This is a genomic window from Eikenella sp. NML99-0057, assembly GCF_001648535.1.
GTDB lineage: Bacteria > Pseudomonadota > Gammaproteobacteria > Burkholderiales > Neisseriaceae > Eikenella > Eikenella exigua.
On the sequence record NZ_LXST01000006.1, the window covers coordinates 1 to 57,671 of the forward strand.

Below are 57,671 nucleotides of genomic sequence, written 5' to 3' on the forward strand. Positions count from 1 at the left end.
TAAAACACCCACACTTATCGGTAATCTGATTGTTAAAGAGCTGCTGAACCGTAAAACCGACAACAAAACCGTGCCGTAAGGAACAGCGAAGATGCGGACTATACGCCTACCAGAATATTTTGTCAAATACCGGAAAACAAAATATCCACAAACAAAAACTAAATCACTAAGACGGAAGAAGTTTCATTAGCGGAAAATTGCGTACCACATCTGCCACCATTCTCATCAATCCCCTTTTCTAGTTAAACGACATAGAATATACGCCGTTAAAAACATCCCATAGGTTTCCAGTATGAATTTCCCGCCCTGCCAAGTTCCCTCCATCCGCCCACGCCGGATGCGTAGAGATGATTTTTCTCGTTGCCCGATGCGTAAGCATCCCCTCACTTATCTACCCTGTATTCGTGCTGGAGCAATGCTCTGGCAACGAGCCCATTCCTTCCATGCCCGACATTGAGCGGCAAACCTTGGATAACCTGCTGCACCAAGCTGAGCAAGCTTGCGAACTGGGCATTCCCATGCTGACCTTATTTCCTGCTTCAGTGCCGCATAAAGACCTAACTGCCAGCGAAGCCTACAACCCAGAAGCATCGTACCGCACACCGTGCGCGCCTTGCGCGACCGCTCTCCCGAGTTGGGCATGATGACTGATGTAGTACTCGACCCCTACACCAGTCACGGCCAAGACAGCTTGATTGATGAAAATGGCTACATATGTATTATAATGATGAAACCGTAGAAGTGCTGATTAAATAAGCATATGCCACGCTGAAGCCGGCGTACAAGTGGTTGCCCCTCCGATATGATGGACGGTCGTATTGGCTCCATCCACGCGCCATCCACGAAGCCTTGGAAGATGCCGGCCACATCCATACCCGACTGATGGCCTATTCTGCTAAATTATGCTTCCACCTTCTACGGTCCGTTCCGCGATGCAGTGGGCAGTTCCGCCAACTTAGGCAAGGCTGACAAACGCACTTATCAAATGGGTCCCGCCAACAGCAACAAAGCCTTGCACGAAATCGCGCTCGACTTACAGGAAGGTACAGACATGGTGATGGTGAAGCCTAGCCTGCCCTATCTCAATGCCATCCGCTGCATGAAAGACCAATTCGGCGTACCCTCCTATGCATACCAAATATCCAGCGAATACACCATGCTCCAAGCCGCCATCAAAAACGGCTGGCTTGACGGCAACAAAGTTATCCTCGAAAGCCTAGCTCGCCTTTAAACGCACCACCGCAGACGGCATTCTCACCTAATTACGCCATTGAAGCGGCCAAACCGCCCAAGCCGGGCTCACCTGCATCCCCTGCGCCCCAAAGCCCGCACATTACAGGCCGCCCGGTACAGCCAGCACAAAAACACCAAACCCGAACACAGCAGCAAACCAACCAACACCCAAGTTCCAGACACTGCCACCCTGCCAAGTTGCCGAGTTCCCCTGCCGACAATTCCAGCCAACCCAACGCCTTCAACAAAACCATTCCCACCAGCCAACTCAATAATTGGCTCAAGCACACCAATACCGCCAAAAGTTGCACCCGCTGAGCAAGGCTAGCTTAGGCGAAATGTGTATTCACGCTGTTGTTTAGTCATCATATTGCCCCTTGAGTTAAACGTTTGAGGCTACCTGAAACCCTCATCACACTTTCAGGTAGCCTTTCTGCATTCAAATCACTTAAGCGGCAATCACATGCCCTGTTTCAAGCTGGCTTCGATGAAGTCGTCCAAATCGCCGTCGAGCACAGCTTTGGTGTTACCGGTTTCGTAGCTGGTGCGCAAGTCTTTGATGCGAGAGGAATCGAGCACATAAGAGCGGATTTGGCTGCCCCAGCCCACGTCTGATTTACCTTCTTCCAGCGCCTGTTTTTCCTCGTTGCGCTTACGCATTTCCAACTCAAACAGCTTGGCACGCAGCATTTCTTCGCAAACGCGGCGATTATCGTGCTGCGAGCGGCTGTTTTGTGACTGCACCACAATGCCGGTAGGAATATGGGTCATGCGCACAGCGGAGTCGGTTTTGTTGATGTGCTGGCCGCCGGCGCCGGACGCGCGGTAGGTGTCGGTGCGAACGTCTGCCGGGTTGATCTCCACTTCAAAGCTATCGTCCACTTCAGGGTAGACGAACACAGAGGCAAAGGAAGTATGGCGTTTGTTGTTGGAATCGAATGGGGAGTGGCGCACGAGACGATGCACGCCGGTTTCGGTGCGCAATAGGCCGTAGGCGTATTCGCCTTCCAAGCGGATGGTGGCGCGATTGATACCGGCAATTTCGCCGTCGTCCTGCTCCATGATTTCCACTTTGAAGCCTTTGCGCTCGCCATAACGCACATACATGCGCAGGAGCATGCCGGCCCAGTCTTCGGCCTCGGTGCCGCCAGCGCCGGCAGTGATATCGATAAAGCAGTTGTTCACGTCGGCAGACTGGTTAAACATGCGCTTGAATTCGAGCTCGGCCATTTGTTTTTCCAGCTCGGCTACATCTTCCTCAATCGCGGCAAAGCTGTCTTCATCTCCCTCCTCCAGCGCCATATCGATGAGCAGGCGGTTGTCGTCGATGCCGCCGGCGATATTGTCGAGCGTGAGCACAATGCCTTCGAGCACTTTGCGCTCTTTGCCAATTTCTTGGGCGCGTTTAGGATCGTTCCAAAGCTCGGGATCCTCCGAGAGGCCGACCACTTCTTCCAGCCGGTCTTTTTTGCCGTCGTAATCGAGATACACGCGAATTTCGCCACTGCGTTTTTCCAGGTCGGCGAGGGTATTGTTGAGTAGGTTGATGCGTTCGGCTTCCATGATTATTGTCTTGGTGTTTAATGCGTTAAATTCAGGGGGGCGTATTGTAACAGATTCAGGAAGAACGCCCGAAAGGCAGTGGCAGTATTTTTCAGGTAGCCTTCAATCCATGAGGCTACCTGAAAAAGCGCAGCCCCCGAATTCTCCTCTATTTAGAATTCGGGGGCTGCTTTTAGCAGGTTTGCCTAAACTGTATTCAGACCGGTTTGCTATAACCGACTAATACGGCTCTTTCAGGTCGAATTTCTTACCAGCAACCTGACCGTAGATCAGCCAGCCGAAGAAAGTTACCAAACCACCACCGAGCATAGCATCTGCGCCGGAACCATACAGGGCGTAGAAGCTGTAGATATTACCAATCAGAGCAACGATGGTGGTTACTTTCAACTCGCCAGCCGGCACGTTGCTGACTTTCTGCATGACATACAGGGCAGACATAGACAGTACGTAGGGCACGAGGTTGGTTACTACAGCCAAGTTCACCAATACGTCGAACTGCTCACTCAAGCTCGGGCTTATGGTCATCAGGGAGAGCAGGGTTTGAACCACGCACAGGATGATCATACCTACCAACGGAGTGTTAGATTTGGTAACAGAGCTGAACGCTTTGGGAAAGTAACCTTGGTCAGCACTGGATTTGAACACTTGGGCCACAGTGAACTGCCAACCCAACAGGGAACCAGTACAAGCCAGCACCATCAAACCCATTACCACTTTGCCGATAGTCGGGTTGAAGATTTGGGCAAACACCAAACCAAACGGGCCATCGGAAGCAGCCAAAGCAGCATTATCGACAATACCGGCTACTACGTTGGTAGAAACGATATAAATTACCGCAGTCATCAGGGTACCGCCCAATACAGCGATCGGCACGTTTTTCTCGGGGTTTTCTACGGCATCAGAGTTTGCACAGGCAGATTCCAAGCCAAGGAATGACCACAAGGTGATTGAGATGGATTTCGGCAGAGCTTCAAACACACCGTAGTTATGCGGGTTCCAAGCGGCAGCATATTTAGCGCCATCAAACCAGAACCAGCCGATAATGGAAATACCAACCACCGGAATCACCACGCCCCACACGGTGAAGCTGCCGATGCGGCCGGTGATGGATGCGCCGCCGAAGTTGGCAACCGTGGTTACCCATACGAAGATAATGGTCCACATGGCTACTTGCTGCGGAGAAAGCTGCCATTCCATCAACTGGGCAAGGTAGCCTACTGCGGTAATAGCAATAGCGATGTTGGCAATTACAAGAGAAACGGCGTAGGTGTAGTTGGCAATAAAGTTACCGGATCTACCGAAGGCATACTCGGCATAACCACCCATACCACCAGCATTTTTACTGAAGCGGCCACACTTAGCGAACGCGTAAGCCAAGGCCAGAGAACCGCCAGCGGTAACCAGCCATGACAAAATAGAAATCGTACCAACCTGAGCCAATTTGGCTGGCAACAGGATGATGCCTGAGCCCATCATATTTACCATGGTGAGAATGGTCAGTTGCACCACGCCCATCTTGTTTTGAGAGGTTGACATATACTTAATCCTTCTTAATGCAGCAGGCGGGTTTAACCAATATTCTGGCGAAGCCTGCGCTGCCGCGCAATCAAATTTATCTAACAAAGGCTACCTGAAACCGTTTCAGGTAGCCTGATACGGCTTATTAGCCTTTAACCACTACATGACCGAAAGCACGGCGGCTGCCGTCTTCCACGGTCTGCAGATATACACCTTGCAGCTCAGGTTCGAAACCAGGCAAGCAGTTGATGCCTTCTTCGAGAGCCAGGAAGTATTTCTGCACTGCACCACCCCAAACTTCGCCCGGGATAGTACACAGTACGCCCGGAGGATAAGGCAGAGCACCTTCAGCAGCGATTTGACCAGCGATTTCGCTCAAGCGAACCAGTTTCACTTCGTTGCGGATGAAGGCTTGCTGTGCGTCGTAGGGCAGCATAGCTTGTTTCGGCCAGCCATCGGCACGGAACATCTCGCTCTGCAACTGTTTCATGTTATTGCGTTTGTAGAAGTCGTGCATTTCTTGGCACAGGCGACGGATGGTGTAGCCTTTGTAGTACTCAGCATTGCGGCCATATACAGTGGGCACCACTTCGCTCATCGGGCTGTCAGCTTCGATGTGTTTTTCGAAGCGAGAGATCAGAGCAACCAAGTGTTCCATCTTAGCCAGATCTTCGGCTGGAGTCATCAGGAACAGAATGGAGTTCAAGTCGCATTTTTCCGGAACGATACCGTTGTCGCGCAGGAAGTTAGCCAAAATGGTAGCAGGTACACCGAAGTCTTCGTATTCACCGGTTTCCACGTTGATACCAGGAGTGGTCAACAGGAATTTGCACGGGTCAACAAAGTATTGGCCTTTACCGTAGCCAGGGAAGGAGTGCCATTTAGCGCCCGGCTCAAATTCGAAGAAGCGCAGATCTTGAGCAATCTTCTCGGTCGGGTAGGATTCCCACGGTTTGCCGTCAATGGTTTCCGGAATAAACGGTTTGATCAGCTTGCAGCTTGCACGCAGCATCTTACGAGCTTCAATACCTACGGTTACGCAGTCGCGCCACAGGTTGCGACCTACTTCACCATCCAAAACCCGAGCGTTCACGTCCAGAGAAGCGAACATCGGGTAGAACGGGCTGGTAGAAGCATGAATCATGAACGCATTGTTGAAGCGTTTGTGGCTGCAATAGCGTTTCTGGCCTTTAATGTGGCTGTCTTTTTTGTGAATCTGAGAAGCTTGAGAGAAGCCAGCCAGTTGTTTGTGTACGGATTGGGTAACGAAGATACCAGGATCGTTTTCGTTCAGTTCCAGCAACATCGGTGAGCAATCGCGCATCATCGGGATGAATTGCTCGTAACCTACCCAAGCAGAGTCGAACAGGATGTAGTCGCACAAGTGACCAATGCGGTCTACTACTTGGCGAGCATTGTAGATGGTACCGTCGTAAGTACCCAACTGAATGATAGCCAAGCGGAACGGACGTTCTTCTTTAGCACGCTCCGGAGCAACTTTAGCCAGTTGTTCGCGGATGTAGGCTTCTTCGAAGCAAGCATTGTCAATACCACCGATGAAGCCGTAGGGGTTACGAGTAGTTTGCAGGTAAACCGGGATAGCGCCGCCAGTAATCAGCGCGCCGATGGTGTTAGATTTGTGGTTGTTGCGGTCGAACAATACCAGGTCACCTTTAGCCAAGAGAGCGTTGGCCACCACTTTATTGGAAGAAGAAGTACCGTTCAGAACGAAGTAGGTCTTGTCGGCATTGAACACTTTGGCAGCGTATTGCTGGGCTGCACAAGCAGGTCCTTCGTGGATCAGCAAATCACCCAAGCGAACGTCGGCATTACACAAGTCGGCGCGGAATACGTTTTCACCGAAGAATTCGTAAAATTCGCGGCCGGCAGGGTGTTTGCGGTAGAACTGTCCACCTTGGTGTCCGGGGCAGTCGAACTGGGCGTTACCGATGTTTACATACTGCTTCAGCGTACCGAAAAAAGGAGGGGCAAGTTTGGAACCGTATTGATTTACGGCAGTATCCACTTGGCGGCCATAGTATTCTTCATTGCCGCGACCTAATTGAATCACGCCGTTCACACGGGTCAACAGGCTTTCGGGCACGCTCTCGCCGGGCTGCAGAGCAACAAATACCGGAATACCGAAGCCGGTGGCTTCAACTTGCTCTACAGCCTTGGCTGCATCGGCAGTAGAAGCAACAACGGCACCAATACCTGCGAGGTCGGCACCTTGCACGTCCACCACATCTAACTCAGTGGTGAAGCCCTGTTGAACAGACGGGCTGGCTGCTACTTTCAAAAACGTCATATCAAACTCCTATGTGTTTAAAAACACCGCCGCCAAACCACAGCGGCAGCAATGGGAAAACTCTTTATTTGGAGTGATGAGTGTATGTTATGTTTTGTGTTTTTGTGTAGTTTTGTGAATCAGTCATCTTGCCCCGCATTCCACCTAAACAAAATTTAGCATTTTGCTTTATTATTAACCAAACAATAAGTGCTAAATTCTCTGTGCGCTTAAATGAAAACGGTTCACATCTCTATTTCTTTATATGCTAACACAGCGCAATTCTTAAAATTTTTCCCTTGCTGCGCAGTGAAATATTAGCATAACTGCCAAACAACTGCCAAATATTTTTCGCTTGAAAAGCAACAAAAAACAACCCTACTGACCGTAAGTCTATTATTTGTAAAAACAAGTTATGTAAAAATTTCTTTACACGAAACGGAAATTGCCCTTTTCCAGGCAGAAAATATGGCCTGAAAGGCAAAAAACTACCTGAAATCCAGGTAGTCTTTTGTCAGCACGTTATTGAACCACATCATCAAAATCAAATGGGCTGGGTATTCTTTTCCAGCCATGCTTTAGCTGCACCTTCGGTATGCGGGGCCAGTTTTTCGCGCACGAGGGAGTGGTAGTCGTTTAGCCAAGCGGCTTCGTCGTCGCTCAACATACTGCGTTCGATAAGCTGCGTATCAATTGGGCACAGGGTAAGCTGCTCGAAGCACAGGTATTGGCCAAATTCGGTTTCCTTCGGCTGTTTCACGCGACGGTGCACTACCAGGTTTTCAATGCGGATACCCCATTTGCCCGAACGATATAAACCAGGCTCATTGGAGGTAATCATGTTTTCTTTCATATTGTTGCACTTGAGACCAGAAGTGTTGTAGGCAATTTTCTGCGGACCTTGGTGCACGTTGAGGAAATAACCTACACCGTGGCCGGTACCGTGACCGTAGTCGCACTGCTCTTTCCACAGCGGTGCACGGCAGATGGCATCCAGTACTTGACCGGAGAGATTTTCCGGGAACACTGCTTCGGCTAGGGCAATGTGTGCTTTTAGCACGCGGGTGTAGTCACGTTTCTGCTCGGCAGTAGGCGAACCAATAGGGATAACGCGGGTGATATCAGTGGTACCGTCCAGATAGTGTGCCCCGGAGTCGATCAGCAGGATGCCCTGCCCTGTGATGGTGCTATAGTGCTCGGGTGTAGCGGCATAGTGCGGCAAAGCGGCATTCTCGTTGAAGCCGGCAATAGTATCAAAGCTGAGCGAAATGTAACCGGCCTGACGGCTGCGGTGGTCGATTAACATGGTATCGATATCCAGCTCAGTAACGATTTCGCCGGCGGCCAGTTTCTGCTCTAGCTCGGCAAAGAAGCCGCACAAAGCCACGCCGTCACGCACCATGGCATGTTTGGCGTGTTCGATTTCGGCTTCAGACTTGCAGGCTTTAAATAGGGTGCTGGGGTTGATGTCTTTAATTACACGCACGCTGCCAGGCAACTTGCCCAAGGTGTAAACGGCGGTACGGTCGGGATCGACTAGGAGGCTGCCACTGAGTTTGCTCACGGCATCCACCACGCTGCGGTATTCAGCCACGTCGATTTTGGCTTCGTTCAGCACTTTGCGGCAGGCATCAGTGAGCTTGGTGGGGTTCACAAACAGGGTAGCCCGTTCGGCATCAATCAGCAGATAGGAGATAAACAGGGGGTTGAACGGCACGTCATTGCAGCGCAGACTGGTAATCCAAGCGATGTCGTCGAGCGAGGAAACCAAATGACAGTCGGCACCAAGTTCTTTCATTGCGGCACGCACACGGGCAAGTTTTTCCGGCACGCTTTCTGGCGAGAATCGGGCTTCGTGTACGAAAATAGGACTTTCCGGCAAGCCGGGGCGGTCGTGCCAGAAGTTATTGAGCAGGTCGGTATCAAGCCGCAGGTAGATGTTTTTCGTAGCAAAATCAGCCTGCATTTCGTGCTTGAGTGAGAGCGACAAACCATCTGCCGGAATGCCGACTACGGAGTTTTCAGGCAGCCTCTCAGCCAACGATTCAACCATGGTGGGGTAGCTCTGGCCGAGTTTCTGCAATACGAAACCGCTGCCTTCGAGCTGGCGTTTGGCCTGTTCCCAATAACGGCTGTCCACCCACAATTCGGCGAAATCAGCGCTCACGGCCAGCGTGCCGACCGAGCCATCAAAGCCGGACAACCAAGCACGGCCGCACCAATGTTCGGGCAAGTATTCGGAAATATGTGGGTCGGCGGAGGGCACAATCCAAACGTCAATTTTCTGTTCTTGCATGGTTTGCCGCAGGGCGGCGAGACGTTGTGCGTGAATATTACTCATAGCTGACTCCTTTGGCAGTTACTGGTAAAGATGCTGCTGATGCAAGGTGTTGCTGCTTTAACTTGTCTGATTGTAAAGTACGCATTTATTGCCGCTTATCGTTGCTATATTAAATATCGCCGGCAGCTGCAAGCCTACCTGAAAACAATCCGCTTACAAAGCGGCAAATATGATTTTTCAAATGCAAAGTTAATGCAATCATATTGCCTAGTTAGAGAAGTATGGAAAACCACCACGACAGCATTTTCCGGCAGAGGTTTTAGTGAGTGGGTAACTTGAGGCTACCTGAAAATCATGCAATTTAGTCTATGTCGCTCAACAGACGGTTCAACATAGGCAGCATCACCAGCAACACCACGCCTGCACTGATGCCGAGGATGCCCAACAGTTGGTAGAATTCAATTACCTTGGTAGCATTATACAACTGGTCGAACAGTACCCCACCCAGTGTGAAACCCAACGAAATGGTAAGGAAATTGAACGATACCATCTGTGTTTTGAATACTTCGGGCGCAATTTTGGTGGCAAACGACAAAGAAATCGGCGAGAGCAGCAGCTCAGCAATGGTAATCGTGAGAATCAATAGCGCCATTACCACCAGCGGCATAACCTGACCGGAGGAAAGGAAAGGAATGAAGCACAGGTAGGATGCACCCAGAATCACCATCGACAAGGTAAATTTCATGGGTGTTTTCGGCTGGCGGGTGCCCATTTTGGTCCACAGCGCAGCCATCAGGCCGGCAAATACGATAACCCACAGACTCTGTAAAGCGGCCAGCCAAGCCACGGGGATTTCAAAGCCCCACAACACGCGGTTAGACGTTTCGTCAAAGTAAATGGTTACCACAGTGTAAATCTGAAACCACACCGCCCAAAACAGGCACATTACCGCAAACATCGGTACATAGGCCAGAATATGGCGTTTTTCCGCATAAGAAACCTGCTCACTGGTAAACATGCGCACGAAATAAGTAAGGCTGGTAATAATTACCACAATCAAGAGTACACGTGAAAAATTTTCCAGATGCAACAGCTTACCCGCAATACTGCCACCTAGCACCATCGAAGCGATTACCGCAATGGATACAGCCAGTTTGCGCCGCTCGGGCGGCAACGGATTGGCAGGCGGAGAGGGCGGCAATTGGCTACGGCCGCGCCAGTATTGCCACAGGCCGAAAGCCATGCCTATAGCTGCCGCGCCGAAACCGTAGTGGAAGCCGTATTTCAACTGCAGCCAACCGGTGAGCAACGGACCGATAAAGCCGCCGATGTTGATGGCAGTGTAAAAAATTGAGAATCCCGCATCGCGCAGGTGCCGCCGCGACGGATCTTCATATAGCGATCCCACCATGGCGCCGGCAGAAGACTTCACCCCACCGCTTCCCAAGGCAATCAGCACCAGGCCAACAATCAGCCCACCCAAACCCGGCAGCACAGCCAGGGCAATATGGCCGAGCATTACCACCACGCCCGACCAAAACAGGGTTTTTTCCGCTCCCAATACGCGGTCGGCCAACCAGCCGCTCAGAATGGTGGCCAAATAGATACTGCCGCTGTATGCGCCTACCACACCGCCGGCCAGATTTTTATCGATGCCCAGGCCGCCGTCTTTAGTGGCGTAGTAGAGGTAAATCAACAGGATGGCCTGCATGCCGTAAAAAGAGAAACGTTCCCACAGCTCAATATGGAACATGGTACCCAATTGACGTGGATGGCCGAAAAAATCACCTTTGGATGAGCCGCCTTCGGTGACGGGAGTGGTAAAGCGTTCATTGGTTGGCGTAGTCATAAAGGATTCCTTGCTAATGGTCTGTTTTTCTATGCCTGCGTACAGACTACCTGAAAAATGCTGCGTTGCGCCTCATCCAACCATGGCAAGCCTGCTTCCGGCCAAGCGGCGCTGTTGTAACAAAAAATAATTCCTCCTTTGGCAGAAGAATACGGACGGTATCCAAATGAAAGCCACATCCGCTTTTCCTGCACAAAGGGGGACTTGGTGTGGCACATATTAGTATGCACTGCGCCTGCGTGCAAGCATAAATTTGCATTTCCCAACATTTATTTTCCTAATCAGCAAACCAAAGTGCTTTACAAACGCCGAATACAGTGCCTTTCAGCGATTTTCTCTTTCTTAATAGAAGTGGAAGCTACCTGAAAAATGTGCGCCGGGATTTTCAGATAGCCTCATGTAGCGGTATAGCAATCCGCCCTACTCTGTTGGAAAACTGTAGCGCAGTGTTGCTACGCAAACATCGATTTGGGCAGCTCCTCCCAATTTTCAGGTAGCTTTGGGCGCTGTGGCGAATGGGTATCAACCCCGCGTCTACAGGATTTCAGGTAGTCTACGCCTATATCGGTTTTGCTCGCTGCAAGCTATGTAGCAGCTTTTTCGTACCCGCTTGCTGCAATTAAAGTTGCAATAAAAAGGCTACCTGAAAATTCCAGGTAGCTTTTCCATGTAATCGGCAGCATTCAACCTGCATCCTCTTCATCACCATAATACTTCACCCCGATTCTAATCGGCGGCCGCCCTTGCGATTTACGGTGGGCGTTAGAATCACGCAGTGAGTAGGCACAGCCGCAATATTCCTGCTGGTAGAAGTGCTCGCGCTTACTAATTTCTATCATGCGCGAGCTGCCACCACCTTTGCGCCAATTATAGTCCCAATACACCAAACCAGGATGTTTTCTGGCGGCACTGTGGCCGCAATCATTGATTTGGCTCATATTTTTCCAGCGGGAAATGCCGAGACTGCTGGTGAACACAGGAAAGTCGTTTTCATAGGCATATTGGGCGGCTTTTTCAAAGCGCATATCGAAACACATGGTACAACGGACTCCGCGCTCGGGCTCGAATTCCATGCCCCTGGCTTTCTCAAACCATTCTTTACGGTCGTTTTCGTAGTCGTCGTCTTTGTCGATGAAAGGAATGCCGAATTTGTCGGCAAAATGCATGTTTTCTTCTTTGCGCAACAGGTATTCTTTGAGCGGATGAATATTGGGGTTGTAGAAATAGATGGTGTAGTCGATGCCGGAAGCAAGCAGGGCTTCCATCACTTCGCCGCTGCACGGGGCGCAGCAGGAATGGAGCAAGACTTTGTTTTGCCCTCCCGGCGGAACAAGCACGGGGCGGCTGATGGGGCTGACTTCAAGAGTGTGGTTCATGGTTTTTCCGTAATTTGGTTTGGGCAGGATTTTAACACCAAACGCAGCAGGGCTGCGGGCTGAAGAAGACGGTGAAGCTTTTTCAGGTAGCCTTTTCAAATACGAAGAAGCTGCCCGAAACTGCCAGCTATAACTTTTCAGGTAGCCTTTACACCGCAACACCGGCCAAACAAAACCCCGCTTTGCAGCAGGGTTTGTTATCAAAGCTATGGCTTATTTGCCTGCGGCGGTTACGGTGGCTACGGCCAAGTTGGCGCCACGGCGCAGGGAGGTGCTTTCCACGCCTTCTGGATATTGGATGTCGGACAGGTGCAATACATCGCCAGCCACAACTTTTTCGCAATCCAAAACCAGTTCGGACGGGATGTGTTTTGGATCCAGCAGCACTTCCACGCTGGTGCTCAGCAGAGCCACGCGGCTGTTTTGCAGTTTAACAGCCTGAGATTTCTCGGCATTAACCACGTGCAGCGGCAGGCGGATTTTGATCGGTTTGCCGGCTTCTACGATTTGGAAGTCGATGTGGCGCACTTCGCGGCGAACGGGGTGCATCTGGAAGTCGCGCACAATCACGTCATGCTCTTTGCCGTTCAGCGCCAGTTTGATGATGGCGGTGTGAAACTCTTCTTTCTGCAGGGCAAAGAATACGGTTTTGTGGTCAACGGAAACAGCAGTGGCGTCAGAGCCGGCGCCGTAAACTACGGCAGGCACACGGCCTTCGCGGCGCAGGCGGCGGCTCGCACCAGTACCTTGCTCTTCGCGCACTTGGGCTTCAATTTTGAAAGACATAGTAAAACTCCATTTAAGTTAAATAAAGCCGTCTGCCGGGCTGCGACCAACCCTGACGGCAAGGGATTACGGGAGGAATAATGCTCCCGGGGATGCCACATCCTCGTTGAAGAGGTATGAGACAGATTCTTCGTTGCTGATGCGGCGCATGGTTTCGGCCAGCAAACCGGCAATCGTAACTTGGCGAATACGGTCGCAGTTGCGGGCGGCATCAGACAGGGCGATGGTGTCGGTAATCACCACTTGGTCAATATCAGACGATGCAATGCGGTTCACGGCTTCGCCGGAGAACACGGGGTGGGTGGCATAGGCCAACACGCGTTCTGCACCGCGCTCTTTCAAGGCGGAAGCGGCTTTGCACAGAGTATTGGCAGTATCGATCATGTCATCCACAATCAGGCAAGTACGGCCTTGGATATCGCCGATGATGTTCATCACTTCAGCCACGTTGGCTTTGGGGCGGCGTTTGTCGATAATCGCCAAATCGGTGTTCAGCACTTTGGCCACGGCACGGGCGCGCACCACGCCACCGATGTCGGGGCTGACCACGGTGAGGTTTTCGATGCGCTGTTGCAGGATGTCGTGAACTAAAATCGGGGTGGCATAGATGTTGTCCACCGGGATATCGAAAAAACCTTGGATTTGGTCGGCATGCAAATCCACAGTCAGTACACGATCGATGCCGGCGGTGGCGAGCATATTGGCCACCAGTTTGGCGGAAATCGGCACGCGCACGGAACGCGGGCGACGGTCTTGGCGGGCATAGCCGAAATAGGGTATGGCAGCGGTAATACGGCCAGCGGAAGCGCGTTTGAGCGCGTCGGCCATGGTGAGCAGCTCCATCAGATTATCGTTGGTGGGTGCGCAGGTGGACTGCAAGATAAACACATCGCGGCCACGCACATTTTCCAAGAGTTCCACGGCGACTTCGCCATCGGAAAACTTGCCAACGGAAGCACTCCCCAATGAAATACCGAGGTGTTTCACCACATTTTCAGCCAAGCCGGCGCTAGCGTTGCCGGCGAATACCATTAAACTTTCGTATGCCATTTCTTCATTACCTGTGTTGTTTGCGGTCTCGCCGCTGACTGTGGGAAACATTGCCGCTCCCTCGCGCTTGGGTTTGACTGGCTTGCAAATGGTAGATTATACGCCGAGCGCAGGCAAAACCAAAGTGCTGTTTGTGCGGAATATCCACCATTTGTACCTGCTTGATATCGGGGGCGGGCAACGAATGCCTGAGCATGGTTTGCTTTCGCCCTTAATTGAGCAATCAAAACCGAATAAACGGGTTTCCACGGCAAGAAAATTCTTACCACTCCGGTTTTCGAACCGATTTTGTTTTGGCGAAACTCGCTACGCTCGTTTTCAGGTAGCCTTTTAGTGTATGGTGCATACAATAAAAATAAAAGCATGTACGCGTACATGCTTTTGTAAGGTGGCTGGGGATGTAGGATTCGAACCTACGCATGCCGGAATCAAAATCCGGTGCCTTAACCAACTTGGCGAATCCCCAAATGTATTGTTTACGAATCTGGCTGGGGATGTAGGATTCGAACCTACGTATGTCGGATTCAGAATCCGATGCCTTAACCAACTTGGCGAATCCCCAGTACAATCCTGCTATTGCGGCAGGCGATTCAAGAAAGGGGCGAATTATGCGTTTTTTTCGGTATATTGTCAAGCGTGCCTGATGTTTTTGTCATAGTGGATAAAATTGAGATAAGGCGGTGAGCCGCAGACAGTACAACTAGTATGGCAAGGCGGGCCAACACCGTAGCATTCTTAATTTTAATCCACTATATTTTTCTTTCAGGATGCCTTGCAAGGGATGCCTATCTAAACCGCGCACGCACCAGGCAGCCAGATTTTCAGGTAGCCTACTATAGATATACTCGGCTTCGCCTTGCGTGGCGCAGGCGATAAACAGGCAGGCACCGGAACCGGTTAGCTGCGGCATGCCGTAATCTTGCAGCAGACGGAAGGCGGCGGCCACGGGCGGGTATTCGGCCAGCACCACGGCCTGCATATCGTTGCGGAAAGGTTGCAGTTGCGTGAAACCAGGCTGGGCGCAGGACGGGCTGTTGCGGGTGAGATTAGGGTGGGCAAAGATTTTCGGCGTGGCCACATGCGCACCGGGGCGCACCACTACATACCATTGTTCCGGCACGGCCAGCGGGCTCAGGATTTCGCCGATGCCTTGCACAAAAGCGCTTTGACCGAACAGAAAAAATGGCACGTCCGCACCCAACTTCAGGCCGAGCGCCCGCAGCGTTTCGGGCGGCACGGCAGTGTGCCACAAATGATTGAGGGCAAGCAGCACGGTAGCGGCATCCGAGCTGCCACCGCCCAGCCCGCCGCCGCTGGGAATATGTTTGTCCAGCCAGATTTCCACGCCGTTGGGGCTACCTGAAAACTGTTGCAGCAGGCGGGCGGCGCGGTGGCTCAAATCTTGTTCGGGCGGGATGCCGCCGGCGGGGTTGTGCAGGATGATTTGCCCGTCTTTGCGCGGCAGCAGCCATATTGTGTCGCACAAATCAATCAGGCAGAAGATGCTTTCGAGCAGGTGGTAGCCGTCGGTTCGGCGGCCGATGATGCGCAGGTCGAGATTGAGCTTGGCCGGGGCGGGAAAGGCAAGGGCGGCGGGGTGCGGCTGCATCATACGGCCTGCCCGGCATTATCTGCGCAGCTGCCGGGGCGCTGCTCCGGCTGGCCGAAGCGGTCGAACACCAGGCGCAGGCTCAGACCGGTGCGTTCCAGCAGCAGCATGCGCACTTGGCCGTCTTCGCCCAAATTGCGTTGGATTTTCCAGCCCATTTGCTGCAGGCGGCCGTCGGGCAGCACGCTGTAGGGCTCGCCGGGCACGCGCAGGCCGTTGGCCCAGCGGTCGATATAGGCCACGGGCAGGTCGTAGCCGAGTAGCTGGCGGCTGAGTTCGGCAGTGGTGGCGGCGCGGAAAACCTGGCCGTCGGACGCCACCACCTGCACCCCGCCGCCGTCTTGGCACAACCGGCCCACACTGTTGCCCAGCGGGGTTTTCACTTCAAACAGCTGCACGGCGGCTGTGCGCAGCCAATCGAAATTGGCATAGCTGCCGCGTTCGTTTTCCTTCACGCCCATGCGGCCGGAGGCTTCAAATTCGGGCGTGGCGGCATCGTCGCGCCAGCTTTCGGCAGACATTTGCGTGCCAAGGCCGGTACAGGCGGCGAGCAGGAGGGCGGCGAAGATGGGGAGGAGGCGGTGTCGGATCATGGGCTTTCGTATTCTGAATGGATGGCAAGAGCGACCGGATGGATATGAAAATTTTCAGGTAGCCTCAAGCCGAGGAGAGGCTACCTGAAAATCAATCGGCCAACGGAATGGCCGTTATCCCTAATCTGGCAACGGGCGGATTTTAGCACGGCATCAGCAGTTTGGGCGGGCGGATTATAGTGGATTAAATTTCAATCAGGACAAGGCGGCGAGCCGCAGACAGTACAAATAGTACGGCAAGGCGAGACAACGCTGTACTGGTTTAAATTTAATTCACTATATCAACCCCGCCCCACGAAATCGGCTGCCGTCGGCAACGTTGCAGGCTACCTGAAAGCAGAGCATCAACGAAGCCGGAAATACGTTCGCCCTATTTTCAGGTAGCCTTAGCTGTGGCAGCAGGGCGGATATACAGAGAATGGGAAAAGAAGAAGACCGAGCGGTACAACGTCGTTGATTCCCACATCATCAAACCCGCTTCTTCAGCATTTCAGATAGCCCCAACCAAGCCCGCTCCATAATCGGCAGGCACACAAAAGGCTACCTGAAATCTGCAAACCATTTCAGGTAGCCTTCATCACATCCTGCCTGCCCTGCGCGCCATTTCGCACAAGGCAGGCGGCGGCAGGATTAGCCGTGCAGGGCGCGCTTGTCGGCGGCCAGGGCGGCTTCATGCACCACTTCCGACAGGGTCGGGTGGGCGTGGACGATGCGGGAGATGTCTTCGCTGCTGGCGCAGAACTCCATGCCCACCACGCCTTCGCTGATCAGCTCGCTTACCATCGGGCCGATCATGTGCACGCCCAAGATGCGGTCGGTTTTGGCATCGGCCAGTACTTTAACCGTACCTTTGGCTTTGCCCAAACCCATGGCGCGGCCGTTGGCGGCAAAGCCGGACGTGCCTTTTTTGTAGTCCACGCCTTCGGCTTTGAGCTGCTCTTCGGTTTTGCCCACCCAGGCGATTTCCGGGTCGGTGTAGATGACCCACGGGATGGTGTTGAAATCGAGGTGCGGTTTCTGCCCGGCGATGCGTTCGGCCACGGCCACGCCTTCGTCGCTGGCTTTGTGCGCCAGCATCGGGCCGCGCACCACGTCGCCGATGGCCCATACGTTGGGCAGGTTGGTGCGGCATTCGCCGTCCACCACGATAAAACCGCGCTCGTCTTTCTGCAGGCCGACCGCTTCGGCATTCAGGCCGTGGGTGTTGGGCATGCGGCCGATGGCCACGATGAGCTTATCGAACTCGGCAGTTTGCGCTTCGCCTTTGGCGTTGTTGTATTCCACCACCACTTTGCTGCCGCTGGTGATTTTGTTCAGTTTCACGCCCAGCTGGATGTTCAAGCCTTGCTCGCGGGTGAAGTATTTGAACGCTTCTTTGGCAATCTGCTGGTCGGCGGCGCCAAGGAACACGGAGGAGGCTTCCAAAATGGTAACTTCCGCGCCCACGCGTTTCCACACCGAGCCCATTTCCAAACCGATGACGCCTGCGCCGATAACGCCGAGCTTGGCCGGCACTTGGGTCAGATTCAACGCGCCTTCGTTATCCAACACGTTTACGTTGTCGATGTCCACCAAGGGCAGCGCGCGCGGGGTGGAGCCGGTGGCCACGATGATGTGCTTACCCTCAACCGTGGTTTTTGCGCCTTTATCGTCCACTTCCAGCTGCCAGAAATCGCCGTTTTTACCCACGAAGGAGGCCGTGCCGAACAGGCTGGTTACTTTATTTTTCTGAAACAGGAACTTAATCCCGCCCGTGAGCTTGGTGACGATGGCGTCTTTGCGCTCGATCATCTTGGCGGCGTCAAACTGCACATTGCCCACAGTGATGCCGTGTTCGGCAAAGTCATGCTGCGCAGCATGGAAATGCTCGGACGATTGCAACAGAGCTTTGGAAGGGATGCAGCCCACGTTCAGGCAGGTGCCGCCCAAAGCAGGGGCGTCGCCGGCCTTATTCACGCCGGCATCGATACAGGCGGTTTTGAAACCCAGCTGTGCGGCGCGGATGGCGGCAACATAACCGCCGGGGCCGGCGCCGATTACCACTACGTCGAATTGAGACATATTGAAGCTCCTTTTGTGTGAAAAGCGGGGTGGAGAAAGAATCAGCCGCTTAGCATAGGAAAGTGTTGGCATCACTCTGCGTTAAGCGGCTGTAAGGTCATTGCGTTACTTAGGCTCGGAAGCAGACTGTCCGTCGCCTATCACAGTTTTGAGCTGCTCCATATACTCTTGCAGCTCAACCAAGGAAGATCGAATGGGTTCCCAATCTTCTTTGATGGTGTCCACGGAGGTGGGTTTGCCTTGTTTGTCCCAAGCGGAGAGAACGGGTTGCTCTGTCCCGTTGATGTTGACAATGGAGTGAAGCATGATGCCACCGCCTGGATAATAGTGGTTTAAGATGAGACGTTGCTTGTCTGCAGCGGAACGACCCCACACCATCGGTTTGCCATCGTTATAGAAGAACACCACTTCGTCATCCGACTCAGACCCACTATCACGAACTTGGAGAACCTGGCGGCCGTTGCGGTACATACCGTACCAGCCGTCAAGTTTGCCTTGGGTAAATTTGCCGGCGGCAAATACCGTGCCGTCCTCCTCTTTCCACACCACCAGGCTATCGTTCACATCGGTGGAGAAATTTTTCGGATCGCCGTCTTTGGAGATAATGGCGGGCAGAATCTGCGGTTTACCGCTGTCTTGGTAGAAATCCTGCACCACTAGGCGGCCGTCGGGCATGGTGCCCAACACTTCGCGGTAATAGCCGCCGACGCTGGGTTTATCGGTGGGTTTGGAATCTTTGTCGAAATAAATCACCTGCTTCTCAGCAGCAGGCTGATAACCTTCCACGGCTTTGGCAGCCGCCGCTTCAAGTTCTGTTGCATCGGCAGGCAAGGCCATAGCAGGCGCCTGCTGGCCTTCGGCAGTGTTGGAAGCAGCCGGCGGTGCAAATACTGCGTTGTTTTGGCTATTGTTTTGATTGGGATTACAGGCGGCCAGCAACAGGGCCGCAGCCACAGTGGCGAAGAGTTTATTCATAGATTTCCCTATTGGAATTGGTGAGTATCTGCGCGATTGGCAGATTGATGCAATTCTATAGCCAAACTCATTATTTTTCCATACAGGATGCTACCCACACCGCCATAGCAAAAGGCTACCTGAAGGTTTTCAGGTAGCCTTTGATGGTTTATACCAGCTTTAGCGCAGGTGTTTGCTCATCAGATAATTCACGCGCTGGAGGCTCTCGCGCAGCTGAGTCTGCACCTCGTCTGCCGTAGCGCTGCTGCCGTCTTCTTTCCAGAATTCGGTTTTAACCGCATTCTCTTTGCCCACGCTCTGCATCAGCTTGTTGCCGTTGGTGTAGTAGTAGGTGCGCACCAAACCGTTGTCGGTGTGGTTATCAATTAGCTCGAACATCGGTTTGCCGTTTTCGTAGAAGCCTTTTATTTCGAAGGGTGTATCTTTAACATCCGGCTCACCCGCAATACTCAACACCAGCTGGCCATTTTCAGCATACATGCCGACACGTTGCGATTTGCCGTCATGGATTTCGGCAAAATTAGTGAGGCGGCCTTCGGGGGTGTACCACACCACCAAGCCTTCAATCACTTCGGAGCTGGAGTTTTTCAGCTCGCTGTCTTTGCTGATGATAACGGGGTTAATCTGCTTGGTGCGGCTGTCTTGGTAGAAATCCTGCACCACGGCTTTGCCGTCGGCTGTGCGGCCGAGCAGCACGCGGTAATAGCCGCCTTTCATCGGACGGTCGGCAGCGTCGCCGTCAGCATCGTAGTAGGCAATGATATTTTCTTGCGCTTCGCGTTGGCGCAGGGCGGCGGCAGCCTGCTCAGTGCGAGCGGAAAGCTGGTCGGCACGGGCGGGGAAGGCATCGCCGCTGCCGGTAGCGGCGCAGGCGCCGAGCAAGGCAGACAATACGGCGGCGGTGAGAATATTTTTCAGCATAATGGTTTGACTCCTAAAAATAACGCTGGGTGGCGTGCAGTCTACACCAAAAGGCGGACGGTGTGTCTACGGTGGAATATTGTGGCTTGTTTTATATAATTATTTTTAAGCAGTTAAGATTAATTTCGTTGGAATTCCTGTTTTCAGGTAGCCTTTCATCCCTGCTTGAGGCTACCTGAACCCTCACCTCCGCAGCGGCAGCTTGCGCCCCACCAGCCACACCAGGCCGAGCACCGGCAGGCCCAAGAGCGCGGTGAAGAGGAAGAAGCCGTCGTAGCCGATTTGGTTCACGATACTGCCGGAGTAGCCGCCCAGCGTTTTGGGCAGTAGCGTCATCAGCGAGCTAAACAGGGCGTATTGCACGGCGGTAAACCGGATACTGGTGAGCGAGGAGAGAAAGGCCACGAATACGGCGCTGGCCAAGCCGCCCGCCAGATTGTCGAAGGCCACGGCCAAATAGAGGAAGGGCAGATTGTGCCCCTGCCAAAACAGCAGGATAAACAGCAAATTGGTGGCCGAAGCCAGCACGGCGCCGAGCATCATCATGCGCATCACGGCAAACCGCTGCGCCAAGAGGCCGCCGAAGAAGCCGCCGGCAATCGACATCAGCACGCCGAAGGTTTTCACCGCCCCGGCAATCTCGTCTTTGCTGAAGCCCATATCGGCATAAAACACATTGGCAATCACCCCGGCCACAATATCCGAAATGCGGTATAGCCCGATTAAGGCCAACAGCAGCGCGGCATGGCGGCCGTAGCGCTGAAAAAAGTCGGCCAGCGGCAACACCCAGGTTTGCCGCACCACTTCGCCGCACACCAGCCCCAGCATCACCAACAGCCGCCCCGTCAGCACCGCCGCCATCAATGCCGCCGAAAGCCGCGCGCCTTCCCACAACAGGGAAAGCAGCGGCCCTTGGTTTTCAGGTAGCCACCCGCCAGCCCAGCGGAACACCAGCACAAAAGCCGCCACCGCGCACACAAACAAGCCCACCAGCCGCGCATTGTCGCCCAGCGCCAAGCCGGCCGGCCGTTCGCGTTTTACCGCAGGCTCGGCCACCCACAGCGTGGTGAGCACGCCGGCGCCCATGGTGGCCGCCATCAGCCAATAAGTGTTGCGCCAAGCGGCATACAGATAATGTCCCTTTTCCGAGCCGAAGCCGCTGGCCAGCCACAACGCGCCCGCCCCGGCCACAATCATGCCCACGCGGTAGCCCGCCGTATAGGTGGCCGACATCACCGACTGCATCGCCGCATCGCCCGGCGCGCTTTCGATGCGGTAGGCATCAATCACCACGTCCTGCGTGGCCGAAGAAAAGCCGAGCAACACCGCCGCTGCCGCCATCCACGGCAACACCGCCGCATTAGCCGGATTGAGCGCGGCCATCGCCAAAATCGCGGTGATAATCAGCCCCTGCGCCAGCAGCAACCAGCCGCGCCGCTGCCCGAAACGGCGCGTTAGCCACGGCAGCGGCAGCGCATCGATTAACGGCGCCCAGATGAATTTGAAGGAATAGCCCAATGCCGCCCAGCTGAACATGGTAACCGTGGCGCGGTCGACGCCGGCTTCGGTGAGCCACAGCGAGAGGCTGGAGAAAATCAGCAAAATCGGAATCCCCGCCGCAAAACCGAGCAACAACATGGCGATGGCGCGGCGGTCGGTATAGCCCGCCCACGCGCGCCGCCTCGGCGTTTGTCCGTCGGCATGGGAGGAATCGGCTGGGCGTTGGCTGGATGAGGTCATGGTGCTGCTCCGCTGCGGGGTAAAACTGGGAAACGTGGCATTATAGCGCGTTTGCCGAAATGGCAAGGTTAAGCCACAATCGGGATGGATGCCCTCTCCTTGTTAGCATACCCCCCAACAGTGAAATCAAAAGGATGAAACCGCGATGCCCAACCAAGCCCGACTGGCCGCAGCATAGCGGATTAAATACGGAGTTGGCTCACCCTACCCTATTTTGATTTTCATCCGCTATCAGCACCAAGCCAGGCACCATCCGGCAAACAAAATAAAGGCTACCTGAAAACTGGAAAACCGTTTTTCAGGTAGCCTTTTCTTGCTAGCTAGGGCTAAACCGCTTATTCCTGCTCCACACCCTGCCCGTCTTCCTCCTCCGGCACATCTGCGGCGGGATTATCCGCCTCCATCGCTTCTTTCAGGTAGCGGTAGAGCGCGCGGAAGTGTTTGGGCGGCTTGGCCTGCTCGCGTTCCTTGCGCGTGTTGCGAATCAGGGTGCGCAACTGGCCGGCTTCGGCGGCGGGGTAATCGCGCAGGAAGTCGGTGAGCGCATCGTCGTTTTCCAACAGGGTTTCGCGCATCTGTTCCACACGCTGCAAGAAAGCGTTGTAGGCAGCGTGGCTGCCCTGCAGTTTGTCGAGAAACTCGCGGATCGGCTCCGGATCGAGATCGCGCATCAGGCGGCCGATGTATTGCGTTTGCCGCTTGAGCGCGCCGTTGCTGTTGATTTTCTTATACATGGCAATGGCTTCGCGCAATTCCTCAGGCAATTCGATTTTCTTCAAGGTGTCGCCGGAAAGGCGGGCAAGCTGCATGCCCAAATCCTGCAAATCGTGCATTTCTTTTTTGCGGCGGGTTTTGCTCACCCATTCCTGCTGGTCGTCTGGCTGCTGTTGCATAACGGTTTCCATAGAAAAAGTTGGCGGCATTTTAGCAAAGTTTGCGCACGGCGGCTTTCAGGTAGCCTGAGTTTAGGTAGGAAGGCTACCTGAAAACTAAAGTTACCATAAGGGGACTGACTTTCTGCAAGGCTAAAACTGATTGGTGGATATGGCATAATCCGATTTTCAGGTAGCCTGCCGCCCTGTAAACAAGGAAAACCATGTCCGAAATTCTGATTTACCAAACCGAAGACGGCCGCATCCAAGTGAACCTGCTGGTGCAGGAACACACCGTCTGGCTCAACCAAAGCCAACTGGCCGAACTTTTTGACACCTCCGTGCAAAATATCGGCCTACACATAAAAAATATATTGGAAGACAATGAATTAGATGGAAATTCAGTTATAAAGGATTTCTTTATAACTGCCGCAGGCGACACAATTACCACGAACACCCATCTGCCAAAATAAACAACCGACCGCACCCCCAACTCGAAAGCCCCTCCCCCATGACCGCCCACACCTACGAACACAAATACCGCCTTGCCGTCCAATTTGCCCGCCTCTTCCAAGACGAAAAGCGCGAGCGTGCCGAAAATAGTAACGCAACGGTACTGCCAACCAAAACTGCTTTGACGCACTGCTGGAATTATTCGGCTAGGACAACTGGCTCTACATTTCTTATGACAATAACGAATAATATGATGCAGAATAAGCTTATGATATTTTTCAGGTAGCCCAGCCTGTAAACAAGAAAACCTTAAAACGGTTATTTCAGGCAACCTTTCCTTTTCCCCTATTTTTTAAGAACCTTTCAATTATGATTACCAAACAAAACCTGCCTCAATTCCTAACCCATTTGGGCTTCACCAAACAAAACCAAATCTATACAAAATCCCTGCACGGACACGAACTAAAAATCAACTTTGCCAATGAAAAAATCATCTATCCTAAAGGTGTAACTGCCCACCGCGACACTACCAAAAATTTCAGTCAGCCTGAAAACTTTGTCGTATTTGAATGCATACATAACCTGCTGCAATCGGGCTACAAACCCGAACACATCATTTTGGAGCAGGGTATGCCCGGCGGACACGGCATGACGGGCGGATTTTGCGACATCATTGTGCAGGATAATGATGGGCAACCCTATCTGCTTATCGAATGCAAAACGGTAGATGGCGACAAAAGCAAAGAATTTTCCCGTGCATGGGCGAAGATGCAGAAAGACGGCGGGCAGCTTTTTAACTATTACAACAGTTATCGCCAGGCACAATGGCTATGTCTGTATGCAAGCGATTTCGTCAACAATCAGGCAGAATCCGTTTACCACCTGATTTCTATGAAGGATAACGACGAATATCTGGGCAGTAACGAAAAGCTACTGAGTTTCAAAAAAGTGCAGGAGGAAAATGGCTCAAAATCCGACTATTTCAAAGTATGGAGCGAAACCTACCAGCAGGACTTTATTTCCCACAATCTATTTGAATCCGCACCATTCAATATCGGCAGCCGTCCCTACAATGTGCGCGATTTAAAAATTGTGGACAACAACACCATTCAGAAAAAATACCACCAGTTTGCCACCATCATGCGCCAACACAATGTTTCCGCGCGTGAAAATGCATTCGACAAACTGGTAAACCTGTTTCTGTGCAAAGTCGTTGATGAAAAAGCGAACCCCGAAAATTTAAAGGTCTATTGGAAAGGCGCGGCCAGCGACAACCACTATGACCTGCAAGACCGCCTGCAACAGCTTTACCAAACCGGCATGAAAGAATTTTTGGGCGAAGACGTAACCTACATCAGCGCGGAAACACTGAATAACGCCTTTCATCTGTTCAAAAACCAAAAAGATGAAACCAAACGCACGGTAATGGAATATTTCACCCAACTGAAATTCTATTCCAACAATCCCTTTGCCTTTTTGGACGTACATAACGAAAAGCTCTTCTTTCAAAACGCCGTCATTCTGAAAGAAATCGTGCAGATGTTACAGGACATCAAACTCAAAAACGAAGAAGAGCAGCACCAGCTTCTCGGTGATTTGTTTGAAGGCTTCCTAGACCAGGGCATAAAGCAGTCTGAAGGACAGTTTTTCACGCCCATGCCGATAGTTAAATTCCTGATTTCCAGCCTGCCACTGACTGAACTGCTGCAAAACAGCGAAACCCCAAAAGTAATTGACTATGCCTGCGGTGCAGGACATTTCCTTACCGAATACGCAAGCCAAATTAAACCCCTGCTGCAAAGCGGGCAAAATCCCGCCGATTTCTACCCGCACATTTACGGCGTGGAAAAAGAATATCGTCTCTCCAAAGTCGCCAAAGTGTCCGCCTTTATGTACGGGCAGGACGAAATGAACATTATCTATGCCGATGCGCTTGCCCAAAACGGCAACCTCAAAGACGGCGGCTTTTCCCTGCTCGTTGCCAATCCGCCGTACAGTGTCAAAGGTTTTCTCACTACATTGAGCGAAGAAGACAAAGCCCGATTTACGCTCTACCCTCATGTTTCCGATGAAGACAGCTTCAACAGCATCGAAACCTTCTTCATCGAAAAAGCCAAACAGCTCCTGCATTCGGGCGGCATCGCCGTCATCATCCTGCCGTCCAGCATCCTGACCAACGGCAACATCTACATCAAATGCCGCGAAATCATCCTGCAATACTTTGATTTGGTCGCCATTGCCGAATTCGGTTCCGGCACATTCGGCAAAACCGGCACCAACACCGCCACCCTGTTTCTGCGCCGCAAATCCGATACGCCAAACCTTGCCGGACACTACCAAAACCGCGTAGAACAATGGCAATCGGGCAATTTCAGTTTTGACGACCTGTTTGAAGACAGCCATCTGCTGCAAAACTACTGCGGGCATTGCGGCTTCGATCTGGCGCAATACCAGGCCTTTTTAACGGCGCAAAGCAAAATGCCGCCAGAAATTGCCGAAACCGAAGTGTTTCAGGAATACAAAAAAGCATTCGACAAGAAAAAGCTGCCCAAAAGTGCCGATATGGAAAAAGCATGGCTCGATTTCGCTAAAGAGATTGAAGCCGACAAACTGCGCCATTTCATGCTCGCCGCCAACAATCCGCAAAACGTGCTGGTAGTGAAAATGCCGGCCGAAACCAAAGAGAAAAAAGCCTTTTTGGGTTATGAATGGAGCGCAGCAAAGGGCAATGAAGGCATCAAGTATCTGAGCGGGCAGGCTGAAACGGGCGAAGAAGGGCTGCAAAATTTACAGGGCATCAACAAAATCCAAACCCCGCTCTTCAACCCGCAAAACCTGTTCGACGAAACCAAACTCAACAGCCTGATACGGCAAAATTTTTCAGGTAGCCTGCAAAACATACCCGAACACTTGGCAAAATTTGCCGCACTGCTGCCGCTGACAGAAATGCTGGATTTCGAACGTGCGGATTTTGATAAAGCTATTCGGACAAGTGCACAGAAAAAAGTTGAGATTGTGAGCAAATATACATTAGTAAGGCTGGGGAGCATTGCAAACGTTTCAAGTGGGAATAGCGCACCTCAAGAAAGACATTTATACACAGATGGCAAGTATCCATTCTTCAGAACATCAGATGTCGGCAAAGTCCATTTATCTAAAAACTTAATAGAAGTTTCAGACTATTTAAATGAAAAGGGGATTGAAAATTTGAAGAAATTCCCTAAAGGAACTATTTTAATGCCAAAATCTGGTGCTTCAACATATCTAAACCATAGGGTAATTATGGGATGTGATGGCTATGTTGTTTCTCATTTGGCAACAATTATTGCTGATAATAATCAAATTTTAACTGAGTTCTTATATGAAATTCTGACATTGATAAAGGCGCAAGATATAAAAGCAAATTCTGGCTACCCTTCGTTAAATGAAAACGATATAAATAATATTAAAATCCCGCTTCCACCCTTGGATATCCAACAAAAAATTGTGGAAGAATGCCAAAAAATCGATGACGAATTTAACCATACCCGTATGAAAATCGAAGAATACCGAGCCAAGATTGCAAACATATTCAATGACTTGGAAGTGATTCAGGCGGGGGGGGTAAAATGGTTTAAAATCAATGAATTATCTAGTATTAATCCATCAAAATCAGAAATCAGATCTTTGGCGGACAGCTTAACAGTTTCTTTTGTGGAAATGGCTTCAGTCAGCAATCATGGATTTATCGAACACAAAACGGAAAAGCCGTTAAGCGAACTACGCAAGGGCTCTTATACTTATTTCAGAGAGAACGATGTCATCATTGCCAAAATAACACCATGTATGGAAAACGGAAAATGTGCTTTGGTAACAGGGTTATCAAACGGTATCGGTATGGGAAGTTCGGAGTTTCATGTTTTCAGAGCTGATCAAACCCAAATTCTGCCAGCTTTCTTGTTTTATGCCTTAAACCGTAAACAAATCCGTCAGGCTGCCGAAAAACAAATGACAGGTTCAAGCGGACACCGCCGAGTGCCTGCCTCATTTTATGAAGATTTGCAGATTCCCGTTCCCAACCTGGAAACCCAAAAATCCATCATCACCCAAATTGACGGATACGAAGCCGAAATCGCCGCCTGCGAGCAAAAAATCCAATCCCTGCCCGCGCAAAAGCAGGCAGTGTTGGCGAAGTATCTAAATTAGAACAAGGATATATCCATTCATTCTTTTTCAGGCAGCCTGGAAAAGCAGCCTGCACCCCATTCACTCAAGGAACTTTATGAACATCACCCAAATCCTCTCCCAAGAACTCTCCGCTACCGCCGCGCAAATCACCGCCGCCGTCGAGCTTTTGGACGGCGGCGCGACCGTACCGTTTATCGCCCGCTACCGCAAGGAGGCCACGGGCGGGCTGGACGATACGCAGCTGCGCCAGCTTGCCGAGCGGCTGCAATATCTGCGCGAGTTGGAAGAGCGCAAAGCCGTTGTTTTAAAAAGCATTGAAGAGCAAGGCAAGCTTTCAGACGACCTCAGGGCGCAAATCGAAGCCGCCGACAACAAAACCGCGCTGGAAGACCTGTATCTGCCCTACAAGCCCAAACGCCGCACCAAGGCGCAAATCGCGCGCGAACACGGTTTGCAGCCGCTGGCGGATATGTTGCTTGCCGAGCAGCCACAGGACGTGGAAGCCGCCGCGCAGGGCTACCTGAACGAAAACGTCCCCGACGCCAAAGCCGCGCTGGACGGCGCGCGCGCGATTCTGATGGAACAGTTTGCCGAAGACGCGGAACTCATCGGCACGCTGCGCGACAAGCTGTGGAACGAAGCCGAAATCCACGCGCAAGTCGTTGAAGGCAAAGAAACCGAAGGCGAAAAATTCAGCGATTATTTCGACCACCGCGAACCCGTCCGCGCCATGCCCAGCCACCGCGCACTGGCGGTTTTGCGCGGCCGCAACGAAGGCGTGTTGAACATCGCACTCAAATACCAGCCCGACGACACGCCGATTACGCAGCAAAGCGAATACGAGCAAATCATCGCCCGCCGTTTCAAGGTTTCAGACGGCCACAAATGGCTGCGCGACACCGTGCGCCTGACTTGGCGCGCGAAAATCTTTTTGTCGCTGGAACTCGAAGCCTTAGGCCGTCTGAAAGAAGCCGCCGATACCGATGCGATTACCGTGTTCGCCCGCAATCTCAAAGCCTTACTGCTCGCCGCGCCCGCCGGACGACTGACTACTTTGGGCCTAGACCCCGGCTACCGCAACGGCGTGAAATGTGCCGTGGTGGACGACACAGGCAAGCTGCTGGATACCGTTATTGTCTATTTGCATCAAGAAAACAATATGTTGGCAACGCTGTCGCGCCTGATTAAACAACACGGCGTAAAACTCATCGCCATCGGCAACGGCACCGCCAGCCGCGAAACCGACAAAATCGCGGGTGAACTGGTGCGCGGAATGCCGGAAATGGGGCTGCACAAAATCGTCGTTTCCGAAGCCGGCGCATCGATTTATTCCGCGTCCGAACTGGCGGCGCGCGAGTTTCCCGACTTGGACGTTTCCCTGCGCGGCGCGGTGTCCATCGCCCGCAGGCTGCAAGACCCGCTCGCCGAGCTGGTCAAAATCGACCCCAAATCCATCGGCGTGGGGCAGTATCAGCACGACGTGAACCAAAGCCAGCTCGCCAAATCGCTGGACGCGGTGGTCGAAGACTGCGTGAACGCCGTCGGCGTGGACGTGAACACCGCCTCCGCCCCCTTTTGGCGCGGATTTCCGGTTTGAATCAAACCCTTGCCCAAAACATCGTCGCCTACCGCGATGAAAACGGCGCGTTCGACAGCCGCAAAAAATTGCTGAAAGTGCCGCGTTTGGGCGAAAAAACCTTCGAGCAGGCGGCGGGCTTTTTGCGGATTAACGGCGGCAAAGAGCCGCTGGACGCGAGTGCCGTCCACCCCGAAGCCTACCCCGTTGTCGCCAAAATGCTGGCGCAACAAGGCATTACCGCCGCCGAACTCATCGGCAACCGCGAGCGCGTGAAGCAAATCAAAGCATCCGACTTCACCGACGAACGCTTCGGCCTGCCGACCATTCTGGACATCCTGTCCGAGCTGGAAAAACCCGGCCGCGACTAGCGCGGCGAGTTTCAGACGGCCTCCTTCGCCGAAGGCATCCACGAAATCAGCGACTTGCAAGTCGGCATGATACTCGAAGGCGTGGTTTCCAACGTCGCCAACTTCGGCGCATTCGTAGACATCGGCGTCCATCAAGACGGCTTGGTGCACATCTCCGCCCTGTCCAATAAATTCGTCCAAGACCCGCGTGAAGTGGTGAAAGCCGGCGACGTGGTGAAAGTTAAAGTGCTGGAAGTCGATGCCGCACGCAAACGCATCGCGCTGACCATGCGCTTGGATGACGAAGCCGGTGTGGAAAAACGCGGGCGCAGGCTACCTGAAACCGAAAAACGCGGCACCAACAGCCGTTCCGGCAAACCGCCGCGCGAAAAGCAGCCTGCAAATTCGGCGATGGCGGATGCGTTGGCGAAGTTGAAGCGGTAAACTCAAACAGTGCAGGCTGCTTTTTCAGGCCGTCTGCAAGCCAACGGGCAATATTTTTAAAAGATGGAAAAACATGACCTATCACGAACTCGCGCTGTATGCGTTGCAGCAGTTGGCACGCCCAGCCGGCGCATCAGAAATTTGGGATTTTATCGAACAAAACCGGCTTTACGCCGAACTGGACGGCTACAACCCAGAACAAGGTTTGGCTTCCATCGGCAAAACGCCGTGGGCAACCGTGGGTGCGGCGTTATATGTGGAAGCAAAAAAGCCCGACGGCAAAATCACGTCGCAGGGTAGCCGACCCAAGCTATTCTCCCTGCGGCAGGATATTTCTCACATATCAGGCAGCCTGAAAGCTTTGCCGCTGCCCGAAAACGCCGCCGCCCTGCCGCCTGCCGCCCAAACACAAAAAGCCCGATTCCACGAGCGCGACCTGCATCCGCTGCTGTGCAAGTTTCTGGCGGAGCATCCCGTCTTTGCCGCACAGTCGCGCACCATATTCCACGAAAAAAGCGGCAAAAACCAAAAAGGCGCGGACAAATGGCTCTATCCCGATATGGTGGGCGTACAGTTCGAATATGCCGATTACGAACATGGCAGCCTGCAAGCCTGGATGCGGAAGTTTGACCGCCTGCCGATTAAGATTTTCTCGTTCGAACTCAAAAAATATTTGGATTTCGGCAATTATAAAGAATACTTTTTCCAAGCAGTCAGCAATTCCAGCTGGGCGAACGAAGGCTATTTGGTAGCATTATCCGTGCCGCAGGATGGCGAGTTCCGCGAAGCCTTGCAGAAACTCAGCCAAAGTTTCGGCATCGGCATCATTTTGCTGGACGCAGCCAACCTCAGCCAAAGCGAAATCCTGTCGCCCGCACAGTATAAAAAGCAAATGGATTATGCGGTGATGTATGAATTGGCCGAAAAAAACCGCGATTTTTCCCAGTTCCTGACAACCATCACCGAATACGACCACAAGAACCCTCACCGTTATTTGAGCGAGTTTGATAAAGTACTGGATGATGATGCTATGGCAACATATCTGTTATCAAAAGGGATTTTGTCGGATGGGGAAGACGGAACTATCTAGTGGTGCATAATCACGCTCTCTGTGAAGGCGGATGCGTTGGCGAAGTTGAAATGGTAAGGTGTGTATCAAACAAGAGCGGCAAATTGCTTTGCTGCTCTTGTTTTCAATCCGGCTCCAGATGAACCAATGAAAGACGCTGCCAAAAACGGAAGCGCTACCTTCCACTATCGCGGAGATTTACCCAAGCTGCCGCACAGGCTACCTGAAACCCATCAGCCAACCTTGGCGAAACCCCTGCTTCGTGCCACAATCCATGCCGTCCCCACCCTCAAGCCCCCATCATGACTCCGATTCTCGCCTTCGATATCGAAACCGTTCCCGATGCCAACGGCATCCGCCTGCTGCACGGTCTGCCGGCCGACACGCCCACTGCCGATGTGGTGGCTTGGGCGCAGCAGCAGCGCCGCGCCACGCACAATGGCAGCGATTTCATGCCCTATCATTTGCAGCAGGTGGTGGCCATTTCCTGCTGTATGCGCTGGGGCAGCGACAAAATCCATGTGGGCACCATCGGCGAAATCGGCGACAGCGAAGAAACCATCATCGCTAAATTTTTTGAGCTGATCGAAAATCATACCCCGCAGTTGGTGAGCTGGAACGGCGGCGGCTTCGACCTACCCGTGCTGCACTACCGCGCCCTGATCCACGGTCTCTCCGCCGCCCGCTATTGGGACACCGGCGAGGGCGATTTCGGCGACAGCCGCGACTTCAAGTGGAACAACTACATCAACCGCTACCACAACCGCCATTGCGACCTGATGGATCTGCTCGCCCTCTACCAGCCCCGCGCCAGCGTGCCTTTAGACGACATGGCCAAGCTGTGCGGCTTCCCCGGCAAGCTGGGCATGGACGGCAGCAAGGTGTGGCAGGCCTTCCACGAAGGCCGCCTGCGCGAAATCCGCAACTACTGCGAAACCGACGCTGCCAACACCTATCTTATGTTCCAACGCTTCCGTTTGATGAGCGGTGCAGCCGATGCCGACGAATACGAAATGGAAATCCGGCGGCTCAAAGGCTACCTGAAAATCCAAGAAGACAAAGTGCATTGGCAGGAGTTCCTGGCCGCATGGCGTTAAGACGCAAACCAAAAGGCTACCTGAATTTCAGGTAGCCTTTATCAAATGATTCCGCAATACACCACAACAGGCCGGCCATTCATGCCAAGCAAAACCACCAGCCTCACCAATCCTTCACGTCCCAAACATGGATTTCCTCCTTGAACTCCTGCTCCGCCTCGTCTTCCTCCCCATAGAGGCGCTGTTTGAGTGGATACTGGAAAACACATTCAGCCGACACCCGAAGCTCGCCTTCGGGCTCCTCTGCCTGTTTACGCCGCTGTGCTTTGCCCTCAGCCGGTGGCACTTCGGCACGCTGGTTTGGTATGCCTGGCTGCTTGCACCGATAGCGGCCATGTTCCTGGCTCTGCCCGTTATCGGCTTGTGGCATGCCGTCAGCTATGTTCGGTTGCGGCACACTCCGCCCGTCACCATCCCGAAAGCTGGCAAACGTCGGAAACGCTGAGCCCAACCGATGCTGTGTCTGCTTAGAACAACAGCAAATGGCTTTCAAGAGGCTACCTGAAAGCGTAAGCTGCAAAAAGCTCAACCGCCGTGCAACGAAGTTTCAACGAAACTGCAATTTCAGCCTCACTTTCAGGTAGCCTTTAAAACATCCTACGTTCAGCCGCTGCTATAATGCGGCATCTTTCCAACCTATACCGAAGCAAAACCATGGGAAATCCCGTTCCAATCAAAAAAGCCGTCTTCCCCGTGGCCGGGATGGGCACGCGCTTTCTGCCCGCCACCAAGGCCAGCCCCAAAGAAATGCTGCCGATTGTGGATAAGCCGCTGATTCAATACGCAGTGGAAGAGGCCGTGGCCGCCGGCTGCACCGAATTGGTGTTCGTTACCGGCCGCAACAAACGCAGCATCGAAGACCATTTCGACAAAGCCTACGAGCTGGAAACCGAGCTGGAGCAACGCCAAAAAACCGCGCTGCTCTCGCATGTGCGCGATATTTTGCCGCCCGACGTTACCTGCCTGTATATCCGCCAGACCGAAGCCTTGGGCTTGGGGCATGCCGTGCTGTGTGCCCGCGCGGCGGTGGGCAACGAACCTTTCGCCGTGATTCTGGCCGACGATTTAATCGACGCGCCGCAGGGCGCGATTGCGCAGATGGCCGAGGTGTACCGCCAAACCGGCAACAGCGTGCTGGGCGTGGAAACCGTTGCACCCTCGCAAACCGGCTCCTACGGCATCGTGGAAGTGTCGCCGTGGCAGCAATATCAGCGTATCCAAAGCATTGTGGAAAAACCGAAGCCGGAAGAAGCGCCGTCTACCCTGGCCGTGGTGGGGCGCTACATCCTCACGCCGCGCATTTTCTCCCTGCTGCAAACCGTAGGGCGCGGGGCGGGCGGCGAAATCCAGCTCACCGACGGCATCGCCAAGCTGTTGGAACACGAACCGGTGCTGGCACACGCTTTTGCGGGCAAACGCTACGACTGCGGCAGCAAGCTGGGCTACCTGGAAGCCACGCTGGCCTACGGGCTGAAACACCCGGAAACGGCGGAAGCGTTCCGCACGCTATTGCAGGAATACAGTCAGGCAAAAGTGTAGCAATCCGCCCATTCTGTATCTCAGGCTACCTGAAGCGCTGCTTTCAGGTAGCCTGTTTTTGCATGCAGCACAAATTGGTTTGGTATAATTGCGCCGTTTGTTCGGCTGCAGCATGAATTGCTGCGGCCGCCGTATTCAACATTTTGTTTGTAAAGATTTTCATCATGGCCGGTTCTTCTGCCTCGCTGCGTTTGAAAAGCGTCAACTTCCTCGGTATGGCCTTGTTGTTCAGCGTGTCCTGCTATTTCATCTATTGGGGGCTGGGCTATATACAACATAACCATTCCGCGCTGTTTATTCTCGCGGCACTGTTCGGCATCTTTATGGCGTTCAATATCGGCGGCAACGATGTGGCCAACTCCTTTGGCACTTCGGTGGGCGCAGGCACGCTGAGCATCCCGCAGGCGCTGGCCGTGGCGGCGGTGTTTGAAGTGAGCGGCGCGATACTGGTTGGCGGCGGCGTTACCGATACCATCCGCAACGGCATCGTGGATTTGAGCAGCATGACACTGGAATCTGTGCAATTTGTCCATATTATGATGGCTGCACTGGCCGCCGCCTCGTTGTGGCTGCTGTTTGCCTCGCAAAAAGGCCTACCAGTGTCCACCACGCATTCCATCATCGGCGGCATCGTGGGAGCAGCGATGGTTTTGGGCTTTTACAACAACGGTTTGGCCGGTTTGAACATGGTGCGCTGGGAAAAAATCGGCGAAATCGCTATTTCCTGGGTACTCTCGCCACTCTTGGGCGGGGTAACTTCCTATTTGGTGTTTAAAAACATTAAAACCTATATCCTGGGCTACAACGTGGCCTCCAGCCGCCATGTGCAGCGCCTGCGCAAGCAAAAATTGGCCTACAAAAAGGAACACAAAACACGCTTCGAGCAGATGAGCGAATTGCAGCAGATGGCCTACACCGCCACCATCGTGCGCGATGCCCAGCTTTACAACGAAGGCAACTACCAGCCCGAAGAGCTGGTGTCCGACTACTATCGTGGCCTGCACGAAATCGACTGCCGCAAAGACGAAATCAACGCCTTCCGTGCCCTGCGCCTGTGGGTGCCGCTGGTGGGTGCAGTGGGCGGCATGGTGATGGCGGCGATGCTGCTGTTTAAAGGCCTAAAACACCTCAATTTAGGCTTGGGTACGCTGGATAACCTGCTGATTGTCGGCATGGTTGGCGCGGTATTGTGGATGGGCACGTTTGCCTACGCCCGCACCCTGAAAACTGGTGCCAATCTCGACCGCGCCACCTTCATCATGTTCAGCTGGCTGCAAGTGTTTACTGCCTGCTGCTTTGCCTTCAGCCACGGTTCGAACGACATCGCCAACGCCATCGGTCCGTTTGCCGCCATCATGGACGTGCTGCGCAGCGGCACCATCGGCAGCAGCGGCGACATTCCGCCAATTACCATGCTCACCTTTGGTGTATCGCTGGTGGTAGGGCTGTGGTTTATCGGGCGGGAAGTGATTGCCACCGTGGGCGAAAACTTGGCCAAAATGCACCCCTCTTCCGGCTTCGTGGCCGAGCTCTCCGCCGCCACCGTTGTGATGCTGGCCTCCGCGCTGGGGCTGCCCGTATCCAGCACCCACATCCTCGTTGGCGCCGTGCTCGGCATTGGGCTGGTAAACCGCAATGCCAACTGGCGGCTGATGAAGCCGATCGCCTTGGCTTGGGTAATCACCGTGCCGGCCGCCGGCCTGCTGGCATCGATTTGCTTTATTGTGCTAAATGCGGTTTTCTGATTAAAGGCTACCTGAAAAACAGCTTCTATAAGCTTCAGGTAACTTTATTAGTTGTGCTAGGCTACCTGAAAGCGTCAGCCTCAACAGAGTAGAAACATAGCGTAGCAGCGTTTCTGCGAAGCTAAAACTTAATTGGGAAACATCCGCAACCTGCCAGCTATCTTACCGACATCTCTCCGGGAAGAAGGGATAGCCACGCCTGCAGACGAATTTGCCAAAAATCTCTATCTGAGAAAGCTGAAATTTCTCAAATCTTGTTTTGAACAACAGCCGGCCTACCTCCCAGCACTGTAAATACCAAAATAAAAACCCTGCTGCTTAACGATAGCCAAACCGAACAGCTTAAAGAAACAATCAACACCCTGCTGGATGATGTGTTCTACACCATATCGTTAGGATTGGATGGCGAATGTGCGATAGGAAACATTCAACAAACTTATAAAATTTATGACACACAAGACTGCCTCATTTCCGATTGCGGCGAACTGGAAATAAGTACAGGCGATTATTTCAATGACCGTAAATACGAGAAAGAGATAAAACGAATCAGGGGAATAACAGAATGATCTTTAGGCATTCCCTTGAAGATTGGCTTTTGGGCTGCCGGAAGTTCTCAGGTAGCCTTCTAGATGATAAAGAGGCTACCTGAAAAATAAACAGCCTCTTTGTGCAAAACGCAAAACAGGCTATGGCATTTCCTACCATAGCCTGCTTGCCTTATTGACCTCGAATTAAGCGTTGCCAGCAGCCGGAGCATTGGCAGCGGCTTGTTGCTGTTCGTACATGGCTTCGAAGTTGATCGGCATCAATACCACGGGCGGGAAGCCGGCACGGGTGATGCAGGAAGACACAGCTTCGCGGGCATAGGGGTAGAGGATGTTCGGGCAGGCAATGCCGAGCAATACTTTCACATCTTGCTCCGGAATGTTTGCCAAACGGAAAATGCCGCTCTGTGCCACTTCGTTCAGGAACAATACTTTGCCATCAGGCAACTTGGCGGTGACGGTGACGGTAACGGTTACTTCGTGGTGTTCTTCTTCCAGTTTCTTAGAATCGGTGTGTACTTGGATTTCCACGTTCGGAGCATCCTGGCTGAGGAATACTTCCGGTGCGTGCGGCACTTCCAAAGACAAATCTTTTACATACAGTCTTTCTACATTGAAAATCGGTTGCTGTTGTTCTTGTTCGCTCATGGTTTACTCCTGAGAAAGGGGTGAAAAAATCAAAATGGAGATATGGCGGATTGATCCGCTATAAACTTTATTAGGCTACCTGAAAATGCTCTACTTTGCCAGCTTTTCCTTGTGGGATAAGGTATTCGGCAGCTTTCCCGTTGCATTTGCCGATTATTGGGTGGGTACGGTTTGAACGTTATCCAATCTATCGGCATCATGCACAATCCGGCGCACCATGGCGTCCATATCGGGCAGATAGCCGCCGGAACGGTGGCTGTTAATAATCACCACCACGGCCAGCCTGCGTCCATTGGGCGGCAACCAGTAGCCAGCCAGTGCACGCACGTCGCGCAGCGTACCTGTTTTCATGCGCAGCGAGCGGCCGAGCTGGCGAAAGCGGCCACGCAGGGTGCCATCGGTACCGGCAATCGGCAGGGTGTGGATGAAGGTATCGCGGAAAGAGGAGCGGTAGGCTTGAAACAACATGCTGCCGAGAAAACGGGCGGTAAGCCGCTCGCGGCGGGAGAGGCCGGAGCCGTTTTCCAACACCAGCGCTTCATCATCCAATCCGACCGAAACCAACTGCCGCCGCACGGCAGCCTCGGCATTCTGCACGCTGTGTGGTCCGCTTGCCTGGTGGCCAAGCGTGAGAAAAACGCTGCGTGCAATCAGATTGTTGGAATGTTTGTTCATATTGGTCAGCACTTCGCCTAACGGTTTGGAAAAGTGCGTGGCCAAGATGCGGCTGTTGCTAGGGGCAGCTCCCCGACCAAAACCATAGAGACCACCTAAGCCCTGGGCAAGCCAATAGCCGCGAAAACTTTCTTCGGCAAAGCGAGGGGCATCGAACAAATTGATGAACATTTTCTCGCCCAAACATGCAGCAGGCAGGCGACCGCGGAATACCAACACGCCGTTTTCAAATTTGGCGGAAACATGATTGGAAAGTTTGCCGCAGCGGCCATCGGTTTCGGTAAGTTGGCTGAGGTCGGTTTGGATGCCGTAGAGTGGCGGATTGAGTAAAAAAGCAGGCTGCCCTGCTGCATTACGGGCGGCAGTAATCCAAAGGGCTTTGTAGGCAATCATATGGGGATCAGGCGGCACAACGAAGCTTTCATCTGCATCGTTTTCAAAACCTTCTGCACTAGTAAGTCCACCCCAAACGCGCCGATCCAACACCACTTTACCATTTAACGACACAATGCCCTGCCGCACCAACTGCTGCTGCATATCCACTAGATCTGGCTGATCGAAAGCAGGGTCACCGCTGCCCACCCAATATAAATCGCCTTGCAGTGCGCCATTAGCTACTGTGCCGCTGCTGCGCCATTGGGTTTGCCAGCGGTAATCACCGCCCAATCCACGCAAGGCGGCGAAGGTGGTTACCAATTTCATGGTGGAGGCGGGATTCATAGAAACATCGACTCGATGTGCAAACAACACTTCACCGCTGTCGAGGTCTTGCACATAAACGGCAGCCTCTTCCGGCTGGATACGTCCGAAATCGATGGCAAAGGCTACCTGAAAATAAAAGGATAAAGCAAATGCCAACAGCAGGCGGAAGTGGTGTGTGCAGAGGAGTAGAAGTTTTTCCAGCATAATATTATTTTTAATAAAATATTTTCCAGCAGACAAATTTTGCTCCATCCCACCTGCATTAGCAATGGGAAATTGTTGGCAAGCAGCTATTTCTGCATTCCCCTAGTTACGAGTAATGCATATAAAAAACCGGACTTTGTATAAAGTCCGGTTTTCAGTATTAAATGCTAATTGGATAACGATTACTGAGCAGGTTGCTCAACCAAAGTACGGATGCGAACGTCTACACGACGATCCGGCTCGATACATGCAATCAGAGCACTGCGTTTGCGGGCAGCAGAAACACGACGACCCAAGTTGCGAACTTCTTGCTGACACTGCTCGGTCATCTTAGCTTGAGATTCACCCAAACCAACAGCAGAGATTTTCTCAGCCGGTACGCCACGGCCAACTAGGTACTCGCTAACAGTGTTAGCACGACGCTCAGACAGGCGTTGGTTGTAGGCATCGCTACCCATGAAGTCGGTGTTACCCTCAACACGTACAGATTGTACGTTGCTGCCGGTCAAGCGCTGAGCCAGCTCATCCAAAGTAGTGCGAGCCTCGGGACGCAGGTTGAATTTGTCAAAACCAAACAGGAAGTTGGATGACAAGGACACCAGTTCTTCACGTACTTGCGGTTCGGTAGGAGGAGCTTCTGGCTGACGGTCGCCACACTCTACCAGACCCAAGCGATCCACTTCAGCGTTCAAGAAGCTGTTTTCCCAGCATTCGTGAGCACCTTTAGGCTCATAGTTGGAACGAACTACTTCGCGAGACTGCTCGCTGATAGTGTAGCCATATTTTTCATTATTGAAGCTGCTGTCCGCCATGGCGGCACCGGAAGCAACCAAGGCCAAGAACAAAGCGCCTAATTTAAGCTGTTTGGTCATGTTATTCCCTCATCAAAAAGTTTGTTATGCGTAGACCTGGGAAGCTTTACAGCATACCGGTCTTCACAAAAATCACCATATACGGACCGCCCAGATACTGCGGTAATCCAAATATACTCGGGGTATCACTATAAAAAACCGTGCCCGAACTGTCAATAAGGAATTGGCTACCCGCCGCACGGGCGCCTCCGTTTCCTACGTACCCAATCATGCCCAAAATTACCCTTACTGTCAGCAGTATAATGGCAAAAGAAAGGGTTATTTCTCTGTAAGTTGTTAAAAAACAACAAATCCCATCGCAAATTACCAGCACATGGCAAAATAATGCTGGCAGGTCATGCCACCATCCAATCTTTATCGGTTTCAGGCGAAACCGGTGATTTCTGTGGCACTTCGTCGACCGGCTTGTCGCATAAATCCGACAAACACCACTTGGATGCATCATGAAACTGCGACAACCGCGCTATTTTCTAGAGATTACCGCTGCAATCTGAATATTCTGGAGGTGGTAGAAATTTTTTCACTTCCCAGCCGGTCATTTCCAAACAAATAAAGCTTTTAGAAGACGAGCTGGGCGAGCAGCTGTTTGTGCAGCACGGCAAGCGCATTGTGGCAGTTACGCTGCTGAGGCAGGCCGTACTAGGGATTGCCGAGCGCATCTTCCTCAAGATGCAGAGCATCCGCAGCATCGGCACTGAACTTGCCGAGCAGGATAGTGGCTAAATGATTGCCTATGCCTTAGGCACGGCATGTATTGCCACCGTTAGTGGCCGAGAGCTTAGCCGATTTCACCATCAATTCGGAGGGGATGCGCGTCATTCCAAGTTGCGTCACATCAGTGCGGGCTTGGAACCGCTGCGTATTGGTACCGCAGGGCACGCGCTAACGGGCAAAGTTGCATCAACCTAGTAAATTTGTCGTCGCACCGCTCATCGGTTACACCGATGCCGAACAGGATGCGGCATTGTAGCAACGCCTTTACCGACAGCAGGTTGGCTTTGCCACAGGTGGCACTTTCCAGCATGAATGCGGGCATGATTAAAACTTATGTGCGCACCGGTTGGGAGCTTCTAGCCGACACCGCCTACGACCTGCAGCGCGATGCCGATTTGGTTTGCCTGCCGGCAGACCATCTATTGTTGTGATGTGGTAGGATGGCTATCTGCGCAATTATGCCTGCGATTTTCATGCAGCTCTACCTACCCGGCCTCACCCACGGACGCATCAAGCAAGCACTATACAAACCGATTTACTTTGATGGTTGGCTGTTTACGTTTTAGCTTCATAGAAACTACGGACGCTTTGACGCTTTCATGCAGCCTGTCAGGCATACTGAAAGGCTACCTGAAAAATCGTTGCTTAGTCTGAAAGAGAAACAGATGACCGAAACCGAAGCTCACTTCATCATCGGCCGGGAAACCTTGGCGGTGAATCAGTTCAGCAAACATAGTCCAAAACTGGGAGAATAGGAGAACCGGTGATTCAACATTCAGCCTTGGGCAAACTAATTGAAAAAGCACGCCGGTAGCGCCCCTTAATTCTTAGAGCCGATTTGAGGCTACCTGAAAACGACGTCTTGGCAAAGCCAAGGCAAAGTTCCTGCGAAGCTAAAACATAAGCTTCACCAAAATTAAAACCGGATTCCTTTATAATTGCCCCGTCCTGCCCAATATTGATTTGCCGATGGATACCCTCTCCCCCGAATTCGTTTCCCCCCCCCAAACCACCCCCACTACGCCACCTGCCAAGAAACGCCCTGGCCTGCTGCGCCGTTGGTTTAAGCGCTTGGTGTGGAGCATCATCCTCTTCCTGCTGGGCTTCCACCTGCTGGTTTTCCTGCTCTTGGCCTATTGGAAAGGCCAGCCCGTGCACACCAGTGCCTTCATGCTGCGCCACAACCTCTCCACCTTTTCCCGCGTGCAACAAACTTGGGTGGACGACAGCCAAATCGCCCGCGTAGTGAAACAAGCCGCCATCGCCAGCGAAGATGCCCAATTCAGCAACCACGACGGCTTCGACTGGAACGGCATCGAACACGCCATGCGCCGCAACCAGCGCAGCGGCACAATCCGCGCCGGCGGCTCCACCATCAGCCAGCAGCTGGCCAAAAACCTATTCCTGTTTGCCGAGCGCTCTTACGTGCGCAAAGCCGAAGAAGCCGTGATTACCGTGATGATGGAAAGCATGTGGAGCAAAGAGCGCATCCTCACCGTGTATCTGAACGTGGCTGAATTCGGCGAAGGCATCTACGGCATCGAAGCCGCCGCCCAGCATTATTACCACAAGCCGGCATCCCGCCTGCGCGCCGGTGAAGCCGCTTCCCTCATTGCCATGCTGCCCAACCCCAAATACTTCCAACAACACCGCAACGACCGCCGCCTGCGCAACAAAACCCGCATCATCCTGCGCCGCAGGGGCAGCGCCGATTTGCCGCCAGACGCAGAGTAGTGGGTATCTATCAATCACAAAGGCTACCTGAAAACCCATTCCGTTTTTCAGGTAGCCTTTAAGCTGTGTAGCACGGCTTGTTGGGATGTTGCCGTGCCAAGCTGCCACAGTTTTCAGGTAGCCTGCCTTGGTAAATAGAGCAGTCGCTGTAAAGTGATGCAATTTGCTTTACAATCCCATCACAGGTAAAGTGATTCGGTCTGCAAAGAATTGGCGGCGGCAATCCTGCCCGGCCGCCAGCAACTAAAAGGAGTGGCAAAATGTATCAACGGATTTTCGTTCCGATAGACGACAGTAAAACCTCTCTCTACGCCCTGGAACAAACCTGCCGGTTGGCCAAGGCAACCGATGCCGTATTGGTGGCCGTGCACGTAGTGGATTTAACCGACCTCAAACGCGAAGCCAGCCGCCTGCCCAATTCCGAAGAGCTGTATGCGGCCGAAATGCAGGTGGCCGACCATGCCGAAGCCATCATGAAGCAGGCCGGCGTGAAATACGAAGTGGACACCCTGGAAAACGACGGCATGCGTATTTCAGACGTGTTGATTAAAGAGGCCGTACGCCAAGAGTGCGACCTCATCGCCATGGGCACCCACGGCTTCTCCGGCCTGCTGCATCTGTTGATGGGCTCCGTGGCCGAAGGCGTGCTGCGCCAAGCCACCATGCCCGTGCTGCTGTTCCGCCGCCCAGACAGCGAAGCCTAGCTTCAATATATTTTCAGGTAGCCTCCTGCCCGCGCAGAAAGGCTACCTGAAACATCATCTAATACTCCACAACCTTAACCCAAATGGAAAACGTCCTATGGCAATCCCCGCTTACAACGAAGAGATGAAGAAATTCATCCATGGCCTGCTCAACCACCTGGTGCAGAGCAAAGGCTCCGACCTGTTCATCACCGCCGACTTCCCCCCGGCCATGAAGCTCGACGGCAAGCTCACCCCGATTACCGACAAACCGCTCACCGCCGACCACACTGCCCTCATCGCCCGCGCCCTGATGGACGACAAACAGGCCGAAGAATTCGACAACACCAAAGAATGCAACTTCGCCATCAGCCTGGCCGGCGTGTCCCGCTTCCGCATCAACGCCATGGTGCAGCGCGGTGCCGCTGCCCTTGTTTGCCGCGTGATCACCAGCCAGATTCCCAAGTTCGACAACATGAACCTGCCGCCGATTTTGAAACAAGTAGTGATGGAAAAACGCGGCCTCGTGATTTTCGTGGGCGGCACCGGCTCCGGCAAATCCACCTCCCTGGCCGCCATGATCGACTACCGCAACGAAAACAGCCACGGCCACATCATCACCATCGAAGACCCGATCGAATTCGTGCACCCGCACAAAAACTGCATCATCACCCAGCGCGAAGTGGGCGTGGACACCGAAAACTGGTTTGCCGCCCTCAAAAACACCCTGCGCCAAGCCCCCGACGTCATCCTCATCGGCGAAATCCGCGACCGCGAAACCATGGACTACGCCCTGGCCTTCGCCGAAACCGGCCACCTCTGCATGGCCACCCTGCACGCCAACAACTCCAACCAAGCGCTCGACCGCATCATCAACTTCTTCCCCGAAGAGCGCCGCACCCAGCTGTTGACCGACCTCTCGCTCAACCTCAAAGGCTTCATTTCCCAGCGCCTCGTGCCCAAGCCCGACGGCAAAGGCCGCGTGGCCGCCGTGGAAGTGCTGCTCAACTCCCCGCTGATTGCCGAGCTGATTCTAAACGGCGACATCCACGGCGTGAAAGAAATCATGGCCCGTTCCCGCGACTTGGGCATGCAAACCTTCGACCAGTCCCTGTTCGACCTCTACGAAGCCGGCCACATCGCCTACGAAGACGCCCTGAAAAACGCCGACTCGGTAAACGACCTGCGACTCAATATCCAGCTCAACAGCAAACGCGGCCGCGATAACGAAAAATCCGGCATCGACAGCCTCGCCATCGTCGGCATGGAAGAAGCAGGCGAAGCCTAAGGCAGCAAAGGCTACTTGAAAACAGCAGTTCGAATGCTTGTACCCAACACGTAATCCACAACGAAGTTAAATAAGCAGCCAGGCTGCATAGGAAAAGGCTACCTGAGATTTTCAGGTAGCCTTTTCCTGCTCAACAACCAAGCTTTCAAAAAAGCGCTTTATCTAGAATTTAGCCCATACCCCTGTACCAAGGCTTCGGTTTGGTAGCGATAGAGGTAGGGCTCCAGCGTGCTCCGGGAATCTTGCGGTAGTCGGCCAGCCAGCGGACAATATCGTCCAGCTCGCCTACGCCAATAGAGCTCGGTGCGGTTGCAGGTGGATAAAATCACGGCTTCGTTGGCCGTGCGGCTGCCTACCAGCTCGCAATGCCTCAGACAGCGCGGCAGCAGCAAAAGCCAACCACTCGCGTATGCTCAACGGAGCGGTTTGGTGGTTCAAGCCGATGGCGGTAAGCTGCATGGCGGATTATCCCAAAAACCGAAACTGCGCTATTATAGCCAAACCGCACTGGATGGTGAATAAAATTTTTTAATAACTTCAAGATAGTAATGTTTGTCAGTTAGCAATTTTCAAAAAGGAGAAACAGATGGATTTGCACAATATCCGCGAAGACTACAGCAAACAGGAGCTTTCCAAGGCCGATTGCGCCAATACGCCGCTGCCGCAGTTTGAAAAATGGCTGAACGAGGCCATCCATTCTGCCGCTAAAGAGCCCACCGCCATGAGCGTGGCCACGGTGGACGAAGTCGGCCGGCCCAACAGCCGTATCCTGTTATTGAAAGAGGTAAACGACCGGGGCTTTGTGTTTTTCTCCAACTATCAAAGCCGCAAAGGCCGCGCGCTGGCGGCGCATCCGTTTGCCGCGCTCACCTTTTTCTGGCCGGAGCTGGAGCGGCAGGTGCGTGCCGAAGGGCGGGTGGAAAAACTGGACGCTAAATCTTCAGATGAATACTTCGCCAGCCGCCCCTACACCAGCCGCTTGGGCGCGTGGGCCAGCGAGCAGAGCAGCGTGATTGCCGGTAAAAGCATCATCGTGGCACGCGCAGCGGCTGAAGCCGTGAAACACCCCCTACACGTACCGCGCCCGCCGCACTGGGGCGGTTATCTGCTGATTCCCGACCGGGTGGAATTCTGGCAAGGCCGCCCCAGCCGCCTGCACGACCGTATCCAATATCGGCTGGAAGGCGATAAGTGGATTAAAGAGAGGCTTGCGCCTTAGTTTGGTTGTATAAATAAAGGCTACCTGAAAATGGGTTCACACTTTTCAGGTAACCTTATATTCTGAACTTCCGCCTAAAATTCCTGCGTACGCACTTAATGCAAAATATCAGCATAGCTGGCTTCGTTGATGAGAAAGACGGTGTGACAAGTACGTGCATTCGATTTCGTGCATAGTAACATCGTTATCAACAAAGAAGTTGATTTTTCAGATAGCCTGAAACAAAGCTAAAGCTTAGTTACCTAACCTCTCCCACTCCTTCAACAACCTTTTCACCGACACTGGATACGGTGTCTTCAATTCCTGCGCGAACAGCGACACTCTCAATTCTTCAATCATCCATTTAAACATGGCGAGGTCGTCTGAAACGGGTTGTCCTTGTTTTACCAAACCGTCGGTTTTTTCCTGCCACATTTGTTCCAATTCCTGTATGTCGGCTTCGCGGGCTGCGTCGCGGGCGGGGTTGCCGCTGTATTTTTCGAGGCGCAGGGTCATGGCTTTGAGGTAGATAGGGAGGCGCGGCCATTGTGCCCACGGGGTGCGGGTGGCGAAGCCGGCGGCGAGCAGGGTTTGCAGACGTTGGCGCAGAAGGTGGGTGAGCGGGCGTTTGCCGAGTTTGCCGTTTAGTTCGGCGTAGGCGGCGGCGGTTTCCTGCAAGTAGCGGCTGAGGGCTTCTTTGACGGCGGGCAGGCGGCTGCGGGCGCGTTTGATTTGTTCTTTGAAGGCTTTTTCGTTGCGCGGCAGCTCGTCTTCGCCGATAAAGGCGCGGTCGCAGACGGCTTGGGTGAGGTCGTCGCGCAGGGTGTCGGCGTTGATGTGTTTGAGCAGCATGGCGGCTTGGGTGAAGCCTTGGATGCCTTTGTTCAGGTCTTTAACTTGTTCTTTTAGTTGTAGTTTCATGAGTTCGATCACGCCTGATCTGTGGGCTTGTGCGGCGGCGGCAGATGTGTCGAACAGACGCAGGGCGATGCGGCCGTCTTTTTCTTTTTGCAGGCCGAGGTAGCCGGTGAGCTGTTGTTTGCCGCGGGCGAATTTGATGGATTCGGGCAGGGTGCCGATGTCCCATGCGGTAACGTTGTCGCGCTCGAATTCTTGGGTATTGTCGCGGAAGGTGGTGGCGGCGGCTTTGCCAAGTTGTTGTTGGATTTGGATTAAATCGCGCCCCATGGCTAATTCTTGCCCGCCGTCGTCGATGATGCGGAGATTGAAATAGCAGTGTTCGGGCAGTCTGAATGCGGCCCATTCTTCTTGGTTGATTTGCTCCAGTATGCGGATGTCGCCTGCGGTTTTGGCGATGGCTTGGGCGAGTTGGGGCAGGATGGGGGCGTTGCGGTCGGGGTTTTGGCTTAGGAATTGGGTGATGAATTCGGGCACGGGCACGCAGATGCGGCGGATTTGTTTGGGCAGTGCTTTGATTTTCAACTGGATTTTTTCGCGTATCATGCCGGGTACGAGCCATTCGAGGGCGGCGGGGCTGATGCGGTTGAGTACGGTGAGCGGCAGGGTGAGGGTAACGCCGTCGAGCGGGTGGTGCGGCTCGAAGCGGTAGCTGAGTTTGAATTTGCCGTCTGCGGTTTGCCAGTGTTTGGGGAATTGTTCTTCGGTGATGTGCGCGGCGGCGTGCTGCATGAGGTCGTCGCGGCTGAGGAACAGCAGGCGCGGGTTGTCGCGCTCGGCAGTTTTGAGCCAGGCTTGGAAGGTGCGGGTGTCGGCGAGGGGGAGGGGTTTCAGACGGCCTTTTGGGGGTGCAGGCTGCTTTTTGGGTTTGGGGTCGTCTGAAACGTTTTGTAGGGTGTGTGAACTCGGTTCACGCACGCGGTTGTCCGTATCTTTGGAATCCGCGTGCGTGGCTTGCGCCACACACCCTACGTTGTGCAGGCTGCCTGAAACCGTTGAAACTCCGGCACTCTGTTCCCTCTCCTGTGGGAGAGGGTTAGGGAGAGGGCTTGCTGCGGTTGCGGAAAACTCGGTTTGAGCGGCAACTGTTTTTCCCTCTCTCCGATCTTCCCTCGCGTAGGAGGGGGCGGTTTGCTGGGGATTTGTAGGATGCAGGCCGTCTGAAACCGCGTCCGCCGTATAAAAATCGGGCAGCCGTTCGTGATAAAACGCGAACAGGGCTTCATCATCGACCAGTACATCCTGCCGACGCGATTTGTGTTCCAACTCACTAATTTCTTTAATCAGCTTTTTGTTGTGGACAAAAAAGTCCGCTTTCAAATCGCATTCCTGCGCCACCAGCGCGCTGCGGATAAAGATTTCGCGCGCTTCTTTGGGGGCAATTTTACCGTAGGACACGGGGCGGCGCGGCAAGACGGTCAGGCCGTAGAGCGTAACCCGTTCGCTGGCGATGACTTCGCCGCGTTTTTGTTCCCAGTGCGGATCGAAATAGTGGTAGCGGACGAGGTGCGGCGCTTCCTGCTCGATCCATTCGGGCTGGATGGCAGCCACGTCGCGGGCATAAAGTTTCGTCGTTTCAACGAGTTCTGCCGCCATCACCCATTTGGGTTTGGCTTTGAACAGGGCGGAGGCGGGGAAAAGGTGGAAGCGGCTGCCGCGCGCGCCGGTGTAGTCGTTGCCGTCGGGCGATTTCATGCCGACGTTGGCGATGAGGCCGGTGAGCAGGGCGCGGTGGATTTGTTCGTAGCCCGCTTCTTTGGCGGCACGGATTTGGGCGCGGTGTTGTTTCTTATCCAGTTGTTTTTGTTTGAGTTTGGCGGATAGGTCTTGGTCGCCCGCATTTTCAGACGACGTCAGTTGCCTGACTTCGGGAGGTCGTCTGAAAGCGGCTTCCTTGGTGGTCAAACCCATTTCAATCGCGGTTTGGGCAAGCTGGTGATGCAGCTCGCGCCATTCGCGCATCCGCAGGTGCGACAGGAAATATTGGCGGCACCACTGCACCAACTGCTTGTTGGACAAGCCTTTATCACGCTCGCGCTGGAAGCTGTCCCAAATGTTCAGATAGGCAAGGAAATCGGACTGCTTGTCGGTAAAACGCTCGTGTGCCTTGGCGGCGGCATCGCGCGCCTCCAGCGGCCGCTCGCGCGGGTCTTGAATCGACAGCGCGGACGCAATCACCAGTATTTCCGCCATGCAGTCGTGCTTCTTCGCCGCCAACAAAATGCGCGCGATTTTCGGGTCGATGGGCAGACGCGCCATTTGTTCGCCGAGTTTGGTCAGTCCGTTGTGTTCATTAACCGCCCCCAATTCCAACAACACCTGAAAACCATCATTGATATACCGCTGGTCCGGTGCTTCGAGGAATGGGAATGCCGATACGTCGCCGAGTTTCAATGCTGCCATGCGCAGGATGACGGCAGCCAGGTTGCTGCGGACGATTTCGGGGTCGGTGAATTCGGTGCGGCTGTTGAAATCTTCTTCTGAAAACAGTCGGATACACACGCCTGCGGAGACGCGTCCGCAACGGCCGGAGCGTTGGCGGGCGGCGGCTTGGGAGATTTTTTCGACATGAAGCTGCTCCACTTTTGCCCGTGCGGAATAGCGTTTGACGCGCGCGAGGCCGGTGTCGATGACGTATTTGATGCCCGGCACGGTGAGCGAGGTTTCGGCCACGTTGGTTGCCAACACGATGCGGCGTTTTGCGCCGGAGGGGTGGAAGATTTTGTGCTGTTCGGCGTGCGACAGGCGTGCGAACAGGGGCAGGATTTCGTCGTTGCGGCGCAGCGTGGATTTGCGCAGGGCTTCGGTGGCTTCGCGGATTTCGCGTTCGCCCGGCAGGAACACCAGAATATCGCCTTCGCCGTGTCGCGCCAATTCGTCCGCCGCATCGACAATCGCGTCGGTCAGCTCCACTTCTGCGTCGTCTTCGTCTTTGCTGGTCAGCGGGCGGTAGAGGATTTCGACGGGATAGGTGCGCCCGCTCACTTCCAGAACGGGTGCGCCGTTGAAGTGTTGGGAGAAGCGTTCTGCGTCTATCGTTGCCGAGGTGATGATGACTTTTAAATCAGGGCGGCGCGGCAGGAGTTGTTTCAGGTAGCCCAGCAGGAAGTCGATGTTCAGGCTGCGTTCGTGCGCTTCGTCGATGATGATGGTGTCGTAGGCGGCGAGATAACGGTCGGTCTGCGTTTCCGCCAGCAGGATGCCGTCGGTCATCAGCTTGACGCAGGCATCGCGCGAGGTGTGGTCGGTAAAGCGCACCTTATAGCCGACCGCGCTGCCGATTTCCGATTTCAGCTCTTCGGCAATCCGCTCTGCCACTGAACGCGCAGCCAAACGGCGCGGCTGGGTATGCCCGATTAGCCCTGCCACCCCGCGCCCGAGTTCCAGACAAATCTTGGGCAACTGCGTGGTTTTGCCCGAACCGGTTTCGCCGCAAATAATCGTTACCTGATTTTCGGCAATGGCTTTTTTGATTTCCTCGAGCTTTTCGTGAACGGGCAGGGTGTTGTCGAATTCGGGTTTGGGCAGTTTGGACAGGCGTTGCAGATAGAGGCCGTGCGATTTTTGGTATTTTTCTTCAATTTTGGACAAGCCACCGTATTTGTTGGGATTTTTGAAGGCGGATTGCAGAAAGTGACGGTCTTTGGAGAGGATCTGGGAGAAATCTTGCTGCGGCATTTGGCTGGAGAAAGTTGAAAGAAAACAAAAGAAGTAATTATAGCAAAAAGCGCTTGGCTATTTGGCGGAAGGCTATGGCAAGAAAGGCTACCTGAAATTTTCAGGTAGCCTCTAATCTATTTATTCTAATAGATATTTTCTCAACTAAAGGCGTGATTTACCCCTGAGGCGGCAGCGGGGCACCGGCAGGATGTTTGTAGCGGTTGTAGGCGAAGAGATATTGCTCAGGGAAGCGGCGCACCCAGTTTTCCACATTACGGTTGATGATTTCGGCGTCGTGAACTTTGTCGCCGTTGAAGCTGCCGGCCACAGGCTCGATGTGCAGGGCGAAGCCGCGGTTTTCAGGTAGCCTGATACCGGCGAAAAACAGGGGGCGCACGTTTTTTACTTGCGCGAGACGTCCGGCCAGGGTCATGGTGTAGGCGGGGCGGCCGAAGAAAGGCGCCCATACGCCGTCGCCGTGTTCGTCGGGCACGTGGTCGGGCAAAACGATGGTGGCTTCGCCCTGGCGCAGGGCTTGGATGATTTGCTTCACGCCGTGCAGGTTGGTGGGGGCGGTGCGGCCTTTGTCGCGCACGCGGCCGGCCTGCATGATGTCGTCTAAAATTTTGATTTTCGGCGGCTTATACATGGCGGTGAGCGGGAAGGGCAGGCGGTGGCTGATGTAGCGGCCGGCGAGGTCGTAGTTGCCGATGTGGGGGGTGATGAGCAGCAGGCCTTCGCCGGCATCGAGGGCGGCCTGGATGTGTTCCCAGCCGTGGGTTTCCACGAATAGTGCGGCTACCTGCTCGGGGCTACGGAAAAAGGCCAGCGGCAGCTCGAGCGCGCCTTTGACGGTTTCGCGGAACACGATGCGGACGTGCGCGACATCGTTGGGCAGGCCAGCGGTATGCAGGTGGTTGCGGATACGTTCGCGGTCGGCGCGGGCGAAACAATAAAGCAGGCCGCCGGCGCAGTTGGCAATGAAGTGCAGCACGGAAAGCGGCAGTGCGGCCAGGGTGCGGAAGAGGAGGAAGACGAGGGTGCGCATGCAGATGGCTTGAAGATGGGTTAAGTAGTATTGTAATGGAAAAGGAGACGGACAAGCTAATAGCGGGGAGGCTACCTGAAAAATAAAACAGTTTTTCATTGCGTGGAAACTCATGCTTTTAGGTAGTCTTTTTACTCCACTTGCCTGTCGTGCGATGCAGGTTTAAACTCAAGCCGTTTTTCGCGCCGATGCGTTTGCCAAACGGTATCGGCTCTTGCTCCGGCTACATTTTCAGGTAGCCCCATCATTCCCAAAGGAGACCCCATGAATCCGCTTCATTCTTTGCAGCCGCAGGCTGTTTGGCAGTGGTTTGCCGATATTTGCACCATTCCGCACCCCACTTATCAGGAAGCCGCGCTGGCCGAAATGATTGTTGCCCGTGCCAAGGAAAAAGGCTTGGCGGTGCGGCAAGACGAAAAGGGCAATATTTATATCCGCAAACCAGCACACGGCGCGGGCATGGCCGATAAGCCTGGCGTAATTTTGCAGGGACATATCGATATGGTGGCACAAAAAACCCCCGATTCGCCGCATAATTTCGCCACCGACCCCATCCGGCCGCAAATTATCGACGGCTGGGTGCACGCCACGCAAACCACGCTGGGTGCGGATAACGGCCTCGGTTCGGCCATGGGCTTGGCCGTGGCTTTTGCCGACGATATCGAGCACCCGCCCTTGGAAGTGTTGCTCACGGTGGAAGAAGAAATCGGCATGGACGGTGCACGCCAAATGCGCGGCGACTTGCTGCAAGGCCGCTATTTGATCAACTTAGACACTGAAGAAACCGGTTGTGTGTATGTGGGCTGTGCCGGCGGGCGCGATGCCGATTTAAGCCTGCCTTTCGCCACCGATGCCGCCGAAGGGCAGCATGTGCGCATTACCGTGTCCGGCTTGCCGGGCGGGCATTCCGGCATCGATATTCACCGCGGCCACGGCAACGCCATCAAGGTATTGGCCGATCTTTTAGCGCGCCTGCCGGAAGAAAGCGGCTGGCGGCTGGCCGCCTTCCACAGCGGTGCGTTGCGTAACGTGATTCCTTCCGAGGCAGAAGCCGAAATCGTGCTGCCTCAGGCATTTGCTGGCGCACTGGCCGAACTGGCCGACACCGTGCGTGCCGAAACACAAAACGAATTGGGCAAATTTGCCGACAAACTGGCGATTCAGATAACCCCGCTCGGCCAGAGCGCGCAGGCCGCCAGTCCTGCCGACAGCCGCCGCATCGTTGATTTGCTCGCTGCCGTTCCCAGCGGCGTGCTCAAATGGAGCGAAGAGTTCGACGGCGTGGTGGACACTTCCAACTGCTTAAGCGTGGTGCACACGAAAGACGGTAAATTTACTGCTTCCATGCTGCTGCGTTCACTGCGCGAACGGCCGAAAGACGACTTCTGCCGTCTGCTCGGCTCAATCGCACGCCTCTCCGGTGCCACACTGCACACCGAGCAGGATTACACCGGCTGGGAGCCGCATATGTCGTCTGTATTGCTGCAGAAAACCATCGAATCCTTCGCCGCCATACGCGGGCAGCAGCCGCAAATCGAAGTGGTACATGCCGGCCTGGAATGTGGCCTGATGCAGAAACACCTGCCACACGCTGAAATGATTTCTTTTGGCCCCACCATCAAAGGCGCTCACTCGCCCAAAGAACGGGTGCAGATTGATACCGTGGAAGAGTGCTGGCGCATTTTGCTGGATTTGCTCAAACGGATTGCTTAACGAATTAAGCTAAGCATTGAAAATCCCTGCCGACCAGTGATTCTGGTCGGCATTTTTCATGCGAAATTATATTTTCCAGGGGAAATGCATGCCAAAAACGGGTTGGAAAGGGTTTTTAAACAGAGATAATTTAATATTATCTATAAAAATCAGTTGTATATGTGCTATTGGCTGAGTTATATTCCGACTCGGGCTGCCACAATGCTGCGGCGGCCGATTAAGTTAGAGCGGATTAAGTTCAGACTTCATCCGTGATAGGAAGTACAAAGGAATACCCGTGAGCACCAACCAAGAAACCCCGCATAGCCTGCAACGCAACCTGAAAAACCGCCACCTGCAACTCATCGCCATCGGCGGCGCCATCGGCACCGGCCTGTTTATGGGCTCGGGTAAAACCATCCATTTGGCCGGCCCTTCCGTTATCCTCACTTACATCATCATCGGCACTTTCCTGTTTTTCATCATGCGCGCCATGGGCGAGCTGCTGCTTTCCAACCTCGAATACAAATCCTTCACTGACTTCACCCACGACTTGCTCGGCCCGGCCGCCGGTTTTTTTGTGGGCTGGACCTATTGGTTCTGCTGGGTGGTGATCGGCATGGCCGATATCATCGCCATCACCGGCTACACCCAATTCTGGTGGCCGGATGTGCCGCTGTGGCTGCCCGGGCTTTTGTGTATCATCCTCATGGCTGGCATGAATTTGCTCACCGTAAAACTCTTTGGCGAAATGGAATTTTGGTTTGCCTTGGTAAAAATCGTGGCCATTGTTACCCTGATTGCCGTGGGCTGCTTTTTGGTAGCCAGCGGCTTTGTTGATCCCACTTCCGGCGAAAAAGCTTCGCTCAGCCACTTCTGGAATCATGGCGGTCTCTTCCCCAACGGCATCGGCGGCTTCTTCTCCGCCTTCCAGATTGCCGTGTTCGCCTTTGTGGGCATTGAGTTGGTGGGCACGGCTGCCGCCGAAACCAAAGACCCGGAAATCAACCTGCCCAAAGCCATCAACCGCATCCCCGTGCGCGTGATTATTTTCTACGTGCTGGCCTTGAGCGTGATTATGGTGGTAACGCCCTGGGACGAAATCGACCCCGCTAAGAGCCCGTTCGTGAATATGTTCACCCTTATCGGCATTCCGATTGCCGCCGGGCTGGTCAACCTCGTGGTGCTCACGTCCGCCCTTTCTTCCGCTAACGGCGGCATGTTCTCCACCGGCCGCATGCTCTACGGCCTCTCTGAAGCCGGCGTGGCTCCACGTATGTTCAGCCGCCTCAACCGCAACGGCGTGCCTGCCACCGGCCTGCTTTATTCCTGTCTCTACCTGATTGTGGCCGTATTTCTGCTGTATCAGGAGGGTGACATCATGGCTATGTTCACCGTGGTAACCACCCTCTCCAGCATCGGCTTCATTTTCGTGTGGGCGATTATCCTGCTAGCCTACCTCAAATATCGTAAAACCCGCCCGCATCTGCACGAAAAATCCATCTACAAACTGCCCGGCGGCACCGCCATAGTGTGGGTGTGCCTCGCCTTCCTCGCCTTCGTGCTGGTGCTGTTCTCGCGCGATGCCGACACCCGGCTGGGGCTGATGTGCATGCCCATCTGGTTTGTCGCCTGCACCGTGTTGTATTGGGTACTGTATGCGCGCAAACACAGCCGTGCCCCAACCCCACAGCAGTCGCAGCAATAGCAGTGGAGGAAATCAAGGCTACCTGAAAAGTGATTCATACCTTTCAGGTAGCCTTCCATATTTCAGGTAGCCTCATGTGCCTGCGCCTTATAGCTGGCCGATTTCATTTGAGGCTACCTGAAACCCTATAAACAAGACGCTCATCCCCGACAATCCACTCCCGCCCCGCTTCGTCTATAATCCCACCCCATTCCCATTCCGCAAAGGCTACCTGAAATGACCTTCCCCAAGCCCCTCATCCTCATCATTGCCGCGCTGCTGCTTGCCGCCTGCGGTGCCACTTTCGCGCCGCAGGATTTGCCGCATTTGGCGGCGGGCGAGAGCCGCCGTTTCAAGCTGGAGCGGCTGGATGAAACCGGCGCGGCGGAGCAGGTGTCGCTGTTGGTGGTGCAGGGCGAGGCGGGCGGGCAGTCGCGCTGGATTCAAACCGACGCGTTCGGTGCACCGCTAGCGCGGTTGCTGGCCACGCAGAGCGGCTGGCGGCGCGACGGTTTTGTGCCGCCGAACCATGCCGCGCAGGCGGTGTTCACGGCGATGTTCCCGCTATTGGAAAACGGTTTTTCAGACGGGCGGCCGCGCGAGTTGGAGGGCGGCGGGGCGAAATGGCGGCTGACACCTTTGGGAGAGAGCGATGAATAAGGCACGGGCATACCTCGGCCGGCCGGGTTTGGTGTCGGCTTTGGGCAGCGGTTTGGCGGAGCATTTGGATGGTTTGCTGAGGCCGTCTGAAAACAGCCCGCTCACGTTTTCCACTGAATGGGTGAAGGGCAAAAACCGTGCTTTCGGCGCGGTAAACCGCCCGTTGCGCCCGTTCCCCGACCATCTGCCCGCCGAACACCGCAGCCGCAACAATCAATTGCTGTGGGACGCTTTGGCTCAAATCGAGCCGCAGATTCAGGCAGCCCTAAGCCGCTACGGCGCGGACAGAATCGGCGTGGTCATCGGCACATCGGTGGGCGGTGCGGATGAAAATATCCCGCTGTTCCAACACGTTGCCAACGGCGGCGGCTGGGCGGACATTCCGTTCAAACAGCAGGCGCAACTGCTTTCCTCGCCCGCCGATTTTGCCGCGGCGGCGTACGGCCTGCGGGGCGCGTGTTACGGCGTGTCCACCGCCTGCACGTCCGGCGCGCGGGCGCTCATCAGCGCGGCGCGGTTGTTGCGATTGGGCGTGTGCGATGCCGTGTTGTGCGGCGGCGTGGACACGCTCTCGCCGCTCACCATCAACGGTTTCGCCTCGCTGGAAGTGCTGTCCGACGGCATTGCCAACCCGTTTTCGCGCAACCGCAACGGTATCAATATCGGCGAAGCCGCCGCCGTGTTCGTGATGACCCGCGAAGACGACGGCGACGCCCTGCCGCTCTTGGGCTACGGCGCCAGCAGCGACGCGCACCATATGTCTTCCCCCCGCCCCGACGGCCTCGGCGCGGCGCAGGCTTTTCAGGTAGCCTTAAACCACGCGGGTTTACCGCCCGAAAGCATCGGCTGGATTAATCTGCACGGCACCGGCACGCTGCTCAACGACGGCATGGAAAGCCGCGCCGTAGCCGAAGTGTTCGGCAGCCAAACCGCCGCCACTTCCACCAAACCACTCACCGGCCACACCCTCGGCGCGGCCGGCGCGCTCGAAGCCGCCTTCGTATGGGGCATCGCCAGCCGCCGCGACAACCCGGAAGGCAGCCTGCCGCCCCAACTGTGGGACGGCCAGGCCGACCCCGAACTGCCCTCAATCGCGCTCACCGTTTCAGGCAGCCGGTGGCCGCAAGGGCGGCGCATCGGCGCGAGTTCATCGTTTGCCTTCGGCGGCGGCAACAGCGTCCTCATCATCGGAGAAGATCATGCCCCAATGTCCGATTAAACAACCCGCCGCCCTCCTGCCGCACAGCGGCCGCATGGTGCTGCTGGACGAAGTTCTATCCTACGACAACAACAACCTGCACGCCGTCTGCACCATCCGGCCCGACTGCATCCTGCTCCCCGACGGCGCAAACGCCCTGCCCGGCTGGCTCGGCCTCGAAATCATGGCGCAAGGCGTGGGCGCATGGGCAGGCGCGCACGCGCTGGACGCCGGCCGCCCCGTGCAGCTCGGCTTCCTGCTCGGCACCCGCAAACTCCACTTCGCCCGCCCCGAAACCCCCGTCGGCACTGTGCTCGACGTGCAAATCACCCTGTCCTGGCAAGACAACGCCACCAACATGGGCGTGTTCGACTGCGCCCTCTCCTGCCGCACCCCGCCCCCCGGCTGCGACGACCTCACCCCCGGCACGCTGCTCCTCTCCGGCGCGCTCAACGTATTCAGCCCCACCAACCGCGAAGCTTTGGACGCGATTTTGGGCAGATAAGTTTCAGGTAGCCTTGAGGCCGTCTGAAAGGCTACCTGAAAACATGGTTTGCTACGAAGCTGCAACATGAATAAAGCAAAGCGGGCTTGAAGCCCGCTGCTGGCACTGCCGAATCCCGTTTTCAGACGGCCTCAAAACTCTCCCAGGCTACCTGAACCCATACTTGCCAACATGCCTACTCCACCCCCGAATCGGAGCGCGCCCATGGAAACGTATTTCTACAATAAAAACATCAACCTCATCGAAGTTTAGCCCGCATTTATCCGCACCGCCATGCGGCAGGCCAAGCGTTACCGTTGCGGCATTCGGATCTTGAGCCGACCGACGGTTGCCATCAACCCGACACCCGCACCGAAACACGCCGTGGTGGATTTTGCCAATTTGGCCGCCTATCCCGAACTGCCGTATCTCCAAATCGAACACGATCTTGAGTCGCCCGAATTCATCAATACAGATGCCCTATACCGCTTCGAGCAATTGGAAACCCTGGTAATCGGACAGCCAATCGACATCGACCTCTCCCAACTGCCCGCGCTCAAAGATTTAAGGATGGCCTACAACAAAAAAATCCGAAATATCGGGCAATGCACCCGCTTGGAGCGTTTATACCTATGGTCTTACAAAGGCAAAGACTTAACTGAATTCCAAAACCTGACACGGCTGAAAGATTTATTGCTGGTTCGCCCCTCCGTGTGCACATTAAACGGCATCGAAAACCTAACCGCCTTGGAAACAATCGACATCAGCTATGCCCGTAGCCTGAACGATGTATCTGCCCTGCATCGGCTGCAAGAAAAATACCAAGTCAAAAATATCGCGCTGCCCGAGAAATTCCATGACGAGGAGTTTTGGCAGCAATAGAAAGTAAAAAACGGCGGTATAGTGGATGTGGATGCCTGGGTTTTAGACGGCCTCAAGCCCGAAAAAGGCCGTCTGAAAGAAAATTCCAACAAAATTAAAATGAAATTTCAGCACAGCCCAATAAGGGCAAAATCTTTATCTATATGGGAACTCAAAAGTCCACACTAGAGACAGTTTGCTTGAATTTCATTGGGATTTTTGGTATACACGAAACGCAGTCCTATCATATTTTTACTGCAGTATCCAACCTTAAGTGAGGTATCCAAAATGCGTGTTTCTCAAAGTGCCCTTGTCGTTTTATCTGCTTTGGCCCTGCTGACTGCCTGCCAGAAAGAACCTGAGCCAACTCCGCCTCCTCAAGCGCAGGAGCAAGCCCCCAACCCTAATCCCGCTCCGCCTGCTCCTACTCCCACACCAGCATCTAACCCCAGCCTGATTCGCGAACCGGCCGCCCCGCAGCAACAGCAGGATCCTGCTGCACAGGCCATCCAGTCCAAACCGTTTGGTGAAGGCACGCTAGCTTTAACCAAAGTTAAAGTGGTCGGCCAGATTCTGAACGTGGAATTTATGTATATCCCGCCTAAAAATGAAAATGGCAGCTATAAATTTACTAATGAGCACTCCGGCAAAATCACCGATTTTGCCTACGTTGATGAATCTACTAGCAAACGCATCAGCCTGCTGCAAGATGAAAGCGGCAAATACATGACTGACCCTGCCACCGGCGTGAGCAATACAATAGGACTCACGGGCAATTCACCCAAAATCGTCGCGCTCAAATTCCCCGCCCCGCCCGAAACATCGCCCACCATCACCATCGATTTCCCGGGGGCCGGTTCGTTTGATTCGGTGCCGGTGAGCCGCTAATTTCCCACTTGGCAAAGTGCAGGCTGCTTTGCGCAGCCTGTACGCTGCCCCAATTAGAGGTGACTTTATGAAAAATTTGCGTTTACTTGCTTGTATTACAGCACTTGCCACCCTGTGTGCTTGTGGACAAGACCCCAAACCTGCTGAGCCACAAGCGC

At 54.0% G+C, this 57,671-nt stretch carries 45 protein-coding genes, 2 tRNA genes and 3 pseudogenes; 26 read left to right on the top strand and 24 right to left on the bottom strand.

Annotated elements, in window-relative coordinates:
- Positions 1–347 precede the first annotated feature (347 nt).
- Both A7Q03_RS10870 and A7Q03_RS10875 read left to right on the top strand, forming a co-directional pair.
- Positions 348–739 (top strand): annotated as a pseudogene (locus tag A7Q03_RS10870) (hypothetical protein).
- Between the two features lie 198 nt (positions 740–937).
- Positions 938–1,231 (top strand): hypothetical protein, encoded by a 294-nt coding sequence (locus A7Q03_RS10875; RefSeq protein ID WP_369814463.1) that lies wholly within the window; start codon positions 938–940, stop codon positions 1,229–1,231.
- Between the two features lie 461 nt (positions 1,232–1,692).
- On the opposite strand, the gene prfB is transcribed toward A7Q03_RS10875, so the two are convergent.
- The 4 genes from prfB to A7Q03_RS07305 form a co-directional block, all read right to left on the bottom strand.
- Positions 1,693–2,796: a peptide chain release factor 2 gene (prfB, locus tag A7Q03_RS07290; RefSeq protein ID WP_067448631.1), complete on the bottom strand. Its 1,104-nt coding sequence runs from the start codon at positions 2,794–2,796 to the stop codon at positions 1,693–1,695.
- A 219-nt stretch (positions 2,797–3,015) separates the two neighbouring features.
- Entirely contained in the window at positions 3,016–4,332 is a 1,317-nt protein-coding gene (gene potE, locus A7Q03_RS07295) for a putrescine-ornithine antiporter (RefSeq protein WP_067448633.1), read from the bottom strand.
- Positions 4,333–4,459: 127 nt separating this feature from the next.
- The gene (locus A7Q03_RS07300) at positions 4,460–6,622 is read right to left on the bottom strand and encodes an ornithine decarboxylase (protein WP_067448635.1); all 2,163 of its coding nucleotides are present in this window, start codon (positions 6,620–6,622) and stop codon (positions 4,460–4,462) included.
- Between the two features lie 523 nt (positions 6,623–7,145).
- Entirely contained in the window at positions 7,146–8,942 is a 1,797-nt protein-coding gene (locus tag A7Q03_RS07305; protein ID WP_067448637.1) for an aminopeptidase P family protein, read from the bottom strand.
- Between the two features lie 30 nt (positions 8,943–8,972).
- Between A7Q03_RS07305 and A7Q03_RS10225 the strand changes: the two genes are divergently transcribed.
- Positions 8,973–9,221 carry a hypothetical protein gene (locus A7Q03_RS10225; RefSeq protein ID WP_151086412.1) on the top strand — a complete coding sequence of 83 codons (249 nt, stop codon included), beginning with the start codon at positions 8,973–8,975 and terminating at the stop codon, positions 9,219–9,221.
- 22 nt (positions 9,222–9,243) lie between these two features.
- On the opposite strand, the gene A7Q03_RS07310 is transcribed toward A7Q03_RS10225, so the two are convergent.
- The 8 genes from A7Q03_RS07310 to A7Q03_RS07345 all read right to left on the bottom strand — a co-directional run bounded on the left by A7Q03_RS07310 (position 9,244) and on the right by A7Q03_RS07345 (position 16,145).
- Complete coding sequence (locus A7Q03_RS07310) at positions 9,244–10,731, bottom strand: peptide MFS transporter (RefSeq protein ID WP_067444462.1); 1,488 nt, start codon at positions 10,729–10,731, stop codon at positions 9,244–9,246.
- A gap of 683 nt (positions 10,732–11,414) precedes the next feature.
- A complete protein-coding gene (locus A7Q03_RS07315; RefSeq protein WP_067448643.1) occupies positions 11,415–12,107 on the bottom strand; it encodes an epoxyqueuosine reductase QueH in 693 nt (230 codons plus the stop codon).
- 213 nt (positions 12,108–12,320) lie between these two features.
- Positions 12,321–12,893 carry a 50S ribosomal protein L25/general stress protein Ctc gene (locus tag A7Q03_RS07320; RefSeq protein ID WP_003824618.1) on the bottom strand — a complete coding sequence of 191 codons (573 nt, stop codon included), beginning with the start codon at positions 12,891–12,893 and terminating at the stop codon, positions 12,321–12,323.
- Between the two features lie 66 nt (positions 12,894–12,959).
- Positions 12,960–13,943 carry a ribose-phosphate pyrophosphokinase gene (locus A7Q03_RS07325; RefSeq protein ID WP_125080640.1) on the bottom strand — a complete coding sequence of 328 codons (984 nt, stop codon included), beginning with the start codon at positions 13,941–13,943 and terminating at the stop codon, positions 12,960–12,962.
- A gap of 389 nt (positions 13,944–14,332) precedes the next feature.
- Positions 14,333–14,409 (bottom strand) — tRNA-Gln (locus A7Q03_RS07330).
- Between the two features lie 19 nt (positions 14,410–14,428).
- Positions 14,429–14,505 (bottom strand) — tRNA-Gln (locus A7Q03_RS07335).
- Between the two features lie 138 nt (positions 14,506–14,643).
- Positions 14,644–15,555, bottom strand: coding sequence for a 4-(cytidine 5'-diphospho)-2-C-methyl-D-erythritol kinase (gene ispE / locus A7Q03_RS07340; RefSeq protein WP_231881778.1), 912 nt, complete (start codon positions 15,553–15,555; stop codon positions 14,644–14,646).
- Positions 15,552–16,145: an outer membrane lipoprotein LolB gene (locus tag A7Q03_RS07345; RefSeq protein ID WP_067448647.1), complete on the bottom strand. Its 594-nt coding sequence runs from the start codon at positions 16,143–16,145 to the stop codon at positions 15,552–15,554. Before A7Q03_RS07345 ends, ispE begins: the two co-directional genes overlap by 4 nt.
- Positions 16,146–16,317: 172 nt before the next feature.
- Between A7Q03_RS07345 and A7Q03_RS10230 the strand changes: the two are divergent.
- Positions 16,318–16,427: pseudogene (locus tag A7Q03_RS10230) on the top strand (IS5/IS1182 family transposase); the annotation flags it as partial.
- Between the two features lie 348 nt (positions 16,428–16,775).
- Here the strand turns inward: A7Q03_RS10230 and lpdA are convergent.
- The 5 genes from lpdA to yjgA all read right to left on the bottom strand — a co-directional run bounded on the left by lpdA (position 16,776) and on the right by yjgA (position 22,735).
- The gene (gene lpdA, locus A7Q03_RS07350) at positions 16,776–18,206 is read right to left on the bottom strand and encodes a dihydrolipoyl dehydrogenase (protein ID WP_067448649.1); all 1,431 of its coding nucleotides are present in this window, start codon (positions 18,204–18,206) and stop codon (positions 16,776–16,778) included.
- 105 nt (positions 18,207–18,311) lie between these two features.
- Positions 18,312–19,181, bottom strand: coding sequence for a hypothetical protein (locus tag A7Q03_RS07355; protein ID WP_067448651.1), 870 nt, complete (start codon positions 19,179–19,181; stop codon positions 18,312–18,314).
- 159 nt (positions 19,182–19,340) lie between these two features.
- On the bottom strand, positions 19,341–20,102 hold the full coding sequence (locus tag A7Q03_RS07360; RefSeq protein ID WP_067448653.1) for a hypothetical protein: 762 nt from the start codon (positions 20,100–20,102) through the stop codon (positions 19,341–19,343).
- A gap of 183 nt (positions 20,103–20,285) precedes the next feature.
- Complete coding sequence (locus A7Q03_RS07365) at positions 20,286–21,740, bottom strand: MFS transporter (protein ID WP_082880731.1); 1,455 nt, start codon at positions 21,738–21,740, stop codon at positions 20,286–20,288.
- A gap of 437 nt (positions 21,741–22,177) precedes the next feature.
- Positions 22,178–22,735: a ribosome biogenesis factor YjgA gene (yjgA, locus tag A7Q03_RS07370; RefSeq protein ID WP_067448656.1), complete on the bottom strand. Its 558-nt coding sequence runs from the start codon at positions 22,733–22,735 to the stop codon at positions 22,178–22,180.
- 203 nt (positions 22,736–22,938) lie between these two features.
- On the opposite strand from yjgA, the gene A7Q03_RS07375 reads away from it, so the two are divergent.
- The 8 genes and pseudogenes from A7Q03_RS07375 to A7Q03_RS07415 all read left to right on the top strand — a co-directional run bounded on the left by A7Q03_RS07375 (position 22,939) and on the right by A7Q03_RS07415 (position 35,154).
- Positions 22,939–23,187: a hypothetical protein gene (locus A7Q03_RS07375; RefSeq protein ID WP_067448659.1), complete on the top strand. Its 249-nt coding sequence runs from the start codon at positions 22,939–22,941 to the stop codon at positions 23,185–23,187.
- A 349-nt stretch (positions 23,188–23,536) separates the two neighbouring features.
- Positions 23,537–27,352, top strand: coding sequence for a restriction endonuclease subunit S (locus A7Q03_RS07385; RefSeq protein ID WP_067448663.1), 3,816 nt, complete (start codon positions 23,537–23,539; stop codon positions 27,350–27,352).
- A gap of 76 nt (positions 27,353–27,428) precedes the next feature.
- A pseudogene (locus A7Q03_RS07390) lies at positions 27,429–29,704 on the top strand (Tex family protein).
- A 73-nt stretch (positions 29,705–29,777) separates the two neighbouring features.
- A complete protein-coding gene (locus A7Q03_RS07395) occupies positions 29,778–30,794 on the top strand; it encodes a hypothetical protein (RefSeq protein ID WP_067448668.1) in 1,017 nt (338 codons plus the stop codon).
- Positions 30,795–31,075: 281 nt separating this feature from the next.
- Complete coding sequence (locus tag A7Q03_RS07400; RefSeq protein WP_067448670.1) at positions 31,076–31,870, top strand: 3'-5' exonuclease; 795 nt, start codon at positions 31,076–31,078, stop codon at positions 31,868–31,870.
- A gap of 127 nt (positions 31,871–31,997) precedes the next feature.
- Positions 31,998–32,315, top strand: a complete 318-nt coding sequence (locus A7Q03_RS10235; protein WP_153705676.1) for a hypothetical protein — start codon at positions 31,998–32,000, stop codon at positions 32,313–32,315.
- Positions 32,316–32,524: 209 nt separating this feature from the next.
- Positions 32,525–33,409 carry a UTP--glucose-1-phosphate uridylyltransferase GalU gene (gene galU, locus A7Q03_RS07410; RefSeq protein ID WP_067448674.1) on the top strand — a complete coding sequence of 295 codons (885 nt, stop codon included), beginning with the start codon at positions 32,525–32,527 and terminating at the stop codon, positions 33,407–33,409.
- A 164-nt stretch (positions 33,410–33,573) separates the two neighbouring features.
- A complete protein-coding gene (locus A7Q03_RS07415; RefSeq protein ID WP_067448676.1) occupies positions 33,574–35,154 on the top strand; it encodes an inorganic phosphate transporter in 1,581 nt (526 codons plus the stop codon).
- A 731-nt stretch (positions 35,155–35,885) separates the two neighbouring features.
- On the opposite strand, the gene secB is transcribed toward A7Q03_RS07415, so the two are convergent.
- The 3 genes from secB to A7Q03_RS07430 all read right to left on the bottom strand — a co-directional run bounded on the left by secB (position 35,886) and on the right by A7Q03_RS07430 (position 38,800).
- A complete protein-coding gene (gene secB, locus A7Q03_RS07420) occupies positions 35,886–36,347 on the bottom strand; it encodes a protein-export chaperone SecB (protein ID WP_003823659.1) in 462 nt (153 codons plus the stop codon).
- Between the two features lie 153 nt (positions 36,348–36,500).
- A complete protein-coding gene (gene dacB, locus A7Q03_RS07425; protein WP_197474757.1) occupies positions 36,501–37,928 on the bottom strand; it encodes a D-alanyl-D-alanine carboxypeptidase/D-alanyl-D-alanine-endopeptidase in 1,428 nt (475 codons plus the stop codon).
- A gap of 182 nt (positions 37,929–38,110) precedes the next feature.
- Positions 38,111–38,800 carry an OmpA family protein gene (locus A7Q03_RS07430; protein ID WP_067440207.1) on the bottom strand — a complete coding sequence of 230 codons (690 nt, stop codon included), beginning with the start codon at positions 38,798–38,800 and terminating at the stop codon, positions 38,111–38,113.
- Between the two features lie 324 nt (positions 38,801–39,124).
- Here A7Q03_RS07430 and A7Q03_RS10755 point away from each other — a divergent pair, with 324 nt between their 5' ends.
- From A7Q03_RS10755 to A7Q03_RS07450, 6 genes are all read left to right on the top strand, one after another.
- A complete protein-coding gene (locus tag A7Q03_RS10755) occupies positions 39,125–39,247 on the top strand; it encodes a hypothetical protein (RefSeq protein WP_255361256.1) in 123 nt (40 codons plus the stop codon).
- A 141-nt stretch (positions 39,248–39,388) separates the two neighbouring features.
- Positions 39,389–39,523, top strand: a complete 135-nt coding sequence (locus A7Q03_RS10760) for a hypothetical protein (RefSeq protein ID WP_255361255.1) — start codon at positions 39,389–39,391, stop codon at positions 39,521–39,523.
- A gap of 233 nt (positions 39,524–39,756) precedes the next feature.
- Positions 39,757–39,945, top strand: a complete 189-nt coding sequence (locus tag A7Q03_RS07435; RefSeq protein WP_067448678.1) for a hypothetical protein — start codon at positions 39,757–39,759, stop codon at positions 39,943–39,945.
- 538 nt (positions 39,946–40,483) lie between these two features.
- Entirely contained in the window at positions 40,484–41,248 is a 765-nt protein-coding gene (gene mtgA / locus A7Q03_RS07440; protein ID WP_197474758.1) for a monofunctional biosynthetic peptidoglycan transglycosylase, read from the top strand.
- Between the two features lie 260 nt (positions 41,249–41,508).
- Positions 41,509–41,952 (top strand): universal stress protein, encoded by a 444-nt coding sequence (locus A7Q03_RS07445; RefSeq protein WP_067448684.1) that lies wholly within the window; start codon positions 41,509–41,511, stop codon positions 41,950–41,952.
- Positions 41,953–42,049: 97 nt separating this feature from the next.
- Complete coding sequence (locus A7Q03_RS07450) at positions 42,050–43,219, top strand: PilT/PilU family type 4a pilus ATPase (protein ID WP_067448685.1); 1,170 nt, start codon at positions 42,050–42,052, stop codon at positions 43,217–43,219.
- 158 nt (positions 43,220–43,377) lie between these two features.
- Here the strand turns inward: A7Q03_RS07450 and A7Q03_RS10880 are convergent, their stop codons facing one another.
- Together A7Q03_RS10880 and A7Q03_RS09900 are read right to left on the bottom strand one after the other, a co-directional pair.
- A complete protein-coding gene (locus tag A7Q03_RS10880; protein ID WP_193563042.1) occupies positions 43,378–43,548 on the bottom strand; it encodes a hypothetical protein in 171 nt (56 codons plus the stop codon).
- On the bottom strand, positions 43,505–43,678 hold the full coding sequence (locus tag A7Q03_RS09900) for a hypothetical protein (RefSeq protein ID WP_369814465.1): 174 nt from the start codon (positions 43,676–43,678) through the stop codon (positions 43,505–43,507). The genes A7Q03_RS10880 and A7Q03_RS09900 overlap by 44 nt, the downstream gene beginning before the upstream one ends.
- Positions 43,679–43,805: 127 nt before the next feature.
- Here A7Q03_RS09900 and pdxH point away from each other — a divergent pair, with 127 nt between their 5' ends.
- Positions 43,806–44,438, top strand: a complete 633-nt coding sequence (gene pdxH, locus A7Q03_RS07460) for a pyridoxamine 5'-phosphate oxidase (protein WP_067448689.1) — start codon at positions 43,806–43,808, stop codon at positions 44,436–44,438.
- Between the two features lie 234 nt (positions 44,439–44,672).
- Here pdxH and hrpA read toward each other — a convergent pair whose 3' ends face one another.
- Entirely contained in the window at positions 44,673–49,013 is a 4,341-nt protein-coding gene (gene hrpA, locus A7Q03_RS07465) for an ATP-dependent RNA helicase HrpA (protein WP_082880720.1), read from the bottom strand.
- A 157-nt stretch (positions 49,014–49,170) separates the two neighbouring features.
- Entirely contained in the window at positions 49,171–50,043 is an 873-nt protein-coding gene (locus tag A7Q03_RS07470) for a lysophospholipid acyltransferase family protein (protein WP_067448691.1), read from the bottom strand.
- 264 nt (positions 50,044–50,307) lie between these two features.
- On the opposite strand from A7Q03_RS07470, the gene A7Q03_RS07475 reads away from it, so the two are divergent.
- The 7 genes from A7Q03_RS07475 (at position 50,308) to A7Q03_RS07505 (ending at position 57,513) form a co-directional block, all read left to right on the top strand.
- Complete coding sequence (locus A7Q03_RS07475) at positions 50,308–51,756, top strand: aminoacyl-histidine dipeptidase (protein ID WP_067448692.1); 1,449 nt, start codon at positions 50,308–50,310, stop codon at positions 51,754–51,756.
- A 277-nt stretch (positions 51,757–52,033) separates the two neighbouring features.
- Positions 52,034–53,443: an amino acid permease gene (locus tag A7Q03_RS07480; RefSeq protein ID WP_067448693.1), complete on the top strand. Its 1,410-nt coding sequence runs from the start codon at positions 52,034–52,036 to the stop codon at positions 53,441–53,443.
- Between the two features lie 216 nt (positions 53,444–53,659).
- Complete coding sequence (locus A7Q03_RS07485; protein WP_067448694.1) at positions 53,660–54,082, top strand: hypothetical protein; 423 nt, start codon at positions 53,660–53,662, stop codon at positions 54,080–54,082.
- Positions 54,075–55,301: a beta-ketoacyl-ACP synthase gene (locus A7Q03_RS07490; RefSeq protein WP_067448695.1), complete on the top strand. Its 1,227-nt coding sequence runs from the start codon at positions 54,075–54,077 to the stop codon at positions 55,299–55,301. Before A7Q03_RS07485 ends, A7Q03_RS07490 begins: the two co-directional genes overlap by 8 nt.
- Positions 55,282–55,785 carry a thioester dehydrase gene (locus A7Q03_RS07495; RefSeq protein WP_067448696.1) on the top strand — a complete coding sequence of 168 codons (504 nt, stop codon included), beginning with the start codon at positions 55,282–55,284 and terminating at the stop codon, positions 55,783–55,785. The genes A7Q03_RS07490 and A7Q03_RS07495 overlap by 20 nt, the downstream gene beginning before the upstream one ends.
- A 312-nt stretch (positions 55,786–56,097) precedes the next feature.
- The gene (locus A7Q03_RS07500) at positions 56,098–56,646 is read left to right on the top strand and encodes a hypothetical protein (protein WP_156502948.1); all 549 of its coding nucleotides are present in this window, start codon (positions 56,098–56,100) and stop codon (positions 56,644–56,646) included.
- Between the two features lie 267 nt (positions 56,647–56,913).
- Entirely contained in the window at positions 56,914–57,513 is a 600-nt protein-coding gene (locus A7Q03_RS07505) for a phosphoribosylglycinamide synthetase (protein ID WP_067448698.1), read from the top strand.
- Positions 57,514–57,671: the final 158 nt, after the last annotated feature.

Coding starts and splice junctions, on each gene's coding strand:
- A7Q03_RS07445 (WP_067448684.1), top strand. CDS start 41,509: ATGTATCAACGGATTTTCGTTCCGATAGACGACAGTAAAACCTCTCTC.
- A7Q03_RS07415 (WP_067448676.1), top strand. CDS start 33,574: ATGGCCGGTTCTTCTGCCTCGCTGCGTTTGAAAAGCGTCAACTTCCTC.
- A7Q03_RS07355 (WP_067448651.1), bottom strand. CDS start 19,181: ATGAATAAACTCTTCGCCACTGTGGCTGCGGCCCTGTTGCTGGCCGCC.
- lpdA (WP_067448649.1), bottom strand. CDS start 18,206: ATGTCTCAATTCGACGTAGTGGTAATCGGCGCCGGCCCCGGCGGTTAT.
- A7Q03_RS07490 (WP_067448695.1), top strand. CDS start 54,075: ATGAATAAGGCACGGGCATACCTCGGCCGGCCGGGTTTGGTGTCGGCT.
- ispE (WP_231881778.1), bottom strand. CDS start 15,555: ATGATGCAGCCGCACCCCGCCGCCCTTGCCTTTCCCGCCCCGGCCAAG.
- A7Q03_RS07325 (WP_125080640.1), bottom strand. CDS start 13,943: ATGGCATACGAAAGTTTAATGGTATTCGCCGGCAACGCTAGCGCCGGC.
- A7Q03_RS07365 (WP_082880731.1), bottom strand. CDS start 21,740: ATGTTGTTGCTCGGTTTTGCGGCGGGGATTCCGATTTTGCTGATTTTC.
- secB (WP_003823659.1), bottom strand. CDS start 36,347: ATGAGCGAACAAGAACAACAGCAACCGATTTTCAATGTAGAAAGACTG.
- A7Q03_RS07495 (WP_067448696.1), top strand. CDS start 55,282: ATGCCCCAATGTCCGATTAAACAACCCGCCGCCCTCCTGCCGCACAGC.
- A7Q03_RS07300 (WP_067448635.1), bottom strand. CDS start 6,622: ATGACGTTTTTGAAAGTAGCAGCCAGCCCGTCTGTTCAACAGGGCTTC.
- A7Q03_RS10225 (WP_151086412.1), top strand. CDS start 8,973: ATGCTGCTGATGCAAGGTGTTGCTGCTTTAACTTGTCTGATTGTAAAG.
- A7Q03_RS07345 (WP_067448647.1), bottom strand. CDS start 16,145: ATGATCCGACACCGCCTCCTCCCCATCTTCGCCGCCCTCCTGCTCGCC.
- prfB (WP_067448631.1), bottom strand. CDS start 2,796: ATGGAAGCCGAACGCATCAACCTACTCAACAATACCCTCGCCGACCTG.
- A7Q03_RS07395 (WP_067448668.1), top strand. CDS start 29,778: ATGACCTATCACGAACTCGCGCTGTATGCGTTGCAGCAGTTGGCACGC.
- A7Q03_RS07435 (WP_067448678.1), top strand. CDS start 39,757: ATGCGGCATTGTAGCAACGCCTTTACCGACAGCAGGTTGGCTTTGCCA.
- A7Q03_RS07485 (WP_067448694.1), top strand. CDS start 53,660: ATGACCTTCCCCAAGCCCCTCATCCTCATCATTGCCGCGCTGCTGCTT.
- A7Q03_RS10755 (WP_255361256.1), top strand. CDS start 39,125: ATGCTGGCAGGTCATGCCACCATCCAATCTTTATCGGTTTCAGGCGAA.
- galU (WP_067448674.1), top strand. CDS start 32,525: ATGGGAAATCCCGTTCCAATCAAAAAAGCCGTCTTCCCCGTGGCCGGG.
- A7Q03_RS07470 (WP_067448691.1), bottom strand. CDS start 50,043: ATGCGCACCCTCGTCTTCCTCCTCTTCCGCACCCTGGCCGCACTGCCG.
- yjgA (WP_067448656.1), bottom strand. CDS start 22,735: ATGCAACAGCAGCCAGACGACCAGCAGGAATGGGTGAGCAAAACCCGC.
- A7Q03_RS07305 (WP_067448637.1), bottom strand. CDS start 8,942: ATGAGTAATATTCACGCACAACGTCTCGCCGCCCTGCGGCAAACCATG.
- A7Q03_RS07505 (WP_067448698.1), top strand. CDS start 56,914: ATGCGTGTTTCTCAAAGTGCCCTTGTCGTTTTATCTGCTTTGGCCCTG.
- hrpA (WP_082880720.1), bottom strand. CDS start 49,013: ATGCCGCAGCAAGATTTCTCCCAGATCCTCTCCAAAGACCGTCACTTT.
- A7Q03_RS07450 (WP_067448685.1), top strand. CDS start 42,050: ATGGCAATCCCCGCTTACAACGAAGAGATGAAGAAATTCATCCATGGC.
- A7Q03_RS07475 (WP_067448692.1), top strand. CDS start 50,308: ATGAATCCGCTTCATTCTTTGCAGCCGCAGGCTGTTTGGCAGTGGTTT.
- A7Q03_RS07385 (WP_067448663.1), top strand. CDS start 23,537: ATGATTACCAAACAAAACCTGCCTCAATTCCTAACCCATTTGGGCTTC.
- A7Q03_RS07315 (WP_067448643.1), bottom strand. CDS start 12,107: ATGAACCACACTCTTGAAGTCAGCCCCATCAGCCGCCCCGTGCTTGTT.
- A7Q03_RS07360 (WP_067448653.1), bottom strand. CDS start 20,102: ATGCTGAAAAATATTCTCACCGCCGCCGTATTGTCTGCCTTGCTCGGC.
- A7Q03_RS07320 (WP_003824618.1), bottom strand. CDS start 12,893: ATGTCTTTCAAAATTGAAGCCCAAGTGCGCGAAGAGCAAGGTACTGGT.
- mtgA (WP_197474758.1), top strand. CDS start 40,484: ATGGATACCCTCTCCCCCGAATTCGTTTCCCCCCCCCAAACCACCCCC.
- A7Q03_RS09900 (WP_369814465.1), bottom strand. CDS start 43,678: ATGCAGCTTACCGCCATCGGCTTGAACCACCAAACCGCTCCGTTGAGC.
- A7Q03_RS07310 (WP_067444462.1), bottom strand. CDS start 10,731: ATGACTACGCCAACCAATGAACGCTTTACCACTCCCGTCACCGAAGGC.
- dacB (WP_197474757.1), bottom strand. CDS start 37,928: ATGCTGGAAAAACTTCTACTCCTCTGCACACACCACTTCCGCCTGCTG.
- pdxH (WP_067448689.1), top strand. CDS start 43,806: ATGGATTTGCACAATATCCGCGAAGACTACAGCAAACAGGAGCTTTCC.
- potE (WP_067448633.1), bottom strand. CDS start 4,332: ATGTCAACCTCTCAAAACAAGATGGGCGTGGTGCAACTGACCATTCTC.
- A7Q03_RS07375 (WP_067448659.1), top strand. CDS start 22,939: ATGTCCGAAATTCTGATTTACCAAACCGAAGACGGCCGCATCCAAGTG.
- A7Q03_RS07400 (WP_067448670.1), top strand. CDS start 31,076: ATGACTCCGATTCTCGCCTTCGATATCGAAACCGTTCCCGATGCCAAC.
- A7Q03_RS07430 (WP_067440207.1), bottom strand. CDS start 38,800: ATGACCAAACAGCTTAAATTAGGCGCTTTGTTCTTGGCCTTGGTTGCT.
- A7Q03_RS10235 (WP_153705676.1), top strand. CDS start 31,998: ATGGATTTCCTCCTTGAACTCCTGCTCCGCCTCGTCTTCCTCCCCATA.